Source organism: Lacihabitans sp. CS3-21 (assembly GCF_024343675.1).
Lineage (GTDB): Bacteria > Bacteroidota > Bacteroidia > Cytophagales > Spirosomataceae > Leadbetterella.
Genome location: NZ_RJUD01000003.1, coordinates 57,672 through 115,342 on the forward strand (window position 1 = coordinate 57,672; position 57,671 = coordinate 115,342).

The 57,671-nt window shown below is 35.2% G+C and carries 56 protein-coding genes and 1 tRNA gene (2 of these 57 cut by a window edge); 35 read left to right on the plus strand and 22 right to left on the minus strand.

Translation table 11 applies throughout. The features are described 5' to 3' along the window. On the minus strand, window positions 1-681 hold the 5' portion of the coding sequence (locus EGI24_RS02775) for a YegP family protein (protein ID WP_255046742.1). Its footprint begins 111 nt before the window's first position; 681 of the gene's 792 nt are visible here — the first part of the coding sequence; the start codon lies at window positions 679-681; the stop codon falls past the left edge of the window. A gap of 266 nt (window positions 682-947) precedes the next feature. On the opposite strand from EGI24_RS02775, the gene EGI24_RS02780 reads away from it, so the two are divergent. The 3 genes from EGI24_RS02780 to EGI24_RS02790 are packed head-to-tail and all read left to right on the plus strand — an operon-like array spanning window position 948 to window position 4,462. Beyond that, window positions 948-1,523 (plus strand): bifunctional precorrin-2 dehydrogenase/sirohydrochlorin ferrochelatase, encoded by a 576-nt coding sequence (locus EGI24_RS02780; RefSeq protein WP_255046744.1) that lies wholly within the window; start codon window positions 948-950, stop codon window positions 1,521-1,523. Next, complete coding sequence (locus tag EGI24_RS02785; protein WP_255046745.1) at window positions 1,520-3,625, plus strand: PQQ-binding-like beta-propeller repeat protein; 2,106 nt, start codon at window positions 1,520-1,522, stop codon at window positions 3,623-3,625. The genes EGI24_RS02780 and EGI24_RS02785 overlap by 4 nt, the downstream gene beginning before the upstream one ends. Window positions 3,626-3,667: 42 nt before the next feature. After that, the gene (locus EGI24_RS02790; RefSeq protein WP_255046746.1) at window positions 3,668-4,462 is read left to right on the plus strand and encodes a 2-oxo acid dehydrogenase subunit E2; all 795 of its coding nucleotides are present in this window, start codon (window positions 3,668-3,670) and stop codon (window positions 4,460-4,462) included. 9 nt (window positions 4,463-4,471) lie between these two features. On the opposite strand, the gene EGI24_RS02795 is transcribed toward EGI24_RS02790, so the two are convergent. From EGI24_RS02795 to EGI24_RS02835, 9 genes are all read right to left on the minus strand, one after another. Then, a complete protein-coding gene (locus EGI24_RS02795; protein WP_255046747.1) occupies window positions 4,472-5,560 on the minus strand; it encodes an AraC family transcriptional regulator in 1,089 nt (362 codons plus the stop codon). Window positions 5,561-5,603: 43 nt separating this feature from the next. Further along, a complete protein-coding gene (locus tag EGI24_RS02800; RefSeq protein ID WP_255046748.1) occupies window positions 5,604-6,263 on the minus strand; it encodes a GIN domain-containing protein in 660 nt (219 codons plus the stop codon). Between the two features lie 4 nt (window positions 6,264-6,267). Continuing rightward, a complete protein-coding gene (locus EGI24_RS02805) occupies window positions 6,268-6,630 on the minus strand; it encodes a hypothetical protein (RefSeq protein ID WP_255046749.1) in 363 nt (120 codons plus the stop codon). After that, window positions 6,627-7,112, minus strand: coding sequence for a DoxX family protein (locus EGI24_RS02810; protein ID WP_255046750.1), 486 nt, complete (start codon window positions 7,110-7,112; stop codon window positions 6,627-6,629). The genes EGI24_RS02805 and EGI24_RS02810 overlap by 4 nt, the downstream gene beginning before the upstream one ends. Before the next feature lie 5 nt (window positions 7,113-7,117). After that, the gene (locus tag EGI24_RS02815) at window positions 7,118-7,462 is read right to left on the minus strand and encodes a hypothetical protein (RefSeq protein ID WP_255046751.1); all 345 of its coding nucleotides are present in this window, start codon (window positions 7,460-7,462) and stop codon (window positions 7,118-7,120) included. Between the two features lie 130 nt (window positions 7,463-7,592). Continuing rightward, the gene (locus tag EGI24_RS02820; RefSeq protein ID WP_255046752.1) at window positions 7,593-8,291 is read right to left on the minus strand and encodes a hypothetical protein; all 699 of its coding nucleotides are present in this window, start codon (window positions 8,289-8,291) and stop codon (window positions 7,593-7,595) included. A 50-nt stretch (window positions 8,292-8,341) separates the two neighbouring features. Then, the gene (locus EGI24_RS02825) at window positions 8,342-9,580 is read right to left on the minus strand and encodes an RNA polymerase sigma factor (protein WP_255046753.1); all 1,239 of its coding nucleotides are present in this window, start codon (window positions 9,578-9,580) and stop codon (window positions 8,342-8,344) included. Between the two features lies 1 nt (window position 9,581). Next, a complete protein-coding gene (locus EGI24_RS02830) occupies window positions 9,582-9,923 on the minus strand; it encodes a YciI family protein (protein WP_255046755.1) in 342 nt (113 codons plus the stop codon). A gap of 226 nt (window positions 9,924-10,149) precedes the next feature. Then, window positions 10,150-11,031, minus strand: coding sequence for an aspartyl protease family protein (locus tag EGI24_RS02835; protein WP_255046756.1), 882 nt, complete (start codon window positions 11,029-11,031; stop codon window positions 10,150-10,152). 357 nt (window positions 11,032-11,388) lie between these two features. Between EGI24_RS02835 and EGI24_RS02840 the strand changes: the two genes are divergently transcribed. Beyond that, complete coding sequence (locus EGI24_RS02840) at window positions 11,389-12,876, plus strand: APC family permease (protein ID WP_255046757.1); 1,488 nt, start codon at window positions 11,389-11,391, stop codon at window positions 12,874-12,876. A gap of 174 nt (window positions 12,877-13,050) precedes the next feature. Beyond that, the gene (locus EGI24_RS02845) at window positions 13,051-14,991 is read left to right on the plus strand and encodes a KUP/HAK/KT family potassium transporter (protein ID WP_255046758.1); all 1,941 of its coding nucleotides are present in this window, start codon (window positions 13,051-13,053) and stop codon (window positions 14,989-14,991) included. 63 nt (window positions 14,992-15,054) lie between these two features. Here the strand turns inward: EGI24_RS02845 and EGI24_RS02850 are convergent, their stop codons facing one another. Then, the gene (locus EGI24_RS02850; protein WP_255046759.1) at window positions 15,055-16,500 is read right to left on the minus strand and encodes an alpha-L-fucosidase; all 1,446 of its coding nucleotides are present in this window, start codon (window positions 16,498-16,500) and stop codon (window positions 15,055-15,057) included. Between the two features lie 95 nt (window positions 16,501-16,595). Here EGI24_RS02850 and EGI24_RS02855 point away from each other — a divergent pair, with 95 nt between their 5' ends. Together EGI24_RS02855 and EGI24_RS02860 are read left to right on the plus strand one after the other, a co-directional pair. Beyond that, complete coding sequence (locus EGI24_RS02855; RefSeq protein WP_255046760.1) at window positions 16,596-18,335, plus strand: DUF4153 domain-containing protein; 1,740 nt, start codon at window positions 16,596-16,598, stop codon at window positions 18,333-18,335. A 4-nt stretch (window positions 18,336-18,339) separates the two neighbouring features. Further along, window positions 18,340-18,729 (plus strand): DUF3052 domain-containing protein, encoded by a 390-nt coding sequence (locus tag EGI24_RS02860; protein ID WP_255046761.1) that lies wholly within the window; start codon window positions 18,340-18,342, stop codon window positions 18,727-18,729. A gap of 27 nt (window positions 18,730-18,756) precedes the next feature. On the opposite strand, the gene EGI24_RS02865 is transcribed toward EGI24_RS02860, so the two are convergent. Next, window positions 18,757-19,467, minus strand: a complete 711-nt coding sequence (locus tag EGI24_RS02865) for a glycoside hydrolase family 25 protein (RefSeq protein WP_255046762.1) — start codon at window positions 19,465-19,467, stop codon at window positions 18,757-18,759. A gap of 193 nt (window positions 19,468-19,660) precedes the next feature. Next, entirely contained in the window at window positions 19,661-21,556 is a 1,896-nt protein-coding gene (locus EGI24_RS02870) for a beta-N-acetylhexosaminidase (RefSeq protein ID WP_255046763.1), read from the minus strand. A 393-nt stretch (window positions 21,557-21,949) separates the two neighbouring features. On the opposite strand from EGI24_RS02870, the gene EGI24_RS02875 reads away from it, so the two are divergent. Continuing rightward, a complete protein-coding gene (locus tag EGI24_RS02875; RefSeq protein WP_255046764.1) occupies window positions 21,950-22,450 on the plus strand; it encodes a hypothetical protein in 501 nt (166 codons plus the stop codon). Between the two features lie 84 nt (window positions 22,451-22,534). On the opposite strand, the gene EGI24_RS02880 is transcribed toward EGI24_RS02875, so the two are convergent. Beyond that, window positions 22,535-23,302, minus strand: a complete 768-nt coding sequence (locus tag EGI24_RS02880) for an endonuclease/exonuclease/phosphatase family protein (RefSeq protein ID WP_255046765.1) — start codon at window positions 23,300-23,302, stop codon at window positions 22,535-22,537. Between the two features lie 196 nt (window positions 23,303-23,498). On the opposite strand from EGI24_RS02880, the gene EGI24_RS02885 reads away from it, so the two are divergent. The 5 genes from EGI24_RS02885 (at window position 23,499) to EGI24_RS02905 (ending at window position 28,310) form a co-directional block, all read left to right on the plus strand. Further along, window positions 23,499-24,785 carry an APC family permease gene (locus tag EGI24_RS02885; RefSeq protein ID WP_255046766.1) on the plus strand — a complete coding sequence of 429 codons (1,287 nt, stop codon included), beginning with the start codon at window positions 23,499-23,501 and terminating at the stop codon, window positions 24,783-24,785. Beyond that, window positions 24,778-25,272, plus strand: coding sequence for a DinB family protein (locus tag EGI24_RS02890; protein ID WP_255046767.1), 495 nt, complete (start codon window positions 24,778-24,780; stop codon window positions 25,270-25,272). The genes EGI24_RS02885 and EGI24_RS02890 overlap by 8 nt, the downstream gene beginning before the upstream one ends. A gap of 68 nt (window positions 25,273-25,340) precedes the next feature. Next, on the plus strand, window positions 25,341-26,207 hold the full coding sequence (locus tag EGI24_RS02895; RefSeq protein WP_255046768.1) for an aldo/keto reductase: 867 nt from the start codon (window positions 25,341-25,343) through the stop codon (window positions 26,205-26,207). Further along, window positions 26,208-27,347 carry a methionine aminotransferase gene (locus tag EGI24_RS02900; RefSeq protein ID WP_255046769.1) on the plus strand — a complete coding sequence of 380 codons (1,140 nt, stop codon included), beginning with the start codon at window positions 26,208-26,210 and terminating at the stop codon, window positions 27,345-27,347. Window positions 27,348-27,419: 72 nt separating this feature from the next. Beyond that, on the plus strand, window positions 27,420-28,310 hold the full coding sequence (locus EGI24_RS02905; RefSeq protein ID WP_255046770.1) for a sulfite exporter TauE/SafE family protein: 891 nt from the start codon (window positions 27,420-27,422) through the stop codon (window positions 28,308-28,310). Here EGI24_RS02905 and EGI24_RS02910 read toward each other — a convergent pair. Continuing rightward, window positions 28,307-28,993: a response regulator transcription factor gene (locus tag EGI24_RS02910; protein ID WP_255046771.1), complete on the minus strand. Its 687-nt coding sequence runs from the start codon at window positions 28,991-28,993 to the stop codon at window positions 28,307-28,309. The two genes, EGI24_RS02905 and EGI24_RS02910, sit on opposite strands and share 4 nt — an antisense overlap. 26 nt (window positions 28,994-29,019) lie before the next feature. Further along, the gene (locus EGI24_RS02915; RefSeq protein ID WP_255046772.1) at window positions 29,020-30,831 is read right to left on the minus strand and encodes a sensor histidine kinase KdpD; all 1,812 of its coding nucleotides are present in this window, start codon (window positions 30,829-30,831) and stop codon (window positions 29,020-29,022) included. A gap of 161 nt (window positions 30,832-30,992) precedes the next feature. Here EGI24_RS02915 and EGI24_RS02920 point away from each other — a divergent pair, with 161 nt between their 5' ends. The 5 genes from EGI24_RS02920 to EGI24_RS02940 all read left to right on the plus strand — a co-directional run bounded on the left by EGI24_RS02920 (window position 30,993) and on the right by EGI24_RS02940 (window position 35,241). Further along, entirely contained in the window at window positions 30,993-31,700 is a 708-nt protein-coding gene (locus EGI24_RS02920) for an ATP-binding cassette domain-containing protein (protein ID WP_255046773.1), read from the plus strand. 16 nt (window positions 31,701-31,716) lie between these two features. Then, window positions 31,717-32,043 (plus strand): RNA-binding protein, encoded by a 327-nt coding sequence (locus EGI24_RS02925; protein WP_255046775.1) that lies wholly within the window; start codon window positions 31,717-31,719, stop codon window positions 32,041-32,043. Next, entirely contained in the window at window positions 32,043-33,287 is a 1,245-nt protein-coding gene (locus tag EGI24_RS02930; protein WP_255046776.1) for a DEAD/DEAH box helicase, read from the plus strand. Before EGI24_RS02925 ends, EGI24_RS02930 begins: the two co-directional genes overlap by 1 nt. Window positions 33,288-33,381: 94 nt before the next feature. Then, window positions 33,382-34,062, plus strand: a complete 681-nt coding sequence (locus tag EGI24_RS02935) for a DUF2490 domain-containing protein (RefSeq protein WP_255046778.1) — start codon at window positions 33,382-33,384, stop codon at window positions 34,060-34,062. A gap of 12 nt (window positions 34,063-34,074) precedes the next feature. Continuing rightward, complete coding sequence (locus tag EGI24_RS02940; RefSeq protein ID WP_255046779.1) at window positions 34,075-35,241, plus strand: thioredoxin family protein; 1,167 nt, start codon at window positions 34,075-34,077, stop codon at window positions 35,239-35,241. Window positions 35,242-35,413: 172 nt separating this feature from the next. Here the strand turns inward: EGI24_RS02940 and EGI24_RS02945 are convergent, their stop codons facing one another. Further along, window positions 35,414-36,340 carry a LysR family transcriptional regulator gene (locus tag EGI24_RS02945; protein WP_255046781.1) on the minus strand — a complete coding sequence of 309 codons (927 nt, stop codon included), beginning with the start codon at window positions 36,338-36,340 and terminating at the stop codon, window positions 35,414-35,416. 231 nt (window positions 36,341-36,571) lie between these two features. Between EGI24_RS02945 and EGI24_RS02950 the strand changes: the two genes are divergently transcribed. The 10 genes from EGI24_RS02950 (at window position 36,572) to EGI24_RS02995 (ending at window position 44,161) form a co-directional block, all read left to right on the plus strand. Then, window positions 36,572-37,060: a hypothetical protein gene (locus tag EGI24_RS02950; RefSeq protein WP_255046783.1), complete on the plus strand. Its 489-nt coding sequence runs from the start codon at window positions 36,572-36,574 to the stop codon at window positions 37,058-37,060. A 1-nt stretch (window position 37,061) separates the two neighbouring features. Beyond that, a complete protein-coding gene (locus EGI24_RS02955; protein WP_255046784.1) occupies window positions 37,062-38,030 on the plus strand; it encodes a sodium-dependent bicarbonate transport family permease in 969 nt (322 codons plus the stop codon). A 106-nt stretch (window positions 38,031-38,136) separates the two neighbouring features. Further along, the gene (locus EGI24_RS02960) at window positions 38,137-38,832 is read left to right on the plus strand and encodes a TerC family protein (protein WP_255046785.1); all 696 of its coding nucleotides are present in this window, start codon (window positions 38,137-38,139) and stop codon (window positions 38,830-38,832) included. Between the two features lie 15 nt (window positions 38,833-38,847). Beyond that, window positions 38,848-39,519 carry a DUF2490 domain-containing protein gene (locus tag EGI24_RS02965; RefSeq protein WP_255046786.1) on the plus strand — a complete coding sequence of 224 codons (672 nt, stop codon included), beginning with the start codon at window positions 38,848-38,850 and terminating at the stop codon, window positions 39,517-39,519. Between the two features lie 78 nt (window positions 39,520-39,597). After that, on the plus strand, window positions 39,598-40,290 hold the full coding sequence (locus tag EGI24_RS02970) for a response regulator transcription factor (RefSeq protein ID WP_255046787.1): 693 nt from the start codon (window positions 39,598-39,600) through the stop codon (window positions 40,288-40,290). A gap of 45 nt (window positions 40,291-40,335) precedes the next feature. Further along, complete coding sequence (locus tag EGI24_RS02975; protein WP_255046788.1) at window positions 40,336-41,694, plus strand: HAMP domain-containing sensor histidine kinase; 1,359 nt, start codon at window positions 40,336-40,338, stop codon at window positions 41,692-41,694. Between the two features lie 106 nt (window positions 41,695-41,800). Beyond that, window positions 41,801-42,586: a prohibitin family protein gene (locus tag EGI24_RS02980; protein WP_255046789.1), complete on the plus strand. Its 786-nt coding sequence runs from the start codon at window positions 41,801-41,803 to the stop codon at window positions 42,584-42,586. A gap of 115 nt (window positions 42,587-42,701) precedes the next feature. Then, window positions 42,702-43,340 (plus strand): leucine-rich repeat domain-containing protein, encoded by a 639-nt coding sequence (locus tag EGI24_RS02985; RefSeq protein ID WP_255046790.1) that lies wholly within the window; start codon window positions 42,702-42,704, stop codon window positions 43,338-43,340. A 216-nt stretch (window positions 43,341-43,556) separates the two neighbouring features. Continuing rightward, window positions 43,557-43,928, plus strand: a complete 372-nt coding sequence (locus tag EGI24_RS02990) for a hypothetical protein (protein ID WP_255046793.1) — start codon at window positions 43,557-43,559, stop codon at window positions 43,926-43,928. 38 nt (window positions 43,929-43,966) lie between these two features. Continuing rightward, window positions 43,967-44,161 carry a hypothetical protein gene (locus tag EGI24_RS02995; protein WP_255046794.1) on the plus strand — a complete coding sequence of 65 codons (195 nt, stop codon included), beginning with the start codon at window positions 43,967-43,969 and terminating at the stop codon, window positions 44,159-44,161. Between the two features lie 123 nt (window positions 44,162-44,284). On the opposite strand, the gene EGI24_RS03000 is transcribed toward EGI24_RS02995, so the two are convergent. Further along, window positions 44,285-45,292: a sugar kinase gene (locus EGI24_RS03000; RefSeq protein ID WP_255046795.1), complete on the minus strand. Its 1,008-nt coding sequence runs from the start codon at window positions 45,290-45,292 to the stop codon at window positions 44,285-44,287. Between the two features lie 40 nt (window positions 45,293-45,332). Then, on the minus strand, window positions 45,333-46,526 hold the full coding sequence (gene uxuA / locus EGI24_RS03005; RefSeq protein WP_255046797.1) for a mannonate dehydratase: 1,194 nt from the start codon (window positions 46,524-46,526) through the stop codon (window positions 45,333-45,335). A gap of 200 nt (window positions 46,527-46,726) precedes the next feature. Between uxuA and EGI24_RS03010 the strand changes: the two genes are divergently transcribed. From EGI24_RS03010 to nagA, 5 genes are all read left to right on the plus strand, one after another. Next, window positions 46,727-46,801 (plus strand) — tRNA-Val (locus tag EGI24_RS03010). Window positions 46,802-47,281: 480 nt separating this feature from the next. After that, window positions 47,282-48,625, plus strand: coding sequence for a Gfo/Idh/MocA family protein (locus EGI24_RS03015; RefSeq protein WP_255046798.1), 1,344 nt, complete (start codon window positions 47,282-47,284; stop codon window positions 48,623-48,625). A gap of 4 nt (window positions 48,626-48,629) precedes the next feature. Then, the gene (locus tag EGI24_RS03020) at window positions 48,630-49,745 is read left to right on the plus strand and encodes an acyltransferase family protein (protein WP_255046799.1); all 1,116 of its coding nucleotides are present in this window, start codon (window positions 48,630-48,632) and stop codon (window positions 49,743-49,745) included. 9 nt (window positions 49,746-49,754) lie between these two features. Beyond that, window positions 49,755-50,522 carry a glucosamine-6-phosphate deaminase gene (locus EGI24_RS03025; RefSeq protein ID WP_255046800.1) on the plus strand — a complete coding sequence of 256 codons (768 nt, stop codon included), beginning with the start codon at window positions 49,755-49,757 and terminating at the stop codon, window positions 50,520-50,522. Window positions 50,523-50,524: 2 nt separating this feature from the next. Then, window positions 50,525-51,709, plus strand: coding sequence for an N-acetylglucosamine-6-phosphate deacetylase (gene nagA, locus EGI24_RS03030; protein ID WP_255046802.1), 1,185 nt, complete (start codon window positions 50,525-50,527; stop codon window positions 51,707-51,709). Here nagA and EGI24_RS03035 read toward each other — a convergent pair. The 3 genes from EGI24_RS03035 to EGI24_RS03045 all read right to left on the minus strand — a co-directional run bounded on the left by EGI24_RS03035 (window position 51,704) and on the right by EGI24_RS03045 (window position 55,663). Beyond that, on the minus strand, window positions 51,704-52,696 hold the full coding sequence (locus tag EGI24_RS03035; protein WP_255046804.1) for a Gfo/Idh/MocA family protein: 993 nt from the start codon (window positions 52,694-52,696) through the stop codon (window positions 51,704-51,706). The two genes, nagA and EGI24_RS03035, sit on opposite strands and share 6 nt — an antisense overlap. Before the next feature lie 9 nt (window positions 52,697-52,705). Beyond that, window positions 52,706-54,019 carry a sugar MFS transporter gene (locus tag EGI24_RS03040; protein WP_255046805.1) on the minus strand — a complete coding sequence of 438 codons (1,314 nt, stop codon included), beginning with the start codon at window positions 54,017-54,019 and terminating at the stop codon, window positions 52,706-52,708. Between the two features lie 396 nt (window positions 54,020-54,415). Then, entirely contained in the window at window positions 54,416-55,663 is a 1,248-nt protein-coding gene (locus EGI24_RS03045) for an MFS transporter (RefSeq protein ID WP_255046806.1), read from the minus strand. A 335-nt stretch (window positions 55,664-55,998) separates the two neighbouring features. On the opposite strand from EGI24_RS03045, the gene EGI24_RS03050 reads away from it, so the two are divergent. Both EGI24_RS03050 and EGI24_RS03055 read left to right on the plus strand, forming a co-directional pair. Next, window positions 55,999-56,667, plus strand: coding sequence for a hypothetical protein (locus EGI24_RS03050; protein WP_255046807.1), 669 nt, complete (start codon window positions 55,999-56,001; stop codon window positions 56,665-56,667). A gap of 139 nt (window positions 56,668-56,806) precedes the next feature. Continuing rightward, window positions 56,807-57,671 carry the 5' portion of a hypothetical protein gene (locus EGI24_RS03055; protein ID WP_255046808.1) on the plus strand. The gene runs 35 nt beyond the window's last position, so only the first 865 of its 900 coding nucleotides appear in the window; the start codon lies at window positions 56,807-56,809; the stop codon falls past the right edge of the window.

Below are 57,671 nucleotides of genomic sequence, written 5' to 3' on the forward strand. Positions count from 1 at the left end.
AAGCACAGCATAATATTTGCCCCCAAGGTTTTCTATTTTGTAGTTTTCTTCCAAAAGAATGGTACTTTCCATCAAGTCAAACGCGTTGTCGCGGTCGTCTTCTCTTTCAAAGCCTACTGAACGCAAATAAAGACTTGCATCTGGATTATAAACTCCAAAATAGTATTTGTTATCTTCTCCTTGAAATTTCACAAAGCCCGTAATGCCGTAAGAATCCCAGATTCTGGCCTTGTCGAGGTATTCGCCAACATTTAAATAACCTTCTAGGCTATTCAAGATATTGCTTGTTGTGGCAATGCTCGTTGCTTCTACTGCCGACTCTTTGCTAACTATTTTTTCAACTGCATATTTAGCTTCTAATTCTGAAGAAAAATCGCACGAACGAGCTATTTCTTTGTTGTTTCCAGCTTTTAATACTACAAAAAACTTCTTTTTGTCTTTTTCTACCGAAAGTCTACCTGCTATTTCCTTGTTTTTTATAACCGATGCAATGCCATTTTTCCTTGATTTTACATCTATATACCCTTCACTTCTCAACAACACATTTCCAACACTATCTACAAAAGCAAAATAATATTTCTCGGTTTTTTTATCTTGAAATACAGTAAATCCGGCATTTTTAGGGTCGGCTTCGTGTCCGGCATAAGATTTACAAGGGAGGTAATCGTCATTTAATGCCATAGAATAATTGTTTATGTTATATTTTTTATAAGAAATAGATCCTTATTTTCAAAGTTCGTAAAATTTACAATTATAATTTTAAAATAAACAAGTTTATTATTTCATATTTAATCCAAACGAGCTTATTTTCAATTTTTTATAAAAATTGTTTTATTTTACATTTGATGTTTTTATTCATACTCTTTTTCAAATTTTTCTGAAATGCTCCTGTAATTCCAAAGATTTTGATAATTTTCATTTACTTTAGCAAAAAATGATTTTTCGACATGAACACCCTATTTCCAGTATTTTTGAAGGCCGAACAAATGACAATTCTGATTGTCGGGGGCGGGAATGTGGGCTTAGAAAAACTAGAGGCATTACTTAAAAACGCTCCGCTTACCAACATTGTTTTGGTAGCTCCCGAAATAAAAACCGAGATTGTTGAACTTCAGAAAACGCACAGAATAGAACTTATTTATGAACCTTATCATTCCGCCTTTTTAGAAAGCAAAAACATTGTGATAGTGGGTACCGATAGACCCGAAGTAAACAAGCAAGTGCAAATAGACTGCAGGAACAAAGGAATATTGGTAAATGTAGCCGATACACCTGATTTATGTGATTTTTATTTGGGTTCTGTAGTTACTAAGGGCGATTTAAAAATCGGAATATCTACCAATGGAAAATCTCCAACTTTTGCCAAGAGAATACGGGAGATGCTACAAGACATTATACCTGATAACATTCAAGAAACCTTAGATAATTTGCAGAAAATCAGAAATAGCCTAAAGGGTGATTTTGAGTATAAAGTAAAGAAAATGAATGAGATTACTACTGTTGTTAAAGATGTAGAACTATGAAAAAAATTGCTGTTTTGTTGGTCATAATTATATGCTTTGGATTTATCAAATTCCAAATTATTGACCATAGTTTTGGTTCTGACGAAAACTGGTCAGAATATTTAGGTGGGGCCGACCGTAATCATTATTCTAAACTCGACCAAATCAACCTCCAAAATGTAAAAAATTTAAAAGTGGCTTGGGAATATGCTACGCCAGATTCTGGGCAAATGCAGGTAAACCCATTGATTGTTGATGGTGTCTTGTTTGGCGTAACGTCGTCTGTACAGGCGTTCGCATTGGATGCTACCACTGGGAAAGAAATTTGGCGATTCGGCGACCCACTTAAAAACTGGGCAAGTACAAGCCGTGGCGTTTCTTATTGGCAAAATGGTAATGATAAACGAATTCTATATACTGCAGGGCCTAATCTCTGGGCTTTGGATGCCAATACGGGGAAACCAATTGAATCATTTGGAAATAAGGGAAAAGTAGATTTGCATACAGGCTTGCCAGAAATAGCCAAAGACAAATTCATCATTTCGAATACTCCAGGTACTATTTTTGAAAATCTGATATATATGCCACTCCGCCTCTCAGAAGATGCCGATGCTGCTCCTGGCGATATTCGGGCTTTTGATGTAGTTTCTGGAAAATTGGTTTGGACATTTCATACCATACCCTATCCAGGAGAAAAAGGATACGAGACTTTTCCAAAAGATGCTTATAAAAATGATGGAATAGGAGCGGTAAATAATTGGTCAGGTATGGCAGTGGACAAAGCTAGAGGAATTTTGTATGTACCAACAGGCTCAGCGGCTTATGATTTTTACGGTGGAAATAGACCTGGGAAAAACCTATTCAGCAATTGCCTGCTCGCATTGGATGCCCGCACAGGAAAACTCAAATGGCATTATCAATTTGTGCATCATGATATTTGGGACAGAGATTTGCCAGCACCACCGAACTTGATTACACTTAACAAAAACGGTAAGGCTGTTGATGCTGTGGCTCAAGTGACCAAACAGGGCTATGTGTTTGTATTTGATAGAGTTACGGGTAAATCTTTATTTCCAATAAATGAAGTTCCAGTTCCTAAGTCTAAATTAAAGGGGGAAATTACTTGGCCTACGCAACCTGTTCCATCCTTACCAAAACCGTATGCAAGAGAATCATTCAAGCTTACAGAAAAAGATATTTCGCCATATGCTCAAAATCGTGAAGAGTTAATAAAAGCTTTTAGAACTTACAAAAAGGGTCTTTTTGACCCACCAAGTGAGCAGGGTACTATCATTTTTCCCGGTTATGACGGAGGTGCTGAATGGGGTGGAAGTGCGGTTGATCCAAACGGCGTTATCTATATTAATGCCAACGAGATGGCTTGGATACAAACCATGAAACCTACTCAGAACATGAGTGGGGTGCCAATGGGTGAGAAAACCTATGTGAATTACTGCCAAAGTTGTCACCAACCCGACCGCGAAGGCAATGTAAAAAGTGGTTATCCATCGCTTATAGAAATTGGCAAAAAACATGATAACGCAGCACTTTTGAATCTGATAAATGGAGGAAAGGGCATGATGCCCGGTTTTGGATTTATTAAACCAGAGGAAAAACAAGCCTTGATAGCATTCCTAAAAAATGAAGAGAAAAAGGAAGTTCAAAGCAAAGATAGTCAGTTGAGCCAAAAAGCTGGAATAGCCTACAAAATGACTGGTTACAACAAATTTCTTGACAATAGAGGTTTACCAGCCATTGCTCCTCCTTGGGGAACTTTGAACGCTATTGACCTAAATTCTGGGAAGCAGCTTTGGAGGATTCCATTTGGAAATGAACCTTTATTAATGAAAGAAGGAATAACCGGTACTGGAACTGAAAACTATGGAGGACCAGTCATAACCAAAACTGGGCTTCTGTTTATAGCGGCTACAAAAGATGCAACATTACGAGCTTTTGAGGCTAAAACAGGCAGATTGGTTTGGGAACATCCACTGCCAGCTGCTGCTTTTGCAACACCATCAATTTACTCTAAAAATGGCAAGCAGTATATTGTTTTAGCTTGTGGAGGTACAAAATTAGGAACTCCAAAAGGGAACAAGTATGTGGCTTTTGCTTTGGAGTAGCTTAAAATTTGTTTTATTACTTTTGTATAAAAATTAAAAGCTTTGACCGAAAACCTCAATACTGCTTGGCGACAAATAGCCTCTACGATTTACAAAAAACCAAACGATTCTAAAATTTTTGGTTCGGTAGAAATTGATGTAACAGATTTGGAGATTTATATTGAAAAAAAGAGAAAAGAAGGTTTAAAAATCACACTGACCCATTTCTTTTTGTTGGCTACTTCTAGGGCAATTAGTAATGATATTCCTGAACTTAATTCCTACTCAAAGCGAGGTAATATATACTCGTTTCCGTCTATTAATGTGTCAGTTAGTGTATTGAAAGCCGATGGTGAAATGTCATCAGTTATTGTAAAAGATGCAGACCAACTCACTTTCAAAGACTCAGTAGAGGTACTCAATAATGAAATTCAGAAATCAAGGAAAGGTTCAGAAAATGGCACTATGCAGCTAAAAGATACGATGTCTGCGATACCGTATCCATTCAGAAATTGGATTGTGGGCATTATCAAAAAACTGTTTATAGACTGGGGCATAAGTTTGCCTTTTATAGATTTAAAGCCTCATACATTCGGCTCATTTATGCTCTCCAATATCGGTACTTTGGGGCTGGATATTGGTTTTCCAGCACTTTTTCCTTTTGCTAATATTTCTTTTGTGATGATCATGGGAGGTGTAAAAACCAAACCGTGGGTGGTCAATAACGAGGTCGTTCCCCGTAGAGTAATAACACTCGGTGCTGCATTAGATCACAGAGTAGTAGACGCCTCACATGCCGGAAAGCTTTTTAAGTATTTGAAGTTTGCCGTTAAAAATCCTGAAATGTTGGAAAAATAAGTTGATCAACTAGTGCTCCCCAAACTTTTTCAATGCCCGATTAAAAGTAGCTTTTGAATTGAAGCCGCAGTCTAGGGCGATGGCCAATTTAGTGTAGTTTTTGTTTTCGGGATTTGTGATTTGAATTTCGAACTCACGAATGCGGAATTCATTTACAAAATCATTGAAATTCTTGCCAAAACCTTGATTTATGGCTGCTGAGAGTAAAGAGGTGTTGGTTTTCAGTTTTATTGCCAACTCCGAAAGCGTCAATTCTGGCTCTAAAAAAATCTTTTCGTTGTTAAATAAGTTTTCTATCTTCGGAATCAATTCATTGGATACTTTTTGGCCACTTTCTTCAACCTTCGGTTCTGGTTTTACTTCAAGATTATTGGAAGTAAAGTGCAAAAACTTAGGCTGAGCTTGGGTATAACCTCTAATGCCTACATAACAGATAATGGCAACCGTGTAAAGATGCCACCACCAGTCTTTTTCAAAGGGCATATCGATAATGTAATCGGCCAGATTCCAAGCCGTTTTAAAAACTTCACCCGTAATAATCAAATATATAAAATTACGAATCCACCCAAAACTTATGGTTTCGGTATCAGAAAACTGTGTCTCCGCCCAATTTCGGTATTCTTTGTAAATCTTAAGTGACAGGTAAAAAAAATAGACATACATAGCCCAAAGAGCAAAGGTCTCTAACCATGAGAGCCATTGAATATTTGGATTACTCTGCCATTTGTTCACATAATCTTTACCTTGAAAAAAGACCAAAATATTGATTACAAAGTATATAGCATAAGGTAAGTAATACAGTAAATCTTTTGTTTGAAATTTAAACTCTCGGTTGATTTGGGCTTTTAAATAGAAATATACTGTGGCGGGAAATGCCAAAGAAAAATGCCTTGGGAAGCCATTTAGCTCTTCCCAAAGCAAATTGATACCTGCAAAACCAAAAGTATAATCTTGGATTTCCATGGTCAATAAAAACAAAACCGCAGCCAAAAGTTTATCCGAAAGACGCTCTTCTTTGAAACCTCTAATCAATAAAAGCACTGAAAACAGTAAGCCAAGGAAATAGGCGAATTGGAGTGGAGTGGTGTAAATTGACATTGAATAATATTTGAAATTTTAACCCAATTAAATTGATAATGTTTTATTTTTTTCTCACATCTCCATTTCCAATTACTCCTGACATGGGATCTATCTTGCCTGGGCCGGTTTGGATAATGCTACAATTTCCTGTTCCATTTGCCTTTAAAGAGATTTGAGAGTTTACGGTTACATTACCATTGCCGTAGCTCTTTACTTTTGCAATCTTACAGGTGAGTTTTTCGGCCTTTACTCTACCATTTCCACTTTTTTTGATATCCAACTCGTCAATCGAGCCTGACAGAAAAACATCACCGTTTCCGGTAGTTTCAAGTCTAAAATACCTCCCCATAATGCCATGGACATGTACATTTGTATTTCCTCGATGACTTATTACTGCCGCTTCAGGCATACTTATTTTTATCTTTATTCTCGTTTTTTCTAAATACAGTCTACCATTTTTATTGCCTTCTAAAATGATATTTAATTGATTTTCTGAGTTGTCTTTATTTACCTTTAGTCTTGGCTCTAGGTTTTCATCTATTTCAATTTTTACACTGAAGGGTTTTCCCACTTTTATTTCTACATGGCCATCAAAATCTTCAATATTTACCTTATCGAAGTCTTTGAAAGCAAATTCACGGGTGATTACTTTGCCCGACCCAAACAATTGTGCATTTACCAAAGTTGGCAAAATGAGCAATAAGAAACATAGTTTTTTCATAGTATTAGTCGTTTTTATTGAAGGTTGCTTTATAAATTGTTTTCCTAGATTTATCAAAATATACTTGACGGTTGTCTTTGTCTTTAAGCTCAAATTCACCGTTGACTACAAACTTTATCTCGGCAAACAAATAGCCAGTTTTCCCAGAGAATGTGGTTGTGTACAGACTGTCTTTTATTAATGGTTTCATTTCAAAATCTTCATCCCAACTGAGTGGTTTACCATCTCCTCTTAGGCCGACTGACTTTATGTCTTTGATGCCAGACACATCTAAAATCACTGTAACGGTTTGATTGTATGATTCTTGTACACAAGAGGAGGTCAATAGGCCAAATATTACAAAGTATAAAATATTTATTTTTTTCATTTTGATAACCATTTAGAAGTTATGTAATCTAATCCAAAACGTCCTGAACCAGCAATCATACTGATAGCCGAAATCCATAAAATACCCATTCCAGGCAACATGTTCCAATAGCCGTACTGTATCTGATGCACAAATACCACCACCAACATGGTGCAAAATATGAGAAGCGAGAAAATACGTGTTTGAAACCCCAAAATCCAAGCAACACCACCCACAGCTTCGCTAAAGGCAGCCATCCAAGCTAAAAAAGCTGGCATGATAGCGAATATTCCTCCATATTCTGCAACGTCATTTGGAAACCAGAAAGCTACTTCAAAAAGTTTAAGATTTTTGTCGGGGTCAGACCAAGGTAAACCAAATTTTGGTGAGCCAAATTCTGCAGTTAGTAAATAACCGTAAACAATTCTAGGTACTGCCAGTGCAATATCCATCGCCCAGCTTGCTTCCTCGGGTTTTATTAGTTTTAAGATTAATTTCTTCATTTTAGTTATTGGTTGAGGTGAATTGTTTTGTTGTTATCAGATGGTTTTAAAACCCAAAATGGCTTACTCTTGATTCTTTTACCTGACATCACAACGGATATTTCTTTGTTGTCGGCCAAGTAAATCTGTGTACCTACCACATCCGTAAATGTTTTTTTTCCGAACGGAGCCAACAATTTACCTTCTTTTGCATTACTGTCGTTACCTGGCCAATAACTCACAAATGTGTATTTTTTTGGCAGAATACTGTTGTTTATAAAAGTTAAAGTTACTTTTTTACCATTTTCTTGTGCTTTGACACTTAGCAGGCCAGCAAAGAAAATTAGTGAAATTGAGAATAGCTTTTTCATATTTGTTTAATCTTCGAAACCGCACCATTGCGATTTGATGTTACAAATTTGAAATCAAAAATTATCGGAGGCGTTGCAAAATATCATTTGAGGCGGCTCAAATTATGATTTGAAGCTTAATTCCTCATTTTTAGGCCTTTTTAAGTAAAATTCGAAGTGAAGCCAAGTGAGAAAAAAAAACAGCAGGAACAATAAAAGTGGCTAACCAACTAAACGGGAAGTGTATAATGGCAATATTTGGCTGCTCGAAACCAAATTTTTGAAGTGGAGTTTCGGTAGAAAAGATTGCCATAAAAACTATGTTTACTAGTAATATCAAAGCCATTATATTCCACGCAATGAGAAGTTTAGGATTCATACCTTTTTTGTAAAAATAGACCATAAGTGGGGCTGATATTCCTGCCAAAATATCAAAGTTTCGCCCCTCAAAAGTCATGATTTCGGGAATTGCTTTTTCTAAAAATAACCAATACAAGGCTATTTCAACCGGAATTCTAACGATGTGTAAGTAGGTAAGTGAAACTATCGAAAACGAATCAATTACTTTTCTGGTTTGGGGAATTATTAAGAGGGAGATCGTCAAAACCATTATTGGCAAAATACCAAACAGAACTATTTTGGGTGGAAACGAATTAGGATTATTGGCGTAAAATCCTTTTAAAGTTAAAACAGCTTGAATTGACATCCAGACAACAAATCCCATGCAAATGTTTAATGAGTGCCTGTGTGTTTTCAATGAAGATTTAAGGATTTTATGGACTAAAAATAAACAAACCAAGGTTGTCCATCCAAAAAATATATTGAGCGAGGGTGTAATGTTTTGAAGCATTTTAAAGGTGTTTAAAAATAAGTATAGATGAAAAACTCATAGATTTTCATTCATAATATAATTGTAAGCTTAGCTATTTTTTTCGAAAGTAGATATTTATCATGCTGATTTTTAGATAGTTCTATGGCTCTCTGATATTCTTCTATGGCCATTTTGGGATTTCTTTCTTCTAGTAGATGACCTAACAATGAATGATATAAATGATTTCCTTTAAGGTTTATTTTTTTAGCTTCCAACAACGCGATATCCTTGCCGTTGGCTCGAGATAGTGCATAAGTACGATTCAGAGCGGTTACAGGAGAATATTCTATTTGTAGCAACTGGTTATAGTTTTGCAATATTTTCTCCCATTTGTCTTTGGATTCCGTTTTTTTGCTGTGCCAATAAGCAATAGATGCCTCCAGGTGATATTTCGAGAGTTCTTGCCCTTTTGCACTCTCTATCAAGAAATAATTGGCTTTGGCTATGAGTTCTTCGTCCCATAAATCTCTGTTCTGGTCTTCGTAAAGGATATTTTTCCCAAAAACATCTAGCCTGGCATTTAAACGTGACGCCTGAAAACACATCAAAGCCATTAGAGCATTTACTTTGGGGAGATTTGTGCTTGGGTTATCAATCAAAAAATAACATAAACGCATGGCTTCTAAACAAAACTCTTTTCTTAGTCCCTTATTTGATGTTGAGGAATAATAGCCTTCATTAAAAACCAAATATATGGTGGTCAATACAGCATTTAGTCTCTTTTCAATCTCCAAAGGACTGTTAATTTTTAAATCAAGGCATTCGTTTTTTAGTATTTCTTTTGCTCTAAAAAGTCGCTTGTTGATGGCTTCTTTGTTGCTAAGGAAGGCTTCGGCTATTTCTTCAATACCAAAACCACATAAAATTCTCAATGCCAAGCCAATTTGAGCTTCTTCAGGAATGGTAGGACTACAAACTGCAAAAATCATCAAAAGTTGACTGTCTTGAATATTTTTTGGCGATAAATCTGGCTCAAATTCTTCAAAGTTATTTAGATGATATCCTAGCTGGTTTTCTATTTTTTCTGAAAACACTTTATTGTGCTTCAAATAATCCTTTGTTTTATTTTTGGCTACGGTATATAACCAAGCTGTTGGGTTTTCGGGAACCCCCTTTTGTGTCCAGGTTTCGGTGGCTAATAAAAAAGTGTCGTTGGTGAGATCTTCAGCTATCTCGATGTATTTTAATCCAAAACCACGACAGAGTACAGAAACAATTTTTCTATACTCTGTCTTGAATAATGATTGGATCAAAATATGCTCAAGCATTTTACATTGGTATTACAGCACGAACTTCCACATGACCACCTACAAATAAAATCGGGCATCCTTCGGCCAAGTGTATGGCTTCGTCCAAATTGTTTGCTTTTACGACTATGTTACCGCCTACAATTTCTTTTATCTCGGCATAAGGGCCGTCAGTAATCACATTGTTTGGCTTCAGTACTTTGCTTCCAACTGAGCTCAGTCTATTGGTACTCACAAATTTACCTTGAGCTGCTATGCCACCAATCCAATCCTGCCATTGTTTTATGCTGGCCTGCATTTGTTCAGGGCTTGGTATAAAACTTGGGTTATACTCGCTTCTAAAAATCATCATAAATTCGTTCATTTTCTTTAATGTTTAAATGTTTTAAAAATCGTTTTCAAATTCATGACGATCAGCCAATTTAAAATTGGACATAAAATGACAAATATTTTTGGCTATTTAAAAAAAGTTTTGAATTCTGACCTCAGTATTAAAGTCAAATAATGGTTAATTCTACTTTTACGATTAATCCCGAATGAACTGCAAATTGAAAGTCCCTCCAATATTGTAGATTCTACAAGGGTTCCAATCACTTTTTGATATTATAATTCATCTTCCTTAATCCATTTGGCTTGAGATAAATTTCATTTTTCTGAAAATCAAAAATCACATTGAAACGCTTCAAAAGATCGTTTCCAAATACTTTCATGGGAATATCTGAGGATCTTGCGGCAAAGCTTAGAGGAACATTTTTTATTGTTTTTTTGCCAATTTTTGCTTTGGGTAGTAGTTTAGTTTCTATCTTGAAAACATTACCGTAAGAATCCTTAAGCTCAGATGTGCTGATAGTTTTAAGTGATTTCATATTGTACTTTTCGGCTATTTGAGGGTCCAAAAGGATAGCTCCACCATATCCGGAATGAAACATGAACTTATCCTGATATACCTCATCGCCAATTTCTAGCTTGCCCTCAATAAACATACTCCCGTTTGAAAAAAACAAATTCATTTTTTGATACCCTTTCAAGTTTTTTGGAAGGTTTTCGTTCACCATTATCAAATTTTTGTCGTAATCTATACTAACAATTTTTTTGGTGAATAAATCATAACCAAACTTGCCGTCTGTCTCAGGCCCAGAGTTCTCGTTCACAAAAATCGTTAAATCTTTCCACGTTAATTTATTGATAAATAGTGTATTGTGCTCACTAAACTCCGCATCTGCTCTTCCTCCCCATGTCTGAATGTTGGTATTTTGTTTATTTTTCAACAAAATCTTCTCTTTCAAACTTTCTTTGGTAATCGTAACACCCGTAGAAGATGTATGGAACATCAGGGTCAAAGTGTCTGAATTATTTATTCGGGCTTTTATACAAATGTTGCTTTGTTTATTTAATCTGAAAGAGAGGGTATCTATACCAATTGCTGAGGTAAGGATTGGAAATAGGAATAAAACAAAGGTCTTTTGAAGCATTTTTAAATCAATAAGTTTTTAAATCTAACAGATAAAAACTAAAACAGGTATTCTCATAAGAAATAAATTCTACAAACGACCTTAGATAGCTACAATTGTGAATACTTTAAGGCTTGGAGTAGGTTCTATTAACATTGTATCGCTTTAGAAACACACAAAAGGATTAAATTGTATTTGGAGTTTTAAACCAAAAATACGCCAAATCGCTTGAAATCCACCTTTTTTTGCTTTCAATCCAAATCGAAATTTATAAATTTTGTCATTTGAGCTTTATTTTTTAAATATTCAATATTGCAATACAAACATTTTTTAGATTAAATTGCATTTGATTTATTAATAAACTCTAAAACTAGAAATATGGAAAAAAGTATTTGGCGTAAAAAACCAATGTCCGCTTACGAGGCTGATATAAAGAACAACCAGTTGAAACGCGTGATGGGTAAGTGGAGTCTTACAGCAATTGGTATTGGGGGTATTATAGGTGGAGGTATATTTGTTTTGACAGGTACAGCCGCACATTATCACGCTGGGCCTGCATTGGCATTGTCATTTATAGTTGCTGGTATAGGCTGTGTTTTTGCAGCTCTTTGTTATTCCGAGTTTGCTGGCATGCTACCAGTTGAAGGATCAGCTTACGCTTATGCTTATGGAACAATTGGTGAATTGTTCGCTTGGGTAATTGGATGGGGCTTAATATTAGAATACGCCATGGGAGCCATGACAGTAGCGGTGAGTTGGTCAGGGTATTTTAATAAACTCATCAACTTATTTGGAATTGAAATTCCCTATTATTTAAGGAATGATCCATTTTCTGCTGCTAGTTATGCAACAAATAATAATTTAGAACCATCTTCATTTGCATTCAACTTACCTGCATTTATTATAACATGGGTTGTTACATGGATTTTAGTCAAAGGAATTAAGGAAGCTAGAAATACCAACAATCTTATTGTGGTTCTTAAACTTGCAGCTATACTTTTTGTAATTATTGTTGGAGCATTTTATGTGAATGCCGACAATTGGCATCCATTTATTCCAGAGCCAGAAATGGTTACACATGAAGATGGAACATCGGCAGAGGCATACGGTATCAGAGGTATTTTAAGTGGTGCAGCGGCTATATTTTTTGCATACATCGGTTTCGATGTGGTTTCTACTTCGGCGGGTGAGGCCATTAATCCTAAAAAAGATGTGCCATTTGCTATAATTGCTTCATTGTTGATATGTACTGTACTATATATAATGGTTTCATTGGTGCTTACAGGAATGATCAACTATAAAGAAATTACTGGGGATGCACTAAAAGCTCCAGTGGCATTTGCATTTGATCATGTGGGAAAACCTTGGGCTGTTCTAATAATTACGGCTGCAGCCACAACTGGTTTGATTTCAGTAATGTTGGTTATGATGTTGGGTCAAACTAGGGTATTCCTTGGAATGGCAAAAGATGGCTTATTACCAAAATTCTTCAAACAAATTCATCCAAATTTTCAAACTCCTTGGAAAAGTACAATCCTTGTAGGATTAGTAGTTTCATTGGTTGCTTCTTTTACACCTATTGGTGTTTTGAGTGATATGACCAGTTTCGGTACTTTGTTTGCATTTGCAATGGTATGTCTTGCTGTGTTGATACTCAGAATAAAAGACCCAAATAGAGAGCGTCCTTTTAAAACCCCAATGCTTAAATTGATAGCTCCATTGGGAATTATCACCAATGTTGGACTAATCGCTTTGTTAAATGGTTTGGCTCAAAAATTAGCTATTGCATGGCTATTGATAGGATTGATTGTATTCTTCATATATGGTCAAAGAAACAGTAATCTCAATCAGATGGACAAGGATTGAAAATGAACTAATAATTTTTTATATCAAAAAGAGAAGGCTTCGGTCTTCTCTTTTGCATTAAAAGCTTGATAATAAATTTCTAAAGTTGACCAATTTGTTTATATAATTATAAAACAAAATAAATTTTTAAAATAAAAATTTAGCTTACATTTGCACACTTTTTTTAAAAAAACTATGTCTAAGGAACATCACGATACAAACAATTTAAGCCTCGGCGGTTTATTAGTCACTTTAGGAATCATTTTTGGTGATATCGGAACTTCTCCACTTTATGTAATGCAGGCCATTATTGGAAAAGAAATTATTGACGAAGAACTTGTTTTTGGCTCTCTATCTTTAATTTTTTGGACGCTAACTCTTCAGACTACTTTAAAATATGTAATACTGATTCTTAGAGCCGACAATCGTGGTGAAGGAGGAATCTTTGCTCTATATGCCTTGGTTCGTCGTCACGCCAAGTGGCTAACAGTTCCTGCTATTATTGGTGGAGCTGCTCTTTTAGCTGACGGTATTATAACGCCACCGATTTCAGTTTCCTCAGCTATTGAGGGTTTGCAAATCAAATACCCTGAAATCCAAACTATTCCAATTGTAATTGCCATACTTACAGTATTATTTCTAATTCAGTCATTAGGAACAAACATTGTTGGCAAAGCATTTGGGCCTATTATGCTAATTTGGTTTGCAATGCTTGCCGTGCTGGGTGTATCTCAAATCATTCACAATCCAGCTATTTTCAAAGCTATTAACCCTTATTATGCCTATAAGCTTTTGTTTTTCCATAAAGATGGTTTTTGGTTATTGGGTTCGGTATTTTTATGTACCACTGGAGCGGAGGCATTATATTCTGATCTAGGACATTGCGGTCGCAAAAACATCCGTGTAAGCTGGATTTTTGTAAAAACCACTTTATTGTTAAATTATTTTGGACAAGGTGCATGGGCAATATCTCAGCATGGTACATATTTGGGCGATAGAAAACCATTTTATGAAGTTGTTCCAGATTGGTTTCTGCTACCTGCCATTCTTATTGCTACGGCTGCTGCCATCATAGCTAGTCAGGCTTTGATTACAGGTTCTTACACACTCATTTCTGAGGGTATCAGGCTGTATTTCTGGCCAAAAGTTAAGTTGAATTACCCTTCTGACAAAAAAGGGCAGCTTTATATTCCTTCGATCAACTGGTTTTTGTTGGCAGGTTGTATTGGTATCGTGTTGTATTTTGAAAAATCTACCAACATGGAGGCCGCTTATGGTCTTGCTATCACCATTACTATGATGATGACCACCATATTGGCGGTTGTTTATCTTTATACCCACAAATTCAATAAGCTATGGGTGGGTTTGTTTTTAATAGTTTACATAACCATAGAATCGAGCTTTTTAGCGGCTAATTTATTGAAATTCTCACATGGTGGTTGGGTTTCTTTATTGATAGCAACCTGCATAGCTGGAATCATGATAGTGTGGTATAGGTCAAGCAAAATAAAAAATAGATTAACTGAATACGTAAAACTTGAAAAGTATATTCCAGCTCTGAAAGAATTAAGTGAGGACGTGAGTATTCCGAAATATGCTACTCATTTGATTTTTATGTCGAATGCAAACAGGGTAACGGACATTGAATCAAAAGTGATGTATTCTATTCTTGAAAAAAGACCCAAAAGAGCAGATATATTTTGGTTTGTTCATGTAGATACCACTGATGAGCCATATACAAGAAAATATAAAGTGGATGTAATTGCCAAAGACGATATTATTAAAGTTAACTTTAAATTAGGTTTTAGGGTAGAACAGAAAATCAATTTGTATTTCAGAAAGGTTGTAGAAGATTTAGTAAAATCTGGAGAAGTAGATATTACCAGCCGATATGAATCTTTGAGCAAGCAAAATGTGATTGGTGATTTTAGGTTTGTAGTTTTAGAAAAGTACTTATCTTATGACAACAAATTGCCATTTTTTGAGAAGTTGATAATGGAAACCTATTTCTTCATTAAGCAATTCACCACACCTGAGCACAAATGGTTTGGTTTGGACGCCAGCAATGTTAAAGTAGAAAAAGTGCCACTTATTATCAGACCTAACACAGAGATTAACCTAGAAAGAATAGTTTAATTAAATAGAATAGTTCTTTAAAACATTCCTTCAAATGATTAATTTGAAGGAATGTTTTTGTTTTTACCAAACTCTAATTTCGCCAAGAATTACCTCAGCTTTTGAATCGTTGATTTTAATTCGAATTTTTTGAGTTTGAGTTTCATTTATTTTAATAATTCGTTTGTAGCCGATGGTGGTTTCAGTTGCTACTTCTTTCCAGTTATTGCCATCCCAAATCTCTAGGGAGAATGACTTAACTCTCTGACCCAAAGCTATATATTCTTGTAATTCAACAAAATTTATGAGTTGGTTTTTGCCAAAATCTAATTCCACTGAGGCATTTTTAGACCCTTCAGCTGCAGCCCAATAGGTTTTGGCATTGCCATCGATTAAGTTCTGTGGCTTTTGTTTATTACTAAACTTTGATGAAACGGACACTTTTGCATCATTGGCTAAATTCTTTGAAAACTTCTCATTGATGAGCTTCTTCCAAGCCAGCAAGTTGTTTGCATCAATTTCATGAATTTGACCACGTCTATCAGGTGGTATATTCAACAGCAAATTAGAACCTCTTCCTACCGAAGTCAAATAGATTTCAAACAATTGTTCTGGCGTTTTTACTTTAGAATCTTCTTCAGCATGATAAAACCAGCCCGGTCTTATGCTCACATCCACTTCAGCGGGTACCCAGTCTTTACCATTCTCATGGCCTGTGTTTAATACACCTTCAATGCCTGCCTTGCCAGCGTATAGTGTGTCTCTGCTAATATTATTCCAATTTGTCCGGCCAGCCAATCCGCGTTCATTTCCGACCCAACGAATTTCAGGGCCCGCATCAGAGAAAAACAATATTTTGGGTTCAAGTCCACGTACCAGATCGATGGTTTTCGGCCAATCATAGAAGGTTTTTCCATTTATTTTCCTCGTTTCTTTACTTCCGCCATAGTATCCATCTCCGCCGTTGGCTCCATCAAACCACATTTCGAAGATGGGGCCATAGGCTGCAAAAAGCTCCTTAAGTTGGTTTCTATAATATTCTATATAACTCGGTGAACCATAATCGGCTCGGTTCCTATCCCATGGCGAGAGGTACACACCAAACTTTAAACCATATTTTTTGCAAGCTTCTGAGACTTCTTTAACCACATCACCTTTGCCGTTTTTATATGGACTGGCGGCAATAGAATGCGAAGTAAATTTGCTTGGCCAAAGCACAAAGCCATCGTGGTGCTTGCAAGTTAAAATCACTGCTTTTAGGCCGGCGTCTTTTATGGTTTTTACCCAGGAATCAACATCCATATCAGTTGGATTAAATATGCTTGGGCTTTCGTCACCATATCCCCATTCTTTGCCTGTGAAAGTATTGGTTGTGAAATGGATAAATGCATAAGTTTCTAACTCGTGCCATGCAAGCTGATCAGCCGTTGGAACTGGAAATATTGGCTTGGGGTAAGACATTTGGGAAGTTTTACAGCTCAAAACCGTAAAAAATAGAGCAAAAAATATAAAGTATTTTGAAGTTTTCATTTTGGTTTTATAATTGATTGGAAGCATTAAAATTAATCTTAAATATCCGATTCAGAAAAAAATATGTTTTATTTGAACATTAAAACCCTCAAAAAATGGCTATTATTTTTTCTTCCGAAAACTTCAAATCTATTTTTGGGTCTTTTCTAAAATCCTTCCGAAGGTTTCCACTTACATTGCTTTGTAGTTTGGTGGCTACGGTTTGTGTTATTCTCATTGCCAAAGACGAGGTTCACAGCAAAGTTTTGGAGAAAATTGCCGTCACATTTGGCTTGTTTTTACCCATGTTTTTTAGTGCAGAAATATTTGAGGAAAGAAAACAAACACCTAGATTTTTGATTTTAGGGTTAAGCGTATTAGCTATTTTAACTTTTTATTTTCTTGGTTTTCCTGAGGTCGTAGATATTTTTAATAACAAATCTTTTCTGATTCGTTTGGGAGTTTTGGTTATCGTTTTTCATTTGCTTGTTTCGGTAGCTCCATATATTTTCACTAAAAATTCATCAGGTTTTTGGCAATATAACAAAACGCTATTGATCAATATTCTCACTGCATTTTTATATACGTTTACATTAAGTGCGGGCTTGGTTTTGGCTGTGTCGGGTGTCCAAAATCTCTTTGAGGTTAAATTGGTAGACGATTGGTTTGTGTATATTTGGTTTGGGGTGAACGGATTTTTCAATACGCTTATTTTTACTTCTAAATTGCCCGCTTTAGAGCAAATTGATAAAGAAACTTCGTATCCTTTAGGTTTGAAGTTCTTTACTCAGTATGTGTTGCTGCCACTGGTAGCCATATTTTTGGCAATTTTATTAGCCTATGAAGGCAAAATTATTTTAGCATGGTCATTGCCAAAAGGCTTGGTAAGTATCATGGTTTTAGCAAGTGCAATATTCGGCATACTGGCATTTTTACTTATTTATCCACTAAAAAATCTGAATAATTGGATTCACAGTTATAACAAGGCCTATTACTGGATATTGATTCCGTTGGTGGGTCTCATGTTGGTGGCTATTTATGTTAGAATCTCCCAGTATGGACTTACTGAGCCTCGGTATTTTGTGGCTATGTTGGCGGTTTGGATGTTAGGTATTGCTATTTATTTTTCTTTTTCCAAGGTTGATAATATTAAAATAATTCCACTTTCACTTTTGCTTTTGGGTCTGATAGGGATATTTGCTCCATACAATGCTTTTCAGAGTTCAAGGACAAATCAAATTGGTCGGATGAAGGAAGTATTGATAAAAAACAAATTGCTTAAAGCTGGTAAAATCATTGTTCCTTTTAATTTTACACTTGACAGCATGAATCAAGATAGACTTTATGCAGCCCTCGAATATTTAGCTGAAAGTCATCCAGGAAATCTTAAAGATTATTTGACCGAAAAACAATTTGATGAATTGACGGCGGAGAAAAACGATTTCCAAAGGGCTCAATTAATTTACAAATTGATTAATCTTCCTCAGAAAAAGAGTTTTGATATATATAAATATTTTAGCGTCAAGAGACCTAGTTTTTATGATTTAAATAAAGCTGATTTTTTTGTAGATTCAAGGGAACATGGTGGAGAAAAAGGAGCTATTATAATTGAGAAGGATTCATTATCTTGGAAACTAGAGCAGGATATTTTGACATTTATTATTGGGAAAAAAGAAAAAGTGAATTTTGATATTAACAAATTGAAGAATGAAAATTCAACCGAACTAGGTATTGAATCCACCACTTTCGAATTGGAAACTACAAAGTTTTCAATGAAGCTTTTGATAGAAAGTGGAAATTCTAATAATGGAATACTAGAAAACTTACAATGGAAATTGTTTTTGACTAATAAGTGAAATTATGCCCAACCCTCTTTTCAAAAAACTTGGACTAAAGGATGGCCAAAAAGTAATTTTGGTCAATATCCCTGAAAACTATTTCGATTTGTTGATAGAAGTACCAGATGTGGAAGAAGCGGAACAGGAGCAATTGGCCGATTTTATACACCTATTCGAATGCAGGCTAAGTGATTTAGAAAAATCTTTTCAAAAGAATGTTTCTCGGCTCAAACCTGACGGCATGATTTGGATTTCATGGCCCAAAAAGACCTCCAAAGTGGCTACCGATGTTGATTATCACTCAGCTAAGTTTATTGCTACACAAAATGGTTATGTAGACGTCAAAGTAAGTGCCATTGATGAAACTTGGACAGCTTGTAAATATATGTTACCTAAGAAAAGCAGGATTTGATACTGAAATTTTTAGGTGTATTTTAGATCATTCGCTTCCTAATCTAAGTTTTTCAAATTCTTCTTCAGCTCCTAAAAAAGCATTTATATCAACATTTCCAGTAATACCACTTACTCTACCTGTTTGAGAGTATTGCCAAATTTTTAGATTTGGGCTTCTTACCAATGAATGAATATTTCCAGATTTGTAATCGGCCAGCCAAAGGGGATGGTCTTTAAAATGACCCTTTATGTACTTTTTGTATATAGAAGTATTGGTATAATTAATTGGCTTTACCCCATAATGTTTTTCAATCGTTTGAAGCCATTTTAAGAGATTTTTCCTTACTGAAGCCACATTGGCTGATTTTGAATCTTTCTCAAAATCCAGTACAGGTGCAAGGTCTCCATCAGCTAGTTTTACAGATTTTATGAAATTTTTGGCTTGATCTGTGGCACTTCTTGTCGGATGATAAAAATGATATGCCCCTCTTGTTATGCCTGCTTCCTTACATTCGTTCCAGTAAGTTTTGAATTTCGTGTCCTGAAATGTAGAACCTTCAGTGGCTTTCAAGAAACAAAAACTAACCTTAAAATCATCATGGTCAGCTATTTTTTCCCAATCCACACTCCTTTGGTGATGCGATACATCGATTCCATGGATGTTGTAGCGTTTGATAATGTGATTGTTGCTTGGAGCAAAACTGACATAGAAATTGTGTAATAGTATTGTGAATACTAGTGTAAAGTTTATAAACATATCACTCGATTATTTTTGATTATGTATTCATTATCGCAACAACTATTGTGCCGTATAATCAGGTTTTTATGTAATTATTTCAGTTTTTCAGTTTTTATTCACAATTTATTAGGGCTTTGGTTATCCATTTTTGACAAAAAAAAAGAGGGTATCTTTTATGATTACCCTCAATAAAATATATCAACAATAATGTCTATTTGGCTCTTTTAACTATCTCACTATAAGGTATTATCAGCTCTCTTCCCAATGATTGTCCATTTCTAAAAGTTTGCACTCTAAGATTCAAATTTGCCTCAGGTACTTCAAATGGTATTGTGTATTTTTTGGCATAATTTACTGGGTAGGTATTGTCTATGCTATAATATATTTCAGTGTTTGGCACATTATTAGCTAAGTCCACTAAAATTTTCCCCGAGTCTTTTTTTATGTTCACTATTGGCTCATATACTGCCTTTGAAATGTTGATTTTAGCGGCATCAAATCTTAAAAAATGAGATTCGGTTCTAATTATAAAGCTATTCCAGTTTTTTGCTTCTTTCGGACTCCAAAGTGTTTCACTTGTAGAAAATGCACGTGGATAGGTCATATAAAACGCAAACTGTAGATTTGGAACGACTTCCGTCCAAAGGTTCGCTTGTCCTCCTAAAATGTATTTGGCATCTACGCCTTCTGGGACTGGTTCAAACTCAAACGTTTTTTCAAGCGTGAGGTCGGCATAAATTGGATTTTCCACGCTTTTATCTCCTTGGGTGTAATCTATATAGGCATAAGTAGTAGGAGTCATCACAACAGGAACGCCCATTTTTGCAGCTTCTATACCACCTTTCATGCCTCTCCAACTCATTACAGCGGCTCCTGGAGCAAGTCCTCCTTCCAGAATTTCGTCCCATCCAATCAGCTTTTTGTCCTTACTGCTAACAATTTTTTCAACACGTTTTACAAAATAACTTTGTAATTCATGGGTGTCTTTTATGTTGTTCTTTTTCATAAATGCCTGTACAGTAGCATCTCGTTCCCAGAATCCGTGATAACTTTCGTCACCACCCATATGAATGTATTGGCCAGGGAAAAGAGCAGCTACTTCGGTCATTATTTTATTTACAAAGTCGTAGACTTTTTCATCGGCAGGGTTAAGCGTGTTCTCAATTAGCATTTCAAATTTACCATCAGCGTACCATTCAGCAAATTTTGCCCCTGGATTTACCGAAGTTTGTTTTTTCAATGTAGAGAGTTCAGGATAAGCAGCCAAAACTGCCATGCTATGTCCAGGAATGTCTATTTCTGGTACTATTGTTATGTTTCTTTCTGCAGCGTATTTAACTACATCTTTGATTTGCTCTTGCGTATAGAAGCCCCCATAAGTAGCTTTTTCCCCTTCTTTGGGATGTGGACGGGTATCGCCAAACCTACCAAAGCGTTCCACTCTCCATGCACCTATTTCAGTAAGCTTTGGCAAGGATTTTATTTCTATTCTCCAACCTTCGTCATCTGTCAAGTGCCAGTGAAATACATTAAATTTGTATTGAGCCATTTTGTCAATGTAAGATTTCACTTCATCCACTGTAAAGAAATGACGACTCACATCAAACATCAATCCTCTCCAGCCAAATCTGGGATAATCTTTAATTTTACAACCCATCACCATAGCTATTCCCATTGGATGGTCATTTGATTCAAAATCTTTTGGTAGCAGTTGTCTTAAGGTTTGAAGTCCATTAAAGATTCCACTTTTTGTATTCGCCAAAATTTCGATGGTATTATCTTTAACTTCCAAAAGATAACCTTCATCCCCAATCGACGAGTCTTTGGTTTTTAATAAGTCCAAAATAATGGCCTTATTACTCTTGTCGGGATTGGGTACTGATTTAAAATTGATATTTATTCCTGCATTTTTTAAGAACATCTGGAAGTTTTCAGCCATTTTCCTTAACTCAGTATTATTCGCTCTCAAATCTATACTGGTTTTATTATCCATCACAAACATGCCATTGGTGTTTTGGAAACTCACTGGAGCAGGAATGATATTGTGTTGTGCTTTTAGTGTTAAAACGCTTAAAAACATTAATATAAGAGAAAAACCATTTTTCATTTGTACTCAATTTTGGTTGAAATGTAAAGTTATTAAAATTTTTTAAAAAGTATGGATTTTATTGATGGAAATAAACTTTTGGATTTAAACTTCGGTAAGTTTTTAGAAATTTTATTAGGTAGTTCAACTTTTGAATCGTTTTATTTCATTATATTATATCTGTATTTCATTAAAAAAAACAAAATAATTGTTTTTGGAAATTACCTACGAAGATATTTTTCTAATATATTAATAATCAGTTAATACTTTTATTATTTGCATTAAATTTTAATAAATATTGTCTACTTTCCAACTAAATACCACGGTTTTTCAAATCTCCGATTGATGTAATTTATTTTTTTAAACATTTTATTATTTTAATATTTGTAATATTAAACAACTAAATAAAATTTTATGAAAAATTCATTCACATTATTTACAATTATGATTATTTGCTCTTTGAGCGTTTCTGCACAAGTAGTTAGAGTCGGTTTATTGGGCATTGGAGCTGGTGGAAGTGCCAACGGTGCTAGGCTGGCTCTTCATTTAGTGGACGTTTCCTATGCTCCAAAACCCAAGTTTGATGCTGGTGTCTATTTAGGTATGGGCGTTGGTGGAAGTGGAGACGAGACAAGTGCGTCTGTGGAAGGAGGAGTACGTTATGGTGTTCAAGGTAAATATTATTTTCTTACCAATAAGTTTAAGCCCTTTGCTGGACTTCAAGTTGGCTTAAACTCAGGTGTAAGTGCAAGTGTTGATGATACTGGAAATACTTCTAACGAAGAATCAGGTACTAAATTCCAAGTTACGCCTCAATTGGGTTTTAGAGTTGGACCATTAAATATTTGGGCTTCTTATCAAAGTGGTTTTATGTTTAATGGAGGGTTGGTTTTCGGTTTTGGAAAATTTAAGTAGTATAAATTTTGAATATTGTGTTAAAAATAAACCACAAGTCCCAGAAAAATTTTCTGGGACTTGTGGTTTTAACGTATACAAACTCTACCTTTTGCCTAAAGAAATAACAGCCATTACTGGGTGGTGATCAGAAGCAAATAACCCTGCCCAAGTGTTCGTCAAAGTTGCATGTTTGAGGACTTTGAGTTTTGGATTATTGACAAAAACATAATCGATTCTGCGGTTGTCTTGTTCTTTACCTTCAAAACCATTAAAAGTACTTTCTGGTCCAAAATGTGGTGTTTCACTTAATTTGGAAGATTCGGTAAGTCCGTTCATGATTATTTTAATGGGCTCGTCGCCAGGTGTAGCATTAAAATCTCCCATCAAAATGGCGTTTTCACTTCCTGCAATTTCTTTGATTTTCTTTAAAATTAGTTTAGAGCTTTCAGATCTGGCCATTTTACCAATATGGTCATAATGCGTATTGAAAACATAAAATTTAGCTTTTGACTTTAAATCTTTAAAATAGCCCCAAGTGACAATTCGGGGGAGGTTGGCATCCCAACCTTTGCTGGGCTTTTCGGGAGTTTCACTTAACCAAAAGGTCTCTTGTTTAAGTAGTTTAAACTTAGTCTTGTTGTAAAATATAGGAGAAAATTCTCCTTTTTCTTTTCCATCATCACGTCCGACTCCAAAATGATTGTATTCAGGTAAACGTTCTTGCAAATCGTTGATTTGGCCATTTAAGGCTTCTTGCATACCACAAAAATCAACTTCGTAGAACTTAAGCATTTCAGCTGCTCGGTCTTTTCTATTGTCCCATTTATTGATACCATCTTTTTCGGTATTGTATCGAATATTAAATGTCATGAAATTGATTTTTTGGGCAGTTGAAGTGAAAATGGAGAATATGATAATCGTAAAAGTTAAGATTGAATGTTTCAAGGTTGTTATAATTTTAGATTACGAATTTAGGGTATTATTTTTCGAAAATGTAATTTCAAAAAGACATTTTATGAACAGATTTCCTAGCTTTACTTTCTAGTTTTAATAATACCATTTTTTTATGTCCAAAACGCACAAGATTGGATGGAAAACTGCTTTGATGCTGGTAATTTCCAATATGGTTGGTACGGGCGTTTTTACTAGTCTAGGGTACCAGTTGGTGGAGGTTCAGAATGTTTGGAGTATTGTTTTATTGTGGATTCTTGGTGGTGTTTTGGCCTTAATTGGTGCGTTTACATTTGCGGAGTTAGGCACTCATTATAATAAATCTGGCGGTGATTATGTTTTTATAAGTGAAGGATTTAGTCCATTTTTGGGCTATTTGTCTGCTTGGACTTCGTTGATTGTTGGATTTTCGGCTCCAGTTGCAATAGCTGGGTTAGCTATGGAGGCTTATTTGTCTCCTTTCCATATTCCAAATTTGCGATGGTATATAGTTTTGGTTATTGTTGGGGTTTCTCTTTTTCATACATTATCTCTTAAACACAGCAGTTTCTTTCAAATAAGTGCGACCGTTTTTAAACTACTTTTTGTGCTGTTTTTGTTGGGTGTAGGATTGTGGTTTCCTTCAACAGAAGAAAATGCCTTGAATTTAGAAACCTCTTTTCTTTCAGAGATTTCAAAGTCTGGATTTGCAGTTTCCTTATTATATGTTACTTATGCTTATACAGGCTGGAATGCTGCCGCATACATTGTGGGAGAAATAAGAAACCCGCAAAAAGACCTCCCTAGAGCCTTAATAATGGGTACTTTAGCCGTTATGTTGGTTTATGTTTTGCTTCAAATCGTCTTTCTTAGATTTGGAACTCTTCTTCAGTTAGAAGGACAAGCCGAAGTTGCAATTATTTCTGTTCAAAATGTTTTAGGAAAATCAAGTATGCCTTGGATAAGTGCAGGAATCGGTCTTCAGTTGATCGCTACAATGAGTTCATACGTTTGGATTGGCCCTAGAATTATTCATGCCATGGCGAAACACTACAATTTGTGGAGCTGGCTAAGACCTTTAAATGCCCATGATATTCCAGTAAGGGCCATTTGGTTTCAATGTTTGGTCATTTTGATTTTACTTTTGTCGGGAAGTTTACAACAAGTCTTGATATACACCTCTTTTTTACTTCAATTAATGGGAACTTTGGCGGTAGCAAGTTTTTTAAAAATCAAAAGGAACTCGAATGGGTTCAAAAGTCCATGGAGTCCATTTATTCAATACTTTTATGTAGTTTTTAGTTTGTTTGTTCTTGCTTTCATTATTTATGATAAGCCATTTGAAAGTATAATCGGACTAGGGATTTTAGCCTTTGGAGCTTTTACTTATTTTATCTCAAAAAAAGAATTAGAAAATGGATGATTTAGAATATTGGTTGAAGGGAGCTGTTCCTGAAATACCCCTGCTTTTGCAACCAGTTGCACATGCATTACTTCAAGTTCAAAAAGAATTGAAGGAGGTTTTCATAGACTTTGATGAAAAGAAACTATGGGATAGACCCAGAAATGTGGCTTCTTTGGGTTTCCATCTTAATCACCTTACTGGAGTTTTGGACAGGCTTTTCACTTATGCAGAAGGAAACAGCCTGACAGACGAACAAATGGTGTTCCTGAAAAATGAAGGGATAGAAAACATTGATACAGGCTCAAAAGAATTATTGAAAGCATTTGATTTACAAGTAATTAAATCTCTTGAGCAACTGAAAAATACTAATCCAGAAACCTTAAACGAAACAAGATTTGTAGGCCGGAAAATGTTGCCATCTACTGTAATTGGCCTTTTGTTTCATGCTGCCGAACATACCACCCGACATTTTGGTCAGATGTTGGTTACGATTAAAATTCTTTAGTATTTGTTTAAAAATTCAAAAAATCTTAATGATAACTGTGCTAATTTTGGGAATTAATTAATCTACTGATGAAAAAGATATATATAAGTGATAGTGGCCCAAAGGTTTCCAAAGCAATTTATAGTTTTTGGCGTTGGGAAAATGAGAGTGCTCTTACAGACGAAGTTGCTAAAAGTGTAATTGAGCACTGTGTGAATTTAGGAATCAATACCTTTGATTTGGGAAATTATGAGACAAGCTCAAATTCTCAAAAAATATTTTTTAATGAGATAAACAAGCTGGGTTTAAAACGTCAAGATGTAGTGCTTTTTGCTAAATTTGGACTACAAAAGAAGGATGGCGTTGAATATTTCAATAATTCCAGAAGCTTTCTTCTCGAAAGCTTAGATAAGTTTTTGGAAGCACAAAATTTAGAATATATAGATATTTTCTTGCTAGAAGGACTTGACTTTATATCTGACTTAGAAGAAATAGCTGCGACTTTGGAATACATTGTGCACACTGGCAAGGCGAAACATATCGGAATTGCCAATCTCAACAATAGCCAGCATAAGCTACTTTCTAAGTTTTTGTCGATACCTATAGTGACCAGCCACATTGAAATGAACCTGCTGAAACCCGATGCTATTTTCGACGGAAGACTCGATTTTATAAAAGAAACTTACAGCAAGCCATTGGTTTGGGCTCCACTTGCGGGTGGCGAAATACTGAGCGGAGGTTCCGAGAAAGCTATAAAAATTCGTAAAATACTGAATGAAATAGCCCAAAAGCAAAATGTGAACATCGAACAATTGGCCGTGGCTTGGCTAATCCAACTTGGTGCATTGCCTATAATTGGTTCATTGAGTTTGGAAAGAATTCGTAATGCTGCCGAAGCTACAGAAGTGAAACTTTCACACGAAGATTGGTATAAAGTATTTTCGGTTGTAAAATAGATGTTCAAGTCCAAACTGCCCAATCTCGGCACCACAATTTTCACAACCATGTCGGCCCTTGCGGCTGAGCATGGTGCTATAAATTTATCTCAAGGCTTTCCAAATTTCGAGGCTGACTCTGAGCTTCTCAAGCTTCTGGGAGAATATGCCGAAAGAGGATTTAATCAGTATGCCCCCATGATTGGCTTGCCTGCATTAAGAGAACAACTATCCATAAAAACCGAAAAACTTTATGGAGCAGTATATGATAGTGACAATGAAATAACCATAACATCAGGTGCAACAGAAGCAATTTTTGCTGCCATAGCGGCTACAGTTAGCAAAGGTGACGAAGTTATTGTCTTTGAACCTGCCTATGATTCTTATTTGCCAGCAATAGAACTCAATGGGGGCGTACCCGTTTATATTACTTTACACTACCCTAATTTTCAAGTTAATTGGGACTATGTAGCAAGTAAAATTACCAATAAAACAAAGCTGATTATTGTTAATACTCCTCACAATCCTACAGGAAGTGTATTTTCAAAAAGTGACTTGGATAAGCTTGCAGAAATAATTCAAGGCAAAAACATTTATCTGATAGGAGATGAGGTGTATGAACATATCATTTTTGATGATTTAGAGCATTATTCATTGTGTAAAAGCCCATTTTTGAAAGAAAGAAGTTTTATATGCGGTTCATTTGGCAAAACCTTCCATGTGACTGGCTGGAAAATTGGCTATTGTTTAGCTCCCAAAGCCTTGAGTGCTGAATTCAGAAAAATCCATCAATATCTTACTTTCAGTTCTTTTACTCCTGCTCAATATGCTCTGGCGGAATATTTGAAAAATGAAGCACACTATCTTTCAATTCCAACTTTTTATCAAAAAAAAAGGGATATTTTTCTTAAAAGTATTGCCAATTCTAGATTAGAATTTGTTCCAAGTCAAGGCAGTTTCTTTCAAAACGTTAATTATAGGCGAATTACCGATCAGAATGATGTAGATTTTGCAGTATACTTAACCAAAGAACTTGGTGTTGCGTCTATTCCAATTTCGGTATTTTATCATGAACGCATTGATGAAAAAGTATTACGTTTTTGTTTTGCAAAGGACGAAGCAACTTTACAGAAAGCTGGAGAAATATTATCAAGTCTTTGAATTTATTAATCTACTAATTTGGTAGATTAAATAGGACGTACTATATTTGCAAACATTTTAACGCAAGTTTTAATGGCATCAGCAAAAAATAGTACTACTAAATCGGTAATATCCAGCACACAATGGTGGTATATTATTCCAGGCTTTCTGCTTATTGGGTTATTTTCGGTTATTTATTATAATTATTCTAGCCAATTTTCTTTTTCAAAAATAGCAGACGGATTTACCTCTGAATTTTTTATATTTCTCATAATTGGTGTTTTTGCCCAATTAGTTGATGGTACATTAGGCATGGGTTATGGTGCCACCTCAACATCATTTCTGTTATCTTTCGGCGTTCCACCTGTAATTAGTAGTACTGCAGTACACGTTTCGGAGATGTTTACGACTGGTGCATCTGCTATTTCTCATCATAAATTTGGAAATATTAATCGTAAGTTGGCCAAGATGCTGATAATTCCTGGAGTAATTGGTTCAATTATCGGAGCATATTTATTGTCAGATGTAATAGACGGAAACGTAATTAAGCCTTTTATTGCGATTTATATGATTGCCTTGGCCATAGTTATCATTGTAAAAGCCGTAAGAAAGAAACGACCTAAAAAACCAACAAAACAATTGGGCTTATTGGCTATTTTTGGTGGTTTCATGGATTCAATTGGTGGCGGTGGCTGGGGACCCATCGTAACTTCTACACTCATAGGCCGTGGGCGTGACCCTCGTTATACCATTGGTTCTGTAAATGCTGCAGAATTTGCCATTTCCTTTGCTAGTGGTATTACTTTTTTACTTTTCGAGGGTATTCATGGCTGGCAAGTTATAGCAGGTTTAATACTAGGTGGCGTTATTGCAGCACCGCTTGGTGCATATTTCATCAATAAAATCCCAAGAAAACCAGCAATGGTAGCGGTTGGTTTAATGATTATTTTCTTGAGCTTGAGGACTTTGATTAAGTGGTTTTAACACACCAACTTAAACCCTTCTCCATGTAGATTCATGATTTGTATGCTGCTGTCTGATTTAAGATATTTCCTTAATTTGGTGATATATACATCCATACTTCGGGCATTAAAATAAGAATCATCCCCCCAAATTAGCTTTAAGGCGTAGCTACGGCTCACAGTTTTGTTTTGATTTTGACAAAATAACTTCAATAAATCCGACTCTTTGGTGGTTAACTTACTGGTTCCTTCAGCACTTTTTAGCTCATGTTGTAAGGAATTGAAAGCAAATTTGCCAAGTGTGAAAACTTCAGCTTCGGGGTTTATCTCTCCTTTTTTAGATCTTTTTAGAATCGCTTTTATTCTAACCAAAAGCTCTTCCATACTAAATGGCTTGGTGATATAATCATCAGCTCCAACTTCAAATCCCTTTATGGTGTCTTCGGGCATACTTTTGGCAGTAAGAAACACTATAGGTATATCTGGATTCTTGGTTCGTATTTCTTTGGCCAAAGAGAAACCGTCTTTTTTTGGCATCATGACATCTAAGATGCAAAAATCAAATTCTGAACTTAAAAATATATCTAAACCTTGGTTTCCATCTTTTGCCAAGGTCACATCATAGCCTTTTGCTGTGAGATATTCATGAAGTAGTGAGCCTAAGTTATGGTCGTCTTCTGCGAGCAGTAGTTTTATTTGATTCATATAGTTTATTTAAGCGTAGGTTCGTTTTAAGCCAAAGGCAACAGCACCGAAAAGTCTGTTCCTTCATCAATTTTACTATTAACAGAAATCGTCCCATTGTGCATTTCTACCATGTTTTTAACATAGCTTAGGCCGAGTCCAAATCCTTTCACATCATGGAGGTCACCTTTGGGAACTCTATAAAATTTCTCAAAGATTTTGCTCAATTGATCCTTGGGAATGCCTATTCCTTTGTCAGAAATTTTTAAAAGTAGCCCTTTTTCAGTATTACTTGTTGCTATCGTGATTTCAGGTTTTTCTTTCGAATATTTGATGGCATTATCCATAAGATTGAAAATAATGTTTGTCAAATGCACCCTATCTGCTGAAATATTAGTTTCTTCGGCTTGAAGGTCTAAATTGAGTTTCACTCCGAATTGTTCCATCTGAACACTTTGGTTTTTCACCACTTGATCCAGCACTTCATTGATATCAATAGGTTCAAAATTAAGGCTTAAATCCCCCTTTTCAAGCTTTGCTATTTGTAGGACTTTTTCTATTTGAGTGCCTAATCGTCTGTTTTCTTCCGTTATTATGTTGAGATATCTTTCTGTTTTTTCAGGGCTTTTATTAATTTCTTTATCTTTTATAACCTCCAAAGCTAGGGCAATTGTAGAAACTGGCGTTTTTAATTCATGCGTCATGTTGTTTATGAAGTCATTTTTGATATTGGAGAGTTTCTTTTGAGTCAAAAGGCTATTGACAGAATAGTAGAAAATACCGCCCACAAAGGCAATTAATAGAAATGAACTTCCAAAAATCGACCAAAGGTTTCGTAAGATATAGTTTTCTTTCTCAGGGAAATATACTTGCAGGGTCTGGTCTTGCTGAAAGGTGTCATTTGGGAAAAGCTTTACTTTATAGGTTTTGGAGTTGGCAAAAGATTCATCCTTGTTAAATGAAGCAAAAACCATATTTCCGTTGTCTTTTACACTATACTTAAAGGGTAAATTGATTCCACTTTCAGCAAATTCTTTTTTCAATAATGTGTCGAGCATAACATGACCTAATCGCTCATAAATGCTTCGCTTACCAATAATAAAATCCTTGAAAACATCTTTCATCAGATTTACTTTTTCCTGTTTTTTTTCGGATACCCAACTCTTTTCAGTAGTTCTTTTGTGTGGCTTAAGATATTTTTTTGGTTGCATTTCTTGATCAAATGCATTTTCTGATGAGTTGTCTTCAGTAACAATAAAATTGAATCTAGGTAATTGCTCAGAGAAGTCAAAGAAAGGATCTTCTTCAAAAAATCTAGAGAGCTCGTTTAAATTGTTCTGTTTTTTTGCAAGTTCTATCGATCTTTTCCTGAATTTCTCAAAAGTCCGGTGTTCGTCTTCCAAAAATGCCCTTAAATACTCGCCTTGTTGCTCAGGATAAACATACATGCGTTCTGCCAGAACATCGTTTTTAGGCTCAAAACTCGGACTCACATTTACCGTAACTACATGTCTAGGATCTATTTTGAGAAGATTACCCTCGTTGTAGGCAAAGTTAATAGTGTCAGAAGTGATGTTTGTATGTTTTACAATTTCAGGTTTTTTACGAGAAACTCTCTTTTTAGGTTTTGAAATATTTAGTAACCGATTTTTTTCCTCTTGAATTATTCTTTGTTTGGCCATAAATATGACCTCTTGTTTTTCTATTTGTCGAGAGGTTTCTCTCAATATTTCATTTACTTTTCTGTCAAACTGCTCATTTTTTTCGGCAATAGCATTCTCTATCCAATACCATTGGAAGGCTATTAAAGAAACCAATGCCAAAAGCATTAATCCAATCAAAACATTAATTCGATTCAATTTTCAGATATTTGATTTTCCAAAACTAGGTTTTTTAACAGAATAACGAAAGAGCTTTAACACTTTTTAACTATGCGTGTGGCAGTATCATAATGGCTAATTATCACGTGTTTTAAGGAATTAATGATTAATTTTGTGAAATTTTTTTCTTAACTATTTTTATGGCCATATCAGTAAATCAGCTGACAAAGACTTACGGAAGCCAAACGGCTGTTAACAATATTTCTTTTTCGATAGAAAAAGGGCAAATATTGGGATTTTTAGGACCAAATGGTGCTGGGAAATCGACAACCATGAAAATACTCGCGGGATACATAAATTCAACATCGGGAGAGGCTCAATTGGATAGCGATGTCATCACTGTTGACTCTTTAGTTACGAAAAGTAAAATTGGTTATTTGCCCGAGCACAATCCCTTGTATTTAGAAATGTACGTAACAGAATATTTGAGCTTTGTTGGTGGTATGTTTGGTTTGAAAGGAACTGTGCTTATAGAAAAAGTTGCAAAAGTTATTGAGATGGTTGGACTAATGCCTGAGAAACATAAGAAAATTGAGCAACTTTCTAAGGGATATCGGCAGAGAGTAGGACTCGCTCAAGCTTTAATTCATGATCCAGAAGTATTGATACTTGATGAGCCAACAACGGGTTTAGATCCAAACCAATTGGTAGAAATAAGGAAGCTGATTAAAGAAGTTGGAAAAAACAAGACGATTATACTCAGCACCCACATTATGCAAGAAGTAGAGGCTATTTGTGACAGGGTCATTATAATCAATAAAGGAAACTTAGTGGCCGATGACACTTTAGAAAACCTTAAGAAAGACGGTGGAACACTCGAGGAAATATTTAGAAAATTAACAAACTGATAAAAGAAATTGAGATATGGACATTTTTGTAGGTAGCATTCCTTTCAAATTTAAAGACCAAGATTTGGTAGATTTGTTTTCACCATTTGGCGAAGTGAAATCTGCCAAAATAGTAATAGACAAAACCACCAGGCAGAACAAAGGTTTTGGTTTTGTTGAAATGGGAGACAGAAAAAGTGGAACCGCTGCTATAAAGAAGTTGAATGGTTCTGATCAAATGGGTAGAGCAATTGTGGTCTCTGAGGCCAATAAGGATAAAGAAGGCCAAAGAATTGACAAAGCTCCGAGAGATTGGCACAAACCCAAAAAGAAGAACGATAACATTATAACTTTTGGCGATTAATGAAATTTGACGATTACAGAATATCGCATGACATAAAGAAAAGTTTAGCAGAGAAAGGATTCAAAAAGCCTACTGATATCCAGTTTAAGGCTATTCCCAATATTCTGAAGGGCGAAGATGTGCTTGCTATTGCACAAACTGGTACAGGTAAAACAGCAGCTTTTGCTATTCCGGTTATAAATATTCTTCATAGCAACCCACCTGAGTGGTTTGCAAAAGGCTCTGTGCGGGCTTTAGTAATGGTGCCAACCCATGAACTTGCTCAACAAATTGCTGAGGTTTTTAAAGAAATAGCCAAATATACCAAACTGCGTATTCTGGCCTTGTTTGGTAGCACAGACCAAGATCCACAGATAGCCGCTTTTCAAAAAGGCGTGGATATTTTGATAACTACGCCGGGCAGGATGTTTGATCTTCGTGCTCAAGGATATATAGACTTTAGAGGGACGGAGTTTCTTATCCTTGACGAGGCCGATAGAATGTTGGACATGGGATTCTATAAAGATATAGAAGACGTCATGCGATTTTTGCCCAAAAACAAACAAACGCTTTTTTTCTCCGCTACTATAGATGAAAAGATAAAAAAACTAGCGTATTCTATTGTAAAGAATGCCATTCGAATTCAAATCTCGCCCGACGACCCCATCTCCAAAAACATCAGTCATTCGATGATACTGATAGAGATGGATGATAAGCGATTCTTTCTGGAGCGTTTTATCAAGCAAAATCCAGAGAAAAAACTAGTGGTGTTTGTTCGTACCAAAGTGCGTGCAGATAGGGTAGTGGCAGCGATGGATCGTGTGGGCTTAGTTACAGAATCTATTCACTCAGGGAAAACTCACCAAGAGCGGAATGATACCATGAAAAGGCTTAAAATTGGACAGTTGAAGGTACTTATTGCTACAGATGTGAGTGCTAGAGGAGTGGATATTCCCAACGTAGATTATGTTATCAACTACGATTTGCCAGATGTTCCTGAAAACTATGTTCACCGAATTGGTAGAACCGGTAGGGGAACACTGAAAGGAAGAGCCTTGTCTTTTTGTAGTATGGAAGAACGTCCGATGTTGGATGCGATTGAAGATTATATAGGGCATTCTATTTCTACTCAAAAATTAGAGGATTTGGACTATCAAGAAACTATAATTTTTTCAGAGGCAGACCAAAAGACTTACAAGGACGTTTTTAAAGAGATTGCGGAGTTTGAAAAGGCAATGGAAGTTAAAAAAAAGAAGAAAAAATAGAATGGCTATTTGAGCTATTTTAACAATCTTTCATAGTCACTTTTATAGCACCAATTGATTTGTCATATTTGGAATGTGATAGTTTTTAACCATTATGAATTTCAAAAAATTAATAACACTATTATTTCTTCAATTTATAGCAGTTTCACTGTTTGCCCAATCGTCAGATACAGGCAACTGGCTGGTTTATTTTGGAAATCAAGCGTTTAAGGGAAAATGGAATTTACACAGTGAAATTCAATATCGAAGCTATAATTTTATTGGTGACACGCAACAGCTTTTGTTTCGAACAGGACTCGGATATAATTTTAGTGAGAAAAATAACAATTTGCTATTGGGTTATGGATTCATAAACACTCATAACTACATTGCGAATTCAGATGAAAAGACCGATTTTGACGAACATCGAATTTTTCAACAGTTTATAACTAGGCAGAGTTTTGGTAGAGTTTTTACGCAACACAGATACAGAACCGAGCAACGATTTTATAATGATAACGTTAGACTTAGGTTTCGTTATTTCTTAAGTATCAACATTCCTGTTACTCAAAAAACCATGGCACCTCAAGCTGTTTATTTATCTATGAGTCATGAGCTGTTTATCAATTCCAAAGCCAATGTTTTTGACCGTAATCGTCTGTATGGCGGACTCGGTTATGTAATCAATAAGAACCTCAGAGTAGAAATAGGATATATGTCTCAAATACTCGAAAATTCTAAAAGAGGTCAGATGCAAATATTGTTATTCAACAATATACCATTTCAAAAGAACTAATCCATGATGTAAATGAAAAAGTCTGTATTTTCTTCATTTTTACTTCTACTTTTTGCTACCAATGTTTTTTGCCAGATAAGTTGGCAAACGGATTTTGAGCAAGCAAAGAAAACCGCATTAAAGACAGGGAAGAGTATACTTATAGAATGTTTTCATCCTGATTGTTCGCATTGTCAGGTTTTAAATCAGAACTTAAAAAACCCAGAGTTGTCGAAATATCTGAACGATAATTATACCAATATGAAGCTCGATTTGACGAATCAAAGTCAAGTGAAATTTCTAGAGGAAAGAAACATTAGGTTAATAAATTATCCAGTTTTTTTGTTTTTTGACGATGGGGGTAAACTCCAGTATTTTTTGGAACCTAAGGAAACTGTCGAAGAGATAATTGTTCAGTTTGAAGAGGAAAGAGGAAATAACTGCTTGGAATGCGAAAAAAGGGTAAATGCAACATTAAATGAAAATGTAAAGTGTGCAATTTTTTACAGACTTTTGAAGGATCAAGACAAGGGAAATGCCATAAATAACAAGATTTTCGAGAGCCTTGAGGAAAGTGAAAAAGCCAGTTTGGGTTCTTGGAATATTTTCAAGAAAGTTGTTTTTTCTCCCAATAATATCTTTTTTCAATTTTGGATAAAAAATCATGTCCAAGCGGCTAGTTTGGAAGGGAATAGCAACAAGGAAAAAGATGCTTTTGCATCAATTATTCAAATGCACGCCAAATTTCTTGAAAACAAGGATGTATATCCAAAATGGGAATTAGATTCATTACATGCATATTTAGCAAAGCTTGGAGCTGATGAAAAACGTCGATTATCTTGGCTTTGGGGCTTAGAATTAAATTATTATTTAAATTCAAAAGATTATAATTCGGCAAAAAACTTATGCCGAAAAATGACATTTATTTATCCTGATGCAAATACTTATTCTTTTTTATCGGAGAAAATAAATGCCAAAGTAGAAGGCGTAGAAATGTACGATTATTTTCTAGAAATAAAGGATAAGTGGCTAGCTGGTTTGAGAGATCCAAAGCACAAATCTGCCTATTTTATACAAGCAGCCCAGTATTATAATAAGTCGGGACAAAAAATAGAATGTGTCAATTCTATAAATCAAGCCACCCAGTTTGGTCTCTCTATTTCAGACAAAAACACTTTTATCCAAAAATATTGTAAGTAATTTTTTTTAACTTTCGTCATGCTTAAAACTTATACCATGTTGTACCGGAATATCTATTAAAAAATGGATGGGTTGTAAACATAAAGTTTATAGGGATAAATTATTTTAATTACCTATTTTATGTAAGTAGAAATAGTTGACAAAACTTAGTTTTAATAATTTTAATTTTTAACTAAATATATTGTTCATACCATTTAAACTTACTTTCTACAATTTGAAGGTGATTAGTTTTTAAAAAGTCCAAAAATGCTCCCGCAATAGGCGGATGTATTTTCTCTTTTTGCCAAATTAAACTCCAAGTAGAACTTAATGGTAAGCCTGCAATGGGAATTATAACAAGATCTTTATTTTGCAACTCGTTTTTAATTCCTATCAAAGGCATTATAGAATACCCCAAGCCAGCAATTAAAGCTTGTTTTACAGCTTCATTAGATGTCAATTCAAGTTTCTTTCGGAGAAATATATTATTAGAATCTAGAAACTTTTCCATTATTTGTCTAGTTCCAGAACCCTTTTCTCTGAAAATTAGTGGCGAGTTTTCTAAAAACTTTTTTAAGTTTTTGGTCTCTTTAGGGTCTGGCAGTTTATTCCCGACTAGAAAAAGTTTGTTTTGTAGTAGATCTATTTTTTCAATTTGCAAGGATGCTGGGATTAGCGAAACTAGAGCAAAATCAACCTTATTACCGAGGATACTTTCTATAACCTTATTTTTGTTCGTGACATCCATCATCAGATCTATTTTATTGTGTGTTTTCAGAAATTCGGAGAGGAAAAAGGGCATCACATATTTTCCTGTAGAAACAACAGATATTTTTAACTTCCCTGTAATGTGGCCTTTATAGGCCAAGGTTTTGAAGTTTAATTCATAAAGTTTATCTATCACACTCCTAGATATCTCGGCAATTTCTTTTCCAAAATCAGTAATATAAATCTTTCGTCCGATTATCTCTGTGACTGGAATGTCAAATTGATTCTGGAAGTTTTTTAGCTGTATTGAAACAGCGGGTTGGGTTAAATTAAGTTCTTCGGCGGCTTTCGTTATGCTCCGAGTCTCAACAATTTTAAGAAATATATGTAACTGATTTAAAGTGTAATTCATAAAATTTATTTATGGTTTTGATAGCAAAAATAAATAAAAATTTATGAAAATTGTGCCTCAATTTTGCAAAAAAATTCTTTTAAGCGATTACTTAGACATCTCATTTATTATGAATGATTATTCGAGCTTTAAACCCCTAAAACAATTAGGAGAGTTTAGAGTCTTTACCAACTAATAGTTTAAATTTTAATAAAATTAGCATTCATATTTAGCTTAAATATCAAACTTCTAATGCCAAATCAATTGTTTATTATTTGTCCTTTTTCTTGTTTAGAGCCTGTTTTAAAGAAGAAGTTTGGAAAGTCAATTTATTTTCTAACCTCACCTTTAGCTTCTGTTGAAACAGCGGATATTCAATTTTTGAATGCACTAAAATGCATAATTGAAACTGAAAAAATAACTGAAATCATTATTGTAAATAGTACAACATGTAGATTTATTAATGGGGTTATTAGTAACTCAAAACAATGTCATTTTCAATGTGTAGAAGTCTTACAAGAATTGTTTCATAAAAACTTCAAAACTGATTTCGATGGCCTAACTTTAAACGAACAAGCCTATAAATTGGCAGAACTTTGTATCTCGTATTGTACACTTGAGATACTACAGTCAAATATTCTTGGGAGTCATATTTTGACAAGCAACATAGAAATTGGAGGACTAATCATTTCTGATAACAAAACTGTATTTAATCATTTGAAACTAACTAATAAGGTATAATATGAATGTTGATTTACTAATCGAGAATTTAAGAAATCCTGCACTGTTATTTTTTGTTTTGGGTATTTTGGCAGTTTATTTGAAAAGCGACCTGGAGATCCCTTCCAATTCATCAAAATTTATTTCTATTTACTTATTGTTCTCAATTGGTTTTAAAGGAGGACAAGAATTATCCCACGAAACGTTTAACTCAGAAATTGGAATTGCGATGCTTTTTGGTATAGCTATTTCAATAATAATTCCAGTCTATACATATTTTATACTAAGAAGGAAGTTATCTGTACAAGATTCTGGTGCAATTGCTGCTTCATATGGATCAGTCAGTGCTGTTACATTCGTTACTTCTGTGGCCTATTTAGAAACTTTGCAGTTAAACACCCATGGTTATATGGTAGCAGTTATGGCCCTTATGGAGTCTCCTGCAATAATTATAGGTCTTATGTTAATTTCTATTTTCGAAGGCGAAAAGCGTACAAAAATTAGAAAAAGGTCAGTTATAAGTCATAGTTTGACTAATGGTAGCGTCTTATTAATTTTGGGAAGTTTGATGATAGGCTTTTTAGCGAATGCAAAGCAAGCTGAAGGAATAAAGCCGTTTACGAACGATTTATTTAAAGGGTTTTTAGCGATTTTTTTGATGGATATGGGATTAACAAGTGGTAAAAAACTTAAATCGTTTTTTTCATTTGGGTGGTTTCCAATAGTTTTTGCTTTATTTATTCCATTGATCAATGGAGTCGTATTTTCTATCCTTAGTGGATTTTTAACCACTGATATTTCAAATCGGTTTATGTTTGGCATTTTAGCAGCCAGTGCTTCATACATTGCTGTTCCAGCGGCCATGAAGATAACTGTCCCTAAAGCGAATCCAGGCTTATATTTGCCTATGGCATTAGCAATTACTTTTCCTGTTAATATTACACTTGGAATGCCACTTTATTTTGCTACAGTTCAGTATTTTAGTTTTTAACAATATCCATGATTTAGACTTTATTTCTAATGAAATTCTAATTTCTACCCATCCATAAGGTGCCAAAAGATAGGTACTTTTGCAATTCTATAAATTTGATTAAAATATGCTCTCAGAAATTATTATTCCATTACTTTCTTTAATTGCTCTAGAGGTAATTTTAGGAATTGACAATATCATATTTATTTCTATTCTTGCGGACAAACTACCAGAAGAACAGAGAATAAAACTGCGTTATTGGGGGATTGGCTTGGCCATGCTGATGAGATTGGCACTTTTGGCATTAATTTCTTGGATATTAAAACTCGACGAAATTCTATTTTCACTATTAGATACCGATTTTACGGGAAAAGGCCTAATTCTTCTGTTTGGTGGATTGTTTTTGATTTATAAAAGCACCAAAGAGATTTACCACAAAACAGAGCTTCAAGAAAACTCAGGAGATAAGGAAAAACTCATCAAAGGTTCTTTTTCGAAATTACTTTCTGAGGTTATTATTCTCGATTTGGTTTTTTCAATAGACTCTATAATTACTGCTGTTGGGATGGTTCAAGAGCTTTGGATTATGTACACAGCCGTAATAGTTACTGTTTTAATAATGTTGGTGGCTTCCAAGCCCATTAGCGAATTCATTAGTAAGCACCCATCTTTTAAGGTTTTGGCACTCTGTTTTTTGATGATGATTGGTGTTTCATTGATAGCCGAAGGACTATCTTTTGAAATTCCGAAGGGCTATATTTACTTCTCTATGGCATTTGCATTTTTAGTGGATATTATTCAAATGAAAACAGTAAAAAAGTAAATATTTGAATATAGAATGTTAAAAAGATTTGCCACATTCTTACTATTGTATTTTAACGTTTTTCAAATTTCTGCTCAGTCTACTGGTTCTTGGAATATTTTAAATCTAAGAATGGACTTAAAGAATGGATTTAGTCTATTTGCGGAGGGGCAGTTGAGGTCTTTAAAATATTACAACGAATTTCATTATCATGAATTTAAGGGGGGATTAAATTACAAGGCCCATAAAAATTTGTTGCTAACCATGGCGGTTGGAAAATATGATACCTATAGAGAAGGTGGAAATTTTGAATTGCCCAAAAACAATTCAGAGATTAGACTTTGGCCACAGGTGCTAATTTCACAAGAAATCAATAAGTTCAAAATCGAAAACCGATTCAGGACTGAAATGAGGTTTACCTCTCAAGGATATAAGAATCGATTTCGGAATAGATTAGGTTTAGTGTACCCCATTTTTCCTAAGAACAATATTGAGCTAGGAGTTTTTAATGAGCTTTTCTTTACCAATAATGAACCCTATTTTGAGCGAAATAGATTTTCTGTAAATGTCTTTTACAAACCTGGTCCTGCCAATTCCTTTATGGTAGGTTTTTTGAACCAGTTTGATTACAAAATAAATGATGAAACGGGGAAAAATTTCGTTCAAATAGGATACTATCACACCATTTTAAGCAAAAAGAAATTCTAAGGATTATCTAATGTTTTTACAAGAAAACTCTAATTTGTGTTTAGTAGTTTTCAGAATTATATTCAAAAAAATTAAAAAATGAGTGACAGCAAAACTATTCTAATTGTTGAAGACGAAGAAAAGGTAGCATCGTTTATAAAAAAGGGCTTGTTTACTCAAGGTTATGTTTCGGTTATTGCGTCTACTGGCCGAGAAGCGTTAGGTTTTTTTGAAACTCAAAAATTTGATCTCGTCATTTTAGATATAGGTTTGCCAGATCTTAGCGGTCTCGAAGTATGTGAGGAAATTAGAAAAAAAAACACTCAAATTCCTGTTTTAATGCTTACAGCTCTCGGGAGTATGAGTGACAAACTCTCTGGTTTTGAGGTTGGTACGGACGATTATCTGGTTAAACCTTTCGATTTTATGGAACTTTTGGTTAGAATAAAAGCTCTACTGAAAAGAAGTAATGAAAAGTTGAAGGAGGAAGACGAAATTTTAAAAGTTGCAGATCTTGAGCTGAATCTTCATCAAAAAGTGGCTATTCGGTCAGGTAAAATTATTGCTTTGACTGCAAAAGAGTTTAGTCTCTTGCAATACCTTATGAGAAACCGAGGTAGAGTCGTTTCGAAACTCGATATCGCCGAGCATGTTTGGGATATTGACTTTGACACAGGTACAAACTTTATAGAAGTATATGTAAACTATCTCAGAAATAAGATAGATAAAGGATTTACAGACAAACTTATTCATACTATTTTTGGCATGGGCTATACCTTAAAAAGTAAGTAAAATAGGTTTCTGATAGCAAACTTGCTCAAATTTTGTCAAAAAATAATGAAGATTAGGAACAAACTAATATTAATTTATCTCGCCATCACTTCAGTTTTAGTGTCTTTTTTTTGTGTGGTAATATACATTCAAAGTAAAGATTACCGAAAGGCAGAATTTAAGGACAGATTGAGAAAAGAGGCACTTTCGGCAGCAAACATCTATTTTAATAAAAAGGGTATTAGTCCAGAGGTTCTTAAACTCCTTGATAGAAACGATTTCACGGTTCTTACAAATGAGGAAATCGTAATTTTTAATAGTAAAAATCATGTAATTTATGAAAGTGGCGAAGATGGTTTTAAAATACAAAAAGAAGTCTTAGAGAAAATAAAAGCACAAAAAGAATATTATTGGGTGGATTTAAAACACGAATTCATAGGTATTTTGTTTGAAAAAAATAACCAGAATTATGTCATTGTTTCTTATGCCGTCGATAATTATGGATTTTTTAAACTTCAAAACCTTAGGTATGTTCTTATAATTGGGGGCTTATGTATTTTGTTTTTAAGTGCTCTTTCTGGCTGGTTTTTCGTAGAAAAAATGTTAAATCCCATTCAGCAAATTATTAGAAAAATTGACAAAATAAAGGCATCGCAATTGGGCGAACGATTGGAAGTCGGTGGTGAGAATGATGAGTTTGCCCAACTGGCCGACAGATTTAACCAGATGCTTGATCGACTGCAAAGGTCTTTTTTGGCTCAAAAGGCATTCGTATCGCATGCATCACATGAGCTAAGAACCCCACTTACTTCTATAACTGGGCAGATTCAGGTTTCGCTTCTGGCAGATGATAGTCCTGAAGACTTGAAGAAAATGATTCAATCTGTGCTAGAAGACGTAAAACAACTTAACAGACTGAGTAATAATTTATTGGACCTCACCTCTCTTACCTCATATTCGACGAATTCCAATCTAACGTTGGTGAACGTTCTTGACAAATTGTCTAGAGTTAGAGATGAAGCTATTAAGAAAAATCCTTTTGGCCATGTATTGATAAAGTTCGATTTAGATGAGGAAGAAATACCCGAGCTTCTGGGCAATCCACCATTGCTTTATACGGCTTTTTATAATCTAATTGACAATGGAATCAAATACTCATTGGATCAGACGGTAGATATTGAGGTGATAAATAACCCAAAAAATATCATAGTCCAATTCCAAAATAATTTTCAAAACATAACTGACGAAGATCTAAAAAACATCTTTGAGCCCTTCAAGAGAGGAAGCAATTCGAAAAACAAAGTGGGTCATGGAGTAGGTCTTTCCTTAGTCAAAGGGATTATAGAAATGCATCTCGGGACTATAGAAGTATCCAAAACAGATCAAGATCTAATTCTTTTTGAGGTTTGTCTTCCTAAACGATAATTTAATATTCTTCTAATTTCCTCCTAAGTTGGTTCTAATAGTTAAGTTTTAGCTTTGTTCTGTGCTCAAAAGGGCATCAAATAATAAAACTAAAATTTACATAGAGATGAAAACACGATTGGTTTTAATGGGAATTGCTTTTAGTTTATTTTTTAGTAGCTGTACTATAATTCGCCAAGGAGAGGTTGGTGTAAAGCGATCGTTCGGTAAAATAAAGTCTGAGCCTCTCATGGAAGGTGCTAGAGGCTTTAATCCGTTTACTAGTACAATAATCAAGTTGCCTACCCGCACCATGAACATGGAAGTCAGAGTGCCACTTCCTTCAAAAGAAGGTTTAACTGTTCAGTCCGATGTTTCAATACTATATCGTTTGGAGGGAAGCTACGCTCCTAAAGTTATAGAAAAACTTGGCAAAAATTATGAGCAGGTGGTTATTTTGCCTGTCTTCAGATCTGCTGTAGCCGATATTTCTTCACAGTACTTTGCCAAAGATATGCACACTGGTCAAAGGTCGGTCATTGAGAAATCTATTAAGGAATTAATGATGACTCAACTCAAAGAAAGAGGCTTTGTTGTAGAATCGGTATTGTTAAAAAGTATTGTGTTGCCTCCCGGACTTACAAAAGCCATAGAGGACAAATTAGAAGCAGAGCAAGATTCCCAAAGAATGCAATTTGTGCTCGACAAAGAAAAACAGGAGGCCAAAAGGCTAATTATAGAAGCAGAAGGAATTAGAGATGCACAAAAAATCGTGTCGGAAGGTCTTACACCATTGTTGATAAGATTCAAGGCTATTGAGGCGTTTAATAAGCTTTCAACCTCGCCAAATGCCAAAGTTATTATAACGAGTGCCGAACAACCGCTTATGCTGAATGCCAATTCAGATAAATAACAAATATTGGCAAGTTAGATAGGTATAAGTCTTGTCTTATTCAAAACACTGAGTGTCAGTAATTAACTGTCACTCAGTAATATAAATTTTTCTGCAAAACCTAAATTTGAAAAACATGAAAGTTTCAACAAACATAAGGATATTATTGGCCATTATTATGGCTCAATTTGGATTTCTGAATTTTGCAATTGCTCAAGAGGAGGAATACACCGAACTCAAAGAGGCTTTGGCCTTTCCTGATAAAGTAACACGATTAAACTTAAGTGGCATGAGTATGGAGTCCTTACCACAGGAAATATCTCTTTTTAAAAACCTGACCTATCTAAATCTTAGAAATAACCATTTGAAAATTTTTCCTGAAGAACTTTCTAAGCTTCCGAATCTCAAAGTTTTGGATGTTGGCGAAAATTTATTTTCGTCCTTACCACAAAGCTTATCTTCTTTTGAGGCTTTAGAGGAATTATTTATTGATAATGAACGAAACTTAGATTTTGAGAGCAGCCTTGAGGTCATCGCAGCTATACCCAAACTAAGAATTTTGCATTTGGAGAATAATCGAGAATTTCCAACCAATTTCTCGCTTCAAAAATTGCAAAAAGTGAACTCGGTTTTTGTAAATAAAAGCATGTTAAGGTATGTGCCAAAGGAAATATATTTAATGGAAAACCTGAAATTTATAGATTTTCAGAATAATCCAATAAAGAAAAATCACATAGGTACGTACCCAGTCACTTATGGCGTAAAAATTAGGTGAGATATTTCCTTCTGTGGCTTTATTCTAAAATATTGTGTTAGGTATAAATTGGACTCTAAGCCTATTCTAGTATTAGTTTCCGAATAATAATTTCTACAAAAAAAGTGACGATTCAAATTCTAATAACTTTCTAATATCTACCTAAGTTGGGTCTAATTTTAGAGTTGTAGGTTTGTATTGTCGACAGACGAATATTACAACAAAACATATATAAAAATGAAAAATTTAATAGCAATAGTATTAGGTACATTATTAGTACCGTCGATTTCAGTTTTTGGTCAAACCAATTCAGTTAGAAATTATAAAATGGCTGTGCAAGATCGTAAAGTAGTAAAAACTCAAGAAATTGCTATAAACAAGAGTAATGCCTCGGTTTCTAACTCTTTTGATTCACCTCAAAATTACAAGCATCAAGTGTTTAATAAGAACCAAGAAAATCAGGACCTACTGGTATTGCGAACAAGTACGGAGAAAGTTCAAACTGGAATTAATCCATTGGAATCAACCAGAAACTATAAATCACCTGTTTTTTCTAGAGCGGTTCAGAAAGAAATTAACAAAGAGCAATTAGCGGTCATCAAAGAATAAAACAATCTATAAGTTTTCAACCTTAAAAAAATACACGAATGACAATGCTGGAATACACTAAAATTATACTCGAGAAGGTCAGTTTTAATCCCAGAATTTTTAAAAAAGAACTTAAAAAAGCAATGAATTATGTAACAAAGGAGGAGTATGGTCACCTAAAGGCTTGGGTTAAGCAGAAATTTGGGAAAAGAGTAAAACCTAAATCAAGTTTCACAGAATTTAAAATAGGGTGATTAACAATATGAAATAACCTTCAAAGGTGTAGAAATATGCCAAAGTGTTTAAAAATAAAGTGATAGTTTTTTTCAGAGTAGTTTAGGGGTAAGTAAAGACAGCGAGAAATTCTCGCTGTTTTTTTATCTTTTCAACTTTCCACTTCCATCACCCAGCATGAGATTTTCTACCTCAGCAATATCTACTAAGTTTTGATCGCCAGGAATAGTATGTTTCAAGGCACTAGAGGCATTGCCGAATTCTAAAGACTTCAGGTCATCTTTATACTTCAACTGTCCGTATATAAATCCACCAAGAAATGCATCACCAGTACCCACACGGTCAACAATGTGTGTAATATCCAAATTGCTGGTTTTCATATATTCTTGGCCGTTCCACATGCGGGCATTCATACGATTGTGAGAAGCACTTATTTGGATTCTTTCGGTAGCGATTATTTTTTCTATTGAAGGGTAACGTTCCATCAGTTTTTTGGCAGTGTCTTGAAACTTTCCTTTTTCTTCGTTTGAAACTATCCCAAATATCTCTTCGATATTTTTTCTGGATGCCAAAATCACATTAGAATAAGAAGCCAATTCTGGTAAAATATCTTGGGGTGTTTTGCCATAATTCCAAAGGTTGCTTCTGTAGTAAATATCAGAAGACACTTTTATGCCAAGTTTTTTGGCCACTTTTAAAGCATCTAATAGTGCAATTGCAGGTTTTTCGCCAACAGCAGGAGTAATCCCACACCAATGAAACCAATCAGCATCTTTTAGTATTTCTTCCCAGTTAAACCAACTCGGATCGAGATTTACAAAAGCTGAATCAGCCCTGTCATAAACAATCTGACTTGCACGACTTACAGCTCCAGTTTCGAGGAAAAACAATCCCATTCTCTGGCCTTTAAGATGAATGTTTTCATCAGAAATACCCAATTTTCTTATAAATGCTTTCGCTTTTTTGCCAATATGATTTTCTGGAAAAACACCTACGTGAGTCACATCAAATCCAAAATTAACTAGAGCGGCACCCACGTTCATTTCTGTACCTCCAAAAGTACAGTCGAAGGATTCCGCTTGGGCTATTTTTTGAAAACCAGGCGTAGAAAGACGTAACAATATTTCACCGAAAGTGACGATTTTTGGCATTGCAAAACGATTTATTTTTCAACAAAAATAGCATTTAAGATTAAACACCCAAATTTCTTCTAATACCTAATTCCAATCCACGCAACTCAGCCAATCCTCTCAAACGACCTATGGCGGTATAACCTGGATTAGTTTTCTTATTTGGATTCAAATCATCTAACATTCTATGTCCATGATCTGGGCGGAATGGTAGCCTGTAATCTTCCCTATTTTCAATTCTTCGTTTTTCTTGTTCTTTTACCAATGCTTGCATGACACCGAACATATCTACATCACCGTCTAAGTGGTCAGCTTCGTGGAAATTGCCTATTTCATCACGCTTTGTAGCTCTTAAATGAATAAAGTTTATTCTATCGCCCATTCTTTCAATCATACCTACCAAATCATTGTCGGCCCTTACGCCATAGCTGCCCGTGCAGAAACAAAGGCCATTGTATTTGCTCGGGTACGCCTCCAATAATGCTTTAGCATCGGCTTCGGTACTTACTACTCTTGGCAAGCCCAAAATGGTGTAAGGCGGATCATCTGGATGTATGGCCAGCGAAACTTTATTTAGTTCTGCCACTGGACCAATTTCTGCTATAAAGGCGTATAAATTGTTTCTCAACGTTTGATCGTCGATGCCGTCATAAGTAGCCAGTACATTCCCAAACTGCTCAATTGTAAAACTCTCTTCACTTCCAGGAAGTCCAGCTATTATATTTTTGACCAATTTAGATTTTTGAGTATCAGTAGCTGAATGAATCCATTGCTCGGCTTTTTGAAGAACATCAGGCGAATATGCATCTGAGGCATTTTTTCTTTTCAAAAGATAAACCTCAAAAGCACAAAACTCAACCATATCGAATCGTAGAGCCGTAGAGCCATCTGTCATTGGATAGTCAAGGTCAGTCCGTGTCCAGTCTAAAACAGGCATGAAATTATAACAAACAGTGTCTATTCCACAAATGGCGAGATTAGCGATAGAAGTTTTGTAATTTTCTATATAAGTCTCATAATTTCCAGAGCGTTTTTTGATGTCTTCATGTACTGGTATACTTTCCACTACAGACCATGTTAATCCCGCAGTTTCAATTATATCTTTTCGTTTTTGAATTTCTTCTACGGTCCAGACCTGACCGTTTGGAATATGATGAAGAGCCGATACCACGCCTGTGGCTCCAGCTTGGCGTACATCCGAAAGGCTCACTGGGTCATTGGGACCATACCATCTCCAAGTTTGTTCTAATGCCATAAAATTCAATTGATATTATTTTGACAAAAATAATGGATGGAGTATCGAAATACTACCATTATAGATTTAAATAATTGTATTTTTTTGTCAAAAACTTGTGATGAATTACGAAAGTAAAAAAAAAGTTATTTTTTTTTACTCAATGTTTGGAAATAAAAAATCAGTCTTGCATCTTTGCACTCCCAACGCACAGGGAAAAAGGGAGTTTAGCTCAGTTGGTTCAGAGCATCTGCCTTACAAGCAGAGGGTCGGGGGTTCGAATCCCTCAACTCCCACGATAGCAAAAGCCTCATAATCAGTTGATTATGAGGCTTTTTTCGTTTTTGGCCATACCTTAGAAAATCTTGGTTTAAACATGGTTTATACATTTTGATTTTTAGAGGTGTTGAAAATTAGCTATTTATAGGAGTTTTTGAAATATACAGGTTTTCGAAAATCAAAAAAACCATTCGGGATGAATGGTTTTTTTGATTATTAAGGATGCCCTTCTGTTTGTGTTTTAATATTTTTAGCGTTTTAAACAAAGTTTTTTACTTACATTTTATTAAACGCTAAACCTTCTTACTTTAATTATTGCGGTATCAAAAATCAGTTTTGAAAATATACTTCTCAGCAATTTTTTACTTTGGGTTCAAATAAATCCAGAAATTGTATTTTTTCAAATAAAAAATATAATTTTTAGAACAATTTACTATAATATTGTAAAGGCTATAAATGAAGAGGAAATCAGTTGTTAAACCCCTATTTTTTTCAAGATGTATAAATCACGAAGATCATTCATTAGAAAAACGTCTGCAAGTGCAATTGCCTTAAGTTTCGGAGGAGTTTTACCTAGCTTTTCAGCCAAAAGTTATTCCAAAATAATAGGTGCCAATGAGAAAATTTTAGTAGCTGGAATGGGTGTAAATAGCCGTGGATTGGCAGTAGCTAAAAACTTTGCTTCTCAAACCAATTGTGAAGTGTTGCATATTTGTGATGTAGATACGAGAGCCTCTAGAATTTGTATTGACGAAGTTTCTAAAATCCAAAAACAAACACCTAAAAATACGCCAGATTTTCGCAAGGCTTTGGAAGATAAAGATTTGGATGTGCTAATTGTCACAGCACCAGACCATTGGCATGCACCTGCTGGATTACTAGCTTGTGCAGCCGGAAAACATGTATATTTAGAAAAACCATGCAGTCATAATCCCAAAGAAGGCGAAATGCTTGTCCAATCCGCTAAAAAATATGATAGAATTATGCAAATGGGCAACCAGCGACGTTCATGGCCGAATGTCGCTCGGGCCATTAAAGAACTTCACGAAGGAGTTATTGGTAGGCCTTATTATGCCAAAACTTGGTATACCAATAATAGGGCTTCAATTGGCAACGGCAAAAAAGTAACTGTCCCTTCTTGGTTAAATTTTGATTTATGGCAAGGTCCCGCTCCGCGTTTACCTTATCAGGATAATTTGATTCACTACAACTGGCATTGGTTTTGGCATTGGGGTACTGGTGAAGCATTAAACAATGGTACGCACATGGTGGACTTGGCCCGTTGGGGATTAGGTGTTGACTTTCCAACAAAAGTCAATTCGTCAGGGGGGCGATATCGCTATACAGATGATTGGGAAACGCCAGATACCCAGTTAATTTCTCTGGAATTTGCCAACAAAAGCCTTATCACATGGGAAGGTAGGTCTTGTAACGGGAAATTTGATGAAGACCAGAGCGTTGGTCTTGTATTCTATGCCGAAAATGGTTCTATGTTGATAGAAAGCGGTAATTCCTACAAAATCTTTGACCTTAAAAATAAATTGATTAAAGAAGTAAAAAATAACTTCGAAATTGATCCGAGAAACCTTCAAAACCCATCTCAACAATTGGATGCCCTGCATATTCAGAATTTCTTTGACGGTATTACAAAAGGTACACCTGTAATTTCTGATATCGATGGGGGCTATAAAAGCACGCTTCTTATGCAACTGGGAAATATAGCTCAACGTACAGGCCGAACTTTAAACATTGACTCAAGTAATGGTCGTATTCTCAATGACCAAGATGCCATGAAATATTGGTCGAGAAGTTACGAACCAGGCTGGGAGCCAAAAGTATAAAATCATGGATAAAACATCTAATTTTATACAAAGCCGCTTACTTTCTCTGGATACTTTGAGAGGCTTTGACATGTTTTGGATAATTGGTGGTGAAGAAATAGTGCATGCTATGTCTAAACTATACCCAAATACTTTTTGGAATCAATTTTCAAGACAATTGGAGCACCCCTATTGGAATGGTTTTTCATTTTACGATCTTATTTTCCCCTTGTTCATCTTTTTAGTGGGTGTTTCCACTCCATTTTCGATTGGAAAAGCATTGAATGATGGCAAGAGTAAAAATGAAATCTTACTAAAAGTTTTGAAAAGAGGCATGATTTTATTCCTTTTAGGTATTGTATACAACAATGGATTGCAAATAAAACCTATCGATGACATAAGATTCATGAGTGTTTTGGGCCGAATTGGCATAGCCTATACTTTTGCAAATATCATTTTTCTTTACGCCAAAGAGGCTTTTCTAATCTACTGGTTTGCAGGCTTAATTATTGTTTATTGGCTTATTCTTAAGTTAACTTCTGCACCTGGGTTTCCTATGGGTGACTTAAGCATGGAAGGTAATTTCGCTTCTTTCTTCGATAGAAATGTTTTACCAGGGAAACTATCTAGGGAAATTCATGATACTGTTGGACTTTTCAACAATATACCTGCGATTAGCAATGCTTTAGCAGGCATAATTACTGGCATATTTTTACAAAAACAAAAGATTGCCCCCACAAAAAAAGCTCTCTACATGGCATTGGCTGGATTTTTTGCCTTTATAATTGCACAAATTTGGAATCTTGATTTTCCAATCAATAAAAACCTATGGTCTAGTTCCTTTGTAATGCAAACGGTTGGTTTAAGTTTATTGCTTTTTGCCCTATTTTATTACGTAATAGACGGACTAAAGTACATGCGTTGGACGCTCTTTTTCCAAGTTATTGGCATGAACTCTATCCTTATTTATATTTCAGGAAAATTTATTGACTGGGAATTTACTGCTGAAGCATTTTTCAAATGGCTAAGCCAACTTATTGGAGAGCCTTATTCCATTTTAGTTATTGCAGTAGCCATATTGTTTATAAAATGGTTATTTTTAAAGTTTCTTTACGATAAAAAAGTATTTCTACGAGTTTAAAATTTAACAATGACACTTTCTATATTCAAAAATGCCGAAGAAATGGGAAAAGCTGCTGGAAAAAAGGCAGCCCAAATTCTTAGGATAACTATTCAAGAAAAAGGCTCAGCCAATATCATTCTTGCTACCGGAGCTAGCCAATTCGAGGTGCTAAAACAAATGCTTTATGAAAAAGATATTGCTTGGGACAAGGTAACTATGTTTCACTTAGATGAGTATTTAGGTATTCCAACTTCACACCCAGCAAGCTTTAGAAAATACCTTTTGGATAGGTTTATAAATGTAATTACACCTAAATTAAAAGAAGTAATCTTGATTGATGGTGAAAAAGACGGAAAAGAAGAATGTAAAAGACTAGGCGAAATAATTGAAAAACATCCAATAGATTTGGCATTTGTAGGTTTTGGTGAAAATGGGCATTTGGCTTTTAACGACCCTCCTGCGGACTTTGACATAGAAGAACCCTACCTAGTGGTAAATTTAGACCACGCTTGCAGACAACAGCAATTCGGTGAAGGTTGGTTTGAAAGTTTGGACTCCGTTCCCATGCAGGCAATTAGCATGTCTATAAAGCAAATTATGAAAACCAAACATATTATTTGCTCTGTACCTGACACTAGAAAAGCAGAAGCTGTAAAAAACTGCCTCAATGGAGAAATCAGTAACCTTCACCCTGCTAGTATTTTACAAAAACATCCCAATTGCGGGTATTTTTTAGATCAAAATGCTGCCAGCCTTTTGCCGAAAAGTGTCTTAGAAAAAGCGATAATAGTTTAAGAATGTTTTCGAAAATAAAAATATTCAATGGCAAAGTAATTACTCCAATTGCAATATTAGAAAATGCTTCTGTACTTGTTTCAGAAGGTAAAATTCTTGGAATTGAAGAAGGAAACCCGAACTTTTCAGAAGCTTTAGAAATTGATGCCAAAGGACAATATATTTCTCCTGGTTTTATGGATATTCATTTGCATGGTGGGGGAGGTAGCGACTTTATGGATGGAACAGCAGAAGCATTTTTGATTATTGCTGAAATCCACGCAAAATATGGCACCACAGCTATGTATCCTACTACCTTAACTGCAGAACCAGAGGATTTGGTAGCCACATTAGACGCTTTCGAAACAGCAAATAAGAAAAACACTAAAGGTGCTACCTTGTTAGGAATGCACCTTGAAGGTCCTTATTTCTCAATGAACCAAAAAGGTGCCCAAGATCCTCGATTTATCCGAAATCCAGACAAATCAGAATACGAGAACCTTATTAAAAATTACAAAACTATAAGTCGATGGAGTGCCGCCCCTGAGTTGCCTGGAGCAATAGAATTCGGTAAATTTTTAGTTGAAAACAACATCCTTCCTGCTATTGCCCATACTGACGCAATTTACGAAGAAGCCGAAGAGGCATTTAGAAATGGATATACTTTGGCTACACATTTTTATTCTGCTATGTTGGGTGTTACCCGTCGCAACGCTTATCGCTATGCGGGAGTTGTTGAAGCGGCCTATCTCATTGACGACATGGATGTAGAAATAATTGCGGATGGTGCTCACCTTCCAGCTCCACTTTTAAAGTTAATTTACAAAATAAAAGGACCTTATAGGATTGCCCTCATTACTGATGCAATGCGTGCTGCTGCTATGCCAGAAGGCAAATCAATTTTAGGAGGAATAAAAAACGGCGTAGAAGTTATCGTGGAAGATGGTGTGGCCAAAATGCCAGACAAAAGCTCATTTGCAGGAAGCGTTGCAACCTTTGATCGACTAGTGAGAACGATGCTATCTTTGACCGAAGCTCCCTTGTTAGACATTATCATGATGGCTAGCCTAACTCCTGCCAAAATCATGAAGGTTCAAGACCGAAAAGGCTCTTTAGAAATGGGCAAAGATGCAGATATTATAATTTTTGACAACGATGTCAATATCCAAATGACCATGGTGGAGGGAAGGATAATTTATCAATTATAAGCCAATATTTTTCAAATTCACAGCTCTGCCATTTCTTTTTTTACTTAAATCTGCTGCTTCCATAAATGCACAAATTTCCAAAGTTTCCACCTTATTGACAGGTGAAATTCCAGTTTCAAAGAAATTGATAATTTCAATCAATAATGGATCATACCCATTGTAAGGCCCCAGTGTACTTATACCTTTATCGCCGTAAGCGGTACCGCCGTAGTCTTGTTTACCATTTTTAATTCCTCTAAAAGTTCCAATTCTACCATCTTTCCATTTGGCAATAAATACTTCCTGATCCTCATCAATGGTTCTTTGAACACTCTTGCAGCCTGTTCCCATTACTGTGAATAACATTTCTACACCATGAATTCCATACCAAAATAAATCAGGATGTGTTTTTTCAAATTTCATTGGACTGTAAGTATCTGCTCCTTTTACTTTGCCTAATGAGCCATTTTTGATTTCTGCCATTCCTTTAGCAAACCTTAGGGAGGAGGACGAAAAAATGGGTACATTGGACATTTCTGCAGCCTCAAAAATAGCCTTTGCGTCTTTTAATGAAGCGGCTATAGGCTTATCTATAAATGTTCTTTTGCCACTTTTGAAAACTTGCAAAGCTTGTTCTAAATGCCTTCGTCCATCGTTGGTTTCTAACAATACAACATCTACCTTTTCCAATAATTCTGCTATAGAGTTTACAATCTCAACACCCATGTTAGTAACTTCCTTTATGTATCCAGGGATTCTTTCGGTACTTGAAACAATATCCAAGCTTCCTTGTGGATAAGCAGCAACCACTCTATAACCTTTAAAAGCGGCATCGCCTCTAAGCAATGACTTGGTAAAAGCAACAGAATGAGAAGTGTCTAAGCCAATAATCCCTACTCGCTTTCCAAGTAAATTTTGGGGAGATGCGTTCCCCTTGGTCAAGAAAGTTAAGCCAAAACTTCCCGCTACTATAGGTCCAAAAAAATCGCGTCTACTTAGTTTGTTCATTGTAATTCTTTAAAATTTCCAAGTTCTAATTTGATGGCCTTTTACTGCGTAAAAGACAAGATAAGCGTAGCATGGGACAAGTATCCAATAAGCCAATCGAACATTATACACATCAGCAAAATGGCCATATATTAAAGGCATTATAGCATTTCCACAGAGCATCATAATTAAGATTGATGCTCCTAATTTTGTGAATTTACCAAGTCCGTCGAGAGCTAAAGGCCAAATTCCAGCCCAAATTAATGAATTTGCTAGGCCCAACAATACCAAAAACCAAATAGAAATATCAGCTTTTAAACCCATAAAATATACTTCTCCCTTGGCATAAATGACAAGTAGTGTAAGTACTAATCCCAGCATAGTACAAAACCGTAAAGCATTCACTTGGGAAATGATCTTTGGCATCAAGATAATTCCGAGCACATAACCACAAATTGTGGCCGCAAGGGTAAAAGAAGGGAAAACCTTGGCCTCTAATAATTGAATATCCATAGAGCCCGCATAGCCAATAATGGTATCAATAGCAATCACTTGTGTGCCTACGTGCATAAAAATTGCCGCCGCCCCAAGTATCAAATGTGGAAATTGGAAAATACTCGTTTTGGATTCCTTACTTCCAGGCCTTTCTTTGCTATCGCTGTCTGTATCAATTTCTGGAAGTGGTGAAAAACGAATGCCTAGACCAATCAAAAATAGTAATATTCCTACAATCAAATAGGGCTTAATTACTCGCTGAACAAGCTCGTCTAAAGCAATGGTTTTTTCAACTTCGTTCATATTGGCGAGATTCTTAAAAAGGTCACTATCAGTGGCACGAAGCACAACGGCTGCAAAAATAAGAGGTGCCAAAATTCCTGCTGCCTTATTACAAATCCCCATAATACTAATTCTTTGAGCAGCTCTTTCTTTTGGCCCTAAAATAGTAATATATGGGTTGGCAGCAGTTTGAAGAATCGCTAATCCTGCTCCCAAGGTAAATAAACCCATTAAAAAAACAGAATAAGTACGACTATAAGCAGCTGGAATAAAGATGAATGCACCAGTGGACATGATCCAAAAACCAAACATAATTCCTTTTTTGAAACCTACTTTTTGCAATAAAAATGAAGCGGGAACCGAGATTAGAAAATAAGAAATGTAAAAAGCAAAGGTGACTAAATAGGCTTCGAAATTGGTAAGTTCACAGCCAATTTTGAAATACGGGATTAATATGGCGTTGATCCAAGAGACAAAACCAAAGATAAAAAACATCACTGCCACTATTGCAATAGATATACGTGTTTGGATTTTGCTTAAAGAACTAACGGCAACAGCTTTCGACATATTTCTGAAATAATTTTAGGGTTGAATAAACATTTAAATATATAAGAAAATATTTAACATTTTTAAGATTACATTTACCATTACCGCATGATTGCATAGTTTGGCTTCTCCACTAAGTTATTCTTCTATAAAATTTTCACAAATCCCCAACTGTGCGAAGGCTCCGATCTTCGAACAAATGAATTTCAATCTTTGACTGAAGAAAATATTAAACACAGCTACCATACCTAAATTTCTATAACAGAATTTTGAAAACCACGTGTCAAATCTTAGATAGCAAAGCTTTACAGAGGGAAACAATACTCTTCATGGATGTAAAATCCGCTTTAAACACCTACGAAGGCAATAGCCTTCACACAGTGGGGCACCATCTTGCCAAAATTTCTGCAAGTGCTTTTATTTTATTGCCTCTCTATAGGCTTTTAGGCCATTCCAATAAAAAAACAATGCTAAACTGCTTGCAATAATTATTGTTATAGAAATAGAATATTTAATAGCATTTTCATCGAAAAACACATAGTCTGTAATTAATGCTACAACGAGAGGCCCAAAACCCAAAGCTATAATGTTTATGACGAGTAAATAAATGGCAGAAGCAAATGCTCTTACATTGTTGGGCATCATTTCTTGAATAGCTGCCGTGGAAGCACCAAATGGAAAAGCACAAAAGAAACTGGGAATAGATAATAGTATGATTACTATTTTTTCATTTTCTATTAAAGGAACAAATGAAGTGAGAATTATACCACTTGCGGCGATGATTCCGACACGCAGTTTTCCATCTGATTTACCATTTTTTACAAATTTATCGGCCAACCAGCCTCCTACCAAAATTCCAGAAGTAGAAAAGATGCTTATGATAATACCGTACATTCCTCCGGCTTTTTGCACCGACCAACCGAAAGTTCTCACAAAGTAAGTAGGAATCCATGCCATACAGGCATAGGCCACCATGGAGATAAAGGTAATTCCAAACGTTACACTTAAAAAGGCTTTTCTTTTAGATTTTATATATCCTATGGCTTCTTTCAAGGAAAGCTTATTGGAGTCTTGATTATGATGCAGTGTGTTTTTTCGGGTTGGTTCTTTAATTGTACCTACCAATAAGGCTATTAAGATTCCCGGAATGCCGATATAAAAAAAAAGCTTTTGCCAATGAAAAATTTCACCAAAAATGGGAACCACTGTTGTGCCACCTTGTGGGAGCGACCCTATTAAACCCGCACCAATTAACACAGCAATCCCAGAACCTATATAAATACCAGCAGAATAAACGCTTATGGCCCTACTAATTTTTTCTTTTGGAAAATAGTCTGTGATAATGGAATATGCCGGAGGAGAAAGAGCGGCCTCACCTACACCTACACCCACTCTAGCAAGAAAAAACTGTAGGTAGGACTTAATACCCCCACACAGGGTAGTCATGAAACTCCAAAGCAAAACACCCCAGATGATTATTCCTTTTCGATTTGCCTTATCGGCTAATCGGCCAATTGGAATTCCCAGCAGCGTATAAAAAACCGCAAAACTTAAACCCATCAATAAACTTATTTGGGTATCGGTCAGCTGTAAATCACGTTTAATGGGCACAACCAATAAACTTAGTATCTGTCGATCAATGAAAGAGGATATGTAGGCTATCATCAGCACTGAAACTACATACCAACTTTAAGAATTACTGGGTTTGTTAATAATGCTATTGGTTTAATTTTTCTTAAAATTAAACTATTTTTTCTTTCTAAAGTATAATTTTAATATTTCTTATTTCATAACTACTTTTCATCAAATAAAGTTAAGGTAGACTGGGTAGTACTTAGCACAACCTTCAATCCCACGGTTTTATAAGATTTTTCAGACTTTTTTTTTGAGACACAAGCGAACAATTATTATTTCAAAATACTATTACTCTAAATTCCGAACTTTTATGCTTCAATAAATATTTTGTATTTTTGACCTATAAACCCTTATATCTAAACTCAATGAAGACGCTCCTGACCATTATTGCTATCGCTATCTTTTTGGGATGTAATAATAAAAAAGACAGTAAAACGGAACTAACAGCCGATACCATTTCTGAAGAAATAAAAATCGATAGCCTTGTTTTAGAGAAAATCTTTTCTGACACTACTTTGAAGCTTGTTAATGCCTCAGAGATAAATGAATTAACCAAAAACTTGCCCGATACGAGTCTTTTTGCTGGTTTAGGAGAAGGATTTTTACGTTTAGATTCTATAAAAATGGCAGGAGCATATGCGGACTATGTTTCTCATCTAGACATCGGAATGTATAAAGACATTAAGGCGGTTGTGTATAAAGACCTTGATCTTGGAAAGGATAATGTACTTAAAATTTGGGGATTTGACTATCAGACTTATGAAGCTTGCCCTTTTGCAAACGGAAAAGTGATTTTGGTTAGTTCGTTTAAAGCTGGTAAAAATGTGAGCTGTATGCCTTTTGCTTATTTTCATAATTGGGCAGATGCTCCTTTTTATGATAGCTATAAAACGAACTCAGTTTTAGACAAAATGGGGAATCTTACCATCATTGAAACTGTAAACAGTGGTGGCATAGACGAGAAAGAGAAGGAATATCAAAACAAAAGTACTTCAACATATCGATATAAACTGGTGGATGGGGTATTGAAGTGAAGTAAATCGTGAAAAAATTCGATTTGTATAAATTTACTTTTAGTTGATCCATATCGTATTAATGTAGTTTTTAAATTCGGCTCAATTTTTGATTACATTTAAATAATTATCAGTGCATTAACATCCTAATTGAATCCTTTTGAAAAATTGGTCTAGACTTTTTGTAATAATACTTTTTATTGCGGGTATACTTAGTGTTTTTCAATCTTGTAATGTACAAGACAATCTGGCTGTGCCTACAGAGGCAAATTTGCTACATAAGGGCTTATATGTGGATAGATTTCAAGACATTTTGGGCGATACTGCAAAGGAAAACAAGCTTCTAAGATATGTCAAATCGCATGATTTCAATGAGTTGAGTCTTTACGGTCTTTGGGAAATTACCAATAAACCAAGTAAGTATTCAAGTTTGGCTAGATTTATTTCAAAGGCCAGAACAAACTATGGTGTTACGAAAATATCTGCTACTCACAGCACCACAAAAGCATTTAATGAGTGTGAAGCCTATAACATGGGCAGAAACAATGAAAGTGAGAAATTCGATGTTTTTTCGATAGAAAATGAGTGGTGGCAAACCAATCCTGAGTGTAATTACGCCTGTAATAAAAATCTGGTTATGCATGTAAAGGAACTTAAAATTCAGAATAAGGATAACTTTGACACCGAAATTTACATTGGATGGCTAGATGCCCAAAACAATGATTACGAGGAAGCTAAGTTTTTGGTAGATAATCTTGATAAAATTGCTGTACATTGTTATGATAATACGCCAAATTTTGCTTACACCAAAGAACGTCTTCTGCTTTTAGCAAAAGCCGCCAAAGAACTAGATAAAAAACCTGAGATTTTAATCATATTCAGTGCTGAACAAGAATTTATGTTTAAATTTTTTTCCAAAACTCATCAAAACAAGAACTTCATAACTGCGTTTGATGATTTTATAACAGATCTAAAAAAATCTAATAGCTCCATTCTGTTAGACTTGAACTTCACGGGATATAAAA

Coding starts and splice junctions, on each gene's coding strand:
- EGI24_RS02995 (WP_255046794.1), top strand. CDS start 43,967: ATGACAATGCTGGAATACACTAAAATTATACTCGAGAAGGTCAGTTTT.
- EGI24_RS02970 (WP_255046787.1), top strand. CDS start 39,598: ATGAGTGACAGCAAAACTATTCTAATTGTTGAAGACGAAGAAAAGGTA.
- EGI24_RS02980 (WP_255046789.1), top strand. CDS start 41,801: ATGAAAACACGATTGGTTTTAATGGGAATTGCTTTTAGTTTATTTTTT.
- EGI24_RS02890 (WP_255046767.1), top strand. CDS start 24,778: ATGGATGATTTAGAATATTGGTTGAAGGGAGCTGTTCCTGAAATACCC.
- EGI24_RS02830 (WP_255046755.1), bottom strand. CDS start 9,923: ATGAACGAATTTATGATGATTTTTAGAAGCGAGTATAACCCAAGTTTT.
- EGI24_RS02930 (WP_255046776.1), top strand. CDS start 32,043: ATGAAATTTGACGATTACAGAATATCGCATGACATAAAGAAAAGTTTA.
- EGI24_RS03050 (WP_255046807.1), top strand. CDS start 55,999: ATGAAGACGCTCCTGACCATTATTGCTATCGCTATCTTTTTGGGATGT.
- uxuA (WP_255046797.1), bottom strand. CDS start 46,526: ATGGCATTAGAACAAACTTGGAGATGGTATGGTCCCAATGACCCAGTG.
- EGI24_RS02815 (WP_255046751.1), bottom strand. CDS start 7,462: ATGAAAAAGCTATTCTCAATTTCACTAATTTTCTTTGCTGGCCTGCTA.
- EGI24_RS02905 (WP_255046770.1), top strand. CDS start 27,420: ATGGCATCAGCAAAAAATAGTACTACTAAATCGGTAATATCCAGCACA.
- EGI24_RS02935 (WP_255046778.1), top strand. CDS start 33,382: ATGAATTTCAAAAAATTAATAACACTATTATTTCTTCAATTTATAGCA.
- EGI24_RS02910 (WP_255046771.1), bottom strand. CDS start 28,993: ATGAATCAAATAAAACTACTGCTCGCAGAAGACGACCATAACTTAGGC.
- EGI24_RS02960 (WP_255046785.1), top strand. CDS start 38,137: ATGCTCTCAGAAATTATTATTCCATTACTTTCTTTAATTGCTCTAGAG.
- EGI24_RS02785 (WP_255046745.1), top strand. CDS start 1,520: ATGAAAAAAATTGCTGTTTTGTTGGTCATAATTATATGCTTTGGATTT.
- EGI24_RS02825 (WP_255046753.1), bottom strand. CDS start 9,580: ATGCTTGAGCATATTTTGATCCAATCATTATTCAAGACAGAGTATAGA.
- EGI24_RS03025 (WP_255046800.1), top strand. CDS start 49,755: ATGACACTTTCTATATTCAAAAATGCCGAAGAAATGGGAAAAGCTGCT.
- EGI24_RS02925 (WP_255046775.1), top strand. CDS start 31,717: ATGGACATTTTTGTAGGTAGCATTCCTTTCAAATTTAAAGACCAAGAT.
- EGI24_RS02945 (WP_255046781.1), bottom strand. CDS start 36,340: ATGAATTACACTTTAAATCAGTTACATATATTTCTTAAAATTGTTGAG.
- EGI24_RS03045 (WP_255046806.1), bottom strand. CDS start 55,663: ATGATAGCCTACATATCCTCTTTCATTGATCGACAGATACTAAGTTTA.
- EGI24_RS02875 (WP_255046764.1), top strand. CDS start 21,950: ATGAAAAATTCATTCACATTATTTACAATTATGATTATTTGCTCTTTG.
- EGI24_RS02810 (WP_255046750.1), bottom strand. CDS start 7,112: ATGAAGAAATTAATCTTAAAACTAATAAAACCCGAGGAAGCAAGCTGG.
- EGI24_RS03000 (WP_255046795.1), bottom strand. CDS start 45,292: ATGCCAAAAATCGTCACTTTCGGTGAAATATTGTTACGTCTTTCTACG.
- EGI24_RS02855 (WP_255046760.1), top strand. CDS start 16,596: ATGGCTATTATTTTTTCTTCCGAAAACTTCAAATCTATTTTTGGGTCT.
- EGI24_RS02805 (WP_255046749.1), bottom strand. CDS start 6,630: ATGAAAAAAATAAATATTTTATACTTTGTAATATTTGGCCTATTGACC.
- EGI24_RS02795 (WP_255046747.1), bottom strand. CDS start 5,560: ATGTCAATTTACACCACTCCACTCCAATTCGCCTATTTCCTTGGCTTA.
- EGI24_RS03020 (WP_255046799.1), top strand. CDS start 48,630: ATGGATAAAACATCTAATTTTATACAAAGCCGCTTACTTTCTCTGGAT.
- EGI24_RS02840 (WP_255046757.1), top strand. CDS start 11,389: ATGGAAAAAAGTATTTGGCGTAAAAAACCAATGTCCGCTTACGAGGCT.
- nagA (WP_255046802.1), top strand. CDS start 50,525: ATGTTTTCGAAAATAAAAATATTCAATGGCAAAGTAATTACTCCAATT.
- EGI24_RS02895 (WP_255046768.1), top strand. CDS start 25,341: ATGAAAAAGATATATATAAGTGATAGTGGCCCAAAGGTTTCCAAAGCA.
- EGI24_RS02845 (WP_255046758.1), top strand. CDS start 13,051: ATGTCTAAGGAACATCACGATACAAACAATTTAAGCCTCGGCGGTTTA.
- EGI24_RS03015 (WP_255046798.1), top strand. CDS start 47,282: ATGTATAAATCACGAAGATCATTCATTAGAAAAACGTCTGCAAGTGCA.
- EGI24_RS02985 (WP_255046790.1), top strand. CDS start 42,702: ATGAAAGTTTCAACAAACATAAGGATATTATTGGCCATTATTATGGCT.
- EGI24_RS02835 (WP_255046756.1), bottom strand. CDS start 11,031: ATGCTTCAAAAGACCTTTGTTTTATTCCTATTTCCAATCCTTACCTCA.
- EGI24_RS02860 (WP_255046761.1), top strand. CDS start 18,340: ATGCCCAACCCTCTTTTCAAAAAACTTGGACTAAAGGATGGCCAAAAA.
- EGI24_RS02870 (WP_255046763.1), bottom strand. CDS start 21,556: ATGAAAAATGGTTTTTCTCTTATATTAATGTTTTTAAGCGTTTTAACA.
- EGI24_RS02865 (WP_255046762.1), bottom strand. CDS start 19,467: ATGTTTATAAACTTTACACTAGTATTCACAATACTATTACACAATTTC.
- EGI24_RS02880 (WP_255046765.1), bottom strand. CDS start 23,302: ATGACATTTAATATTCGATACAATACCGAAAAAGATGGTATCAATAAA.
- EGI24_RS02920 (WP_255046773.1), top strand. CDS start 30,993: ATGGCCATATCAGTAAATCAGCTGACAAAGACTTACGGAAGCCAAACG.
- EGI24_RS02850 (WP_255046759.1), bottom strand. CDS start 16,500: ATGAAAACTTCAAAATACTTTATATTTTTTGCTCTATTTTTTACGGTT.
- EGI24_RS02780 (WP_255046744.1), top strand. CDS start 948: ATGAACACCCTATTTCCAGTATTTTTGAAGGCCGAACAAATGACAATT.
- EGI24_RS02885 (WP_255046766.1), top strand. CDS start 23,499: ATGTCCAAAACGCACAAGATTGGATGGAAAACTGCTTTGATGCTGGTA.
- EGI24_RS02965 (WP_255046786.1), top strand. CDS start 38,848: ATGTTAAAAAGATTTGCCACATTCTTACTATTGTATTTTAACGTTTTT.
- EGI24_RS02955 (WP_255046784.1), top strand. CDS start 37,062: ATGAATGTTGATTTACTAATCGAGAATTTAAGAAATCCTGCACTGTTA.
- EGI24_RS03035 (WP_255046804.1), bottom strand. CDS start 52,696: ATGAACAAACTAAGTAGACGCGATTTTTTTGGACCTATAGTAGCGGGA.
- EGI24_RS02990 (WP_255046793.1), top strand. CDS start 43,557: ATGAAAAATTTAATAGCAATAGTATTAGGTACATTATTAGTACCGTCG.
- EGI24_RS02800 (WP_255046748.1), bottom strand. CDS start 6,263: ATGAAAAAACTATGTTTCTTATTGCTCATTTTGCCAACTTTGGTAAAT.
- EGI24_RS02900 (WP_255046769.1), top strand. CDS start 26,208: ATGTTCAAGTCCAAACTGCCCAATCTCGGCACCACAATTTTCACAACC.
- EGI24_RS02975 (WP_255046788.1), top strand. CDS start 40,336: ATGAAGATTAGGAACAAACTAATATTAATTTATCTCGCCATCACTTCA.
- EGI24_RS02940 (WP_255046779.1), top strand. CDS start 34,075: ATGAAAAAGTCTGTATTTTCTTCATTTTTACTTCTACTTTTTGCTACC.
- EGI24_RS02950 (WP_255046783.1), top strand. CDS start 36,572: ATGCCAAATCAATTGTTTATTATTTGTCCTTTTTCTTGTTTAGAGCCT.
- EGI24_RS03040 (WP_255046805.1), bottom strand. CDS start 54,019: ATGTCGAAAGCTGTTGCCGTTAGTTCTTTAAGCAAAATCCAAACACGT.
- EGI24_RS02820 (WP_255046752.1), bottom strand. CDS start 8,291: ATGCTTCAAAACATTACACCCTCGCTCAATATATTTTTTGGATGGACA.